The sequence below is a fragment of the Colwellia sp. SU-HH01172 genome, assembly GCF_057553355.1.
The window spans coordinates 403,699-461,369 of record NZ_BAAJMB010000004.1; the positions used below are offsets into that span (position 1 = coordinate 403,699).

Annotated in this window: 53 protein-coding genes (1 of these 53 running past the window's edge); 39 read left to right on the forward strand and 14 right to left on the reverse strand. The window is 39.3% G+C overall.

Annotated elements, in window-relative coordinates:
* The 4 genes from rsxC to AC27JP_RS13265 all read right to left on the reverse strand — a co-directional run.
* On the reverse strand, window positions 1-596 hold the 5' portion of the coding sequence (gene rsxC, locus AC27JP_RS13250) for an electron transport complex subunit RsxC (protein WP_487115832.1). The gene continues 1,714 nt to the left of window position 1, outside the view; 596 of the gene's 2,310 nt are visible here — the first part of the coding sequence; it begins with the start codon at window positions 594-596; its stop codon lies beyond the left edge, outside the window.
* 11 nt (window positions 597-607) lie between these two features.
* A complete protein-coding gene (gene rsxB, locus AC27JP_RS13255; protein ID WP_487115834.1) occupies window positions 608-1,162 on the reverse strand; it encodes an electron transport complex subunit RsxB in 555 nt (184 codons plus the stop codon).
* Entirely contained in the window at window positions 1,162-1,743 is a 582-nt protein-coding gene (rsxA, locus tag AC27JP_RS13260; RefSeq protein ID WP_487115836.1) for an electron transport complex subunit RsxA, read from the reverse strand. Before rsxA ends, rsxB begins: the two co-directional genes overlap by 1 nt.
* Before the next feature lie 226 nt (window positions 1,744-1,969).
* Window positions 1,970-3,856 (reverse strand): EAL domain-containing protein, encoded by a 1,887-nt coding sequence (locus AC27JP_RS13265; protein WP_487115838.1) that lies wholly within the window; start codon window positions 3,854-3,856, stop codon window positions 1,970-1,972.
* A gap of 499 nt (window positions 3,857-4,355) precedes the next feature.
* Here AC27JP_RS13265 and rimP point away from each other — a divergent pair, with 499 nt between their 5' ends.
* The 12 genes from rimP (at window position 4,356) to AC27JP_RS13325 (ending at window position 18,317) form a co-directional block, all read left to right on the forward strand.
* Window positions 4,356-4,817, forward strand: a complete 462-nt coding sequence (gene rimP / locus AC27JP_RS13270; RefSeq protein ID WP_487115840.1) for a ribosome maturation factor RimP — start codon at window positions 4,356-4,358, stop codon at window positions 4,815-4,817.
* 29 nt (window positions 4,818-4,846) lie between these two features.
* Window positions 4,847-6,343 (forward strand): transcription termination factor NusA, encoded by a 1,497-nt coding sequence (gene nusA / locus AC27JP_RS13275; protein ID WP_487115842.1) that lies wholly within the window; start codon window positions 4,847-4,849, stop codon window positions 6,341-6,343.
* A gap of 21 nt (window positions 6,344-6,364) precedes the next feature.
* Window positions 6,365-9,055: a translation initiation factor IF-2 gene (infB, locus tag AC27JP_RS13280; protein WP_487115843.1), complete on the forward strand. Its 2,691-nt coding sequence runs from the start codon at window positions 6,365-6,367 to the stop codon at window positions 9,053-9,055.
* 173 nt (window positions 9,056-9,228) lie between these two features.
* Window positions 9,229-9,630, forward strand: coding sequence for a 30S ribosome-binding factor RbfA (rbfA, locus tag AC27JP_RS13285; RefSeq protein WP_487115845.1), 402 nt, complete (start codon window positions 9,229-9,231; stop codon window positions 9,628-9,630).
* A gap of 2 nt (window positions 9,631-9,632) precedes the next feature.
* A complete protein-coding gene (gene truB / locus AC27JP_RS13290) occupies window positions 9,633-10,577 on the forward strand; it encodes a tRNA pseudouridine(55) synthase TruB (protein WP_487115847.1) in 945 nt (314 codons plus the stop codon).
* 142 nt (window positions 10,578-10,719) lie between these two features.
* The gene (gene rpsO, locus AC27JP_RS13295; RefSeq protein ID WP_487115849.1) at window positions 10,720-10,989 is read left to right on the forward strand and encodes a 30S ribosomal protein S15; all 270 of its coding nucleotides are present in this window, start codon (window positions 10,720-10,722) and stop codon (window positions 10,987-10,989) included.
* 293 nt (window positions 10,990-11,282) lie between these two features.
* Window positions 11,283-11,735 (forward strand): hemerythrin domain-containing protein, encoded by a 453-nt coding sequence (locus AC27JP_RS13300; protein ID WP_487115851.1) that lies wholly within the window; start codon window positions 11,283-11,285, stop codon window positions 11,733-11,735.
* Between the two features lie 9 nt (window positions 11,736-11,744).
* Window positions 11,745-11,996 (forward strand): DUF2249 domain-containing protein, encoded by a 252-nt coding sequence (locus tag AC27JP_RS13305; protein WP_487115853.1) that lies wholly within the window; start codon window positions 11,745-11,747, stop codon window positions 11,994-11,996.
* Between the two features lie 75 nt (window positions 11,997-12,071).
* Window positions 12,072-13,382 (forward strand): hypothetical protein, encoded by a 1,311-nt coding sequence (locus AC27JP_RS13310; RefSeq protein ID WP_487115855.1) that lies wholly within the window; start codon window positions 12,072-12,074, stop codon window positions 13,380-13,382.
* 264 nt (window positions 13,383-13,646) lie between these two features.
* On the forward strand, window positions 13,647-15,770 hold the full coding sequence (gene pnp, locus AC27JP_RS13315; protein WP_487115856.1) for a polyribonucleotide nucleotidyltransferase: 2,124 nt from the start codon (window positions 13,647-13,649) through the stop codon (window positions 15,768-15,770).
* Window positions 15,771-15,997: 227 nt separating this feature from the next.
* The gene (nlpI, locus tag AC27JP_RS13320) at window positions 15,998-16,882 is read left to right on the forward strand and encodes a lipoprotein NlpI (protein WP_487115858.1); all 885 of its coding nucleotides are present in this window, start codon (window positions 15,998-16,000) and stop codon (window positions 16,880-16,882) included.
* Between the two features lie 70 nt (window positions 16,883-16,952).
* Window positions 16,953-18,317: a tetratricopeptide repeat protein gene (locus AC27JP_RS13325; RefSeq protein WP_487115860.1), complete on the forward strand. Its 1,365-nt coding sequence runs from the start codon at window positions 16,953-16,955 to the stop codon at window positions 18,315-18,317.
* 68 nt (window positions 18,318-18,385) lie between these two features.
* On the opposite strand, the gene AC27JP_RS13330 is transcribed toward AC27JP_RS13325, so the two are convergent.
* Complete coding sequence (locus tag AC27JP_RS13330; protein WP_487115862.1) at window positions 18,386-18,625, reverse strand: hypothetical protein; 240 nt, start codon at window positions 18,623-18,625, stop codon at window positions 18,386-18,388.
* Between the two features lie 188 nt (window positions 18,626-18,813).
* On the opposite strand from AC27JP_RS13330, the gene AC27JP_RS13335 reads away from it, so the two are divergent.
* Entirely contained in the window at window positions 18,814-20,523 is a 1,710-nt protein-coding gene (locus AC27JP_RS13335; protein WP_487115864.1) for a SufS family cysteine desulfurase, read from the forward strand.
* 79 nt (window positions 20,524-20,602) lie between these two features.
* Here the strand turns inward: AC27JP_RS13335 and tcdA are convergent, their stop codons facing one another.
* Window positions 20,603-21,391 carry a tRNA cyclic N6-threonylcarbamoyladenosine(37) synthase TcdA gene (tcdA, locus tag AC27JP_RS13340; protein WP_487115866.1) on the reverse strand — a complete coding sequence of 263 codons (789 nt, stop codon included), beginning with the start codon at window positions 21,389-21,391 and terminating at the stop codon, window positions 20,603-20,605.
* Between the two features lie 618 nt (window positions 21,392-22,009).
* Here tcdA and AC27JP_RS13345 point away from each other — a divergent pair.
* Window positions 22,010-22,996, forward strand: a complete 987-nt coding sequence (locus AC27JP_RS13345; protein ID WP_487115868.1) for a GlxA family transcriptional regulator — start codon at window positions 22,010-22,012, stop codon at window positions 22,994-22,996.
* A gap of 18 nt (window positions 22,997-23,014) precedes the next feature.
* Here the strand turns inward: AC27JP_RS13345 and AC27JP_RS13350 are convergent, their stop codons facing one another.
* Window positions 23,015-24,529, reverse strand: a complete 1,515-nt coding sequence (locus tag AC27JP_RS13350) for a response regulator (protein WP_487115870.1) — start codon at window positions 24,527-24,529, stop codon at window positions 23,015-23,017.
* Between the two features lie 152 nt (window positions 24,530-24,681).
* Window positions 24,682-25,968 carry a citrate synthase gene (locus tag AC27JP_RS13355; protein ID WP_487115872.1) on the reverse strand — a complete coding sequence of 429 codons (1,287 nt, stop codon included), beginning with the start codon at window positions 25,966-25,968 and terminating at the stop codon, window positions 24,682-24,684.
* Between the two features lie 405 nt (window positions 25,969-26,373).
* Here AC27JP_RS13355 and sdhC point away from each other — a divergent pair, with 405 nt between their 5' ends.
* The 10 genes from sdhC to AC27JP_RS13405 all read left to right on the forward strand — a co-directional run bounded on the left by sdhC (window position 26,374) and on the right by AC27JP_RS13405 (window position 37,692).
* Complete coding sequence (gene sdhC, locus AC27JP_RS13360) at window positions 26,374-26,748, forward strand: succinate dehydrogenase, cytochrome b556 subunit (protein WP_487115874.1); 375 nt, start codon at window positions 26,374-26,376, stop codon at window positions 26,746-26,748.
* The gene (gene sdhD / locus AC27JP_RS13365) at window positions 26,742-27,089 is read left to right on the forward strand and encodes a succinate dehydrogenase, hydrophobic membrane anchor protein (protein ID WP_487115876.1); all 348 of its coding nucleotides are present in this window, start codon (window positions 26,742-26,744) and stop codon (window positions 27,087-27,089) included. The genes sdhC and sdhD overlap by 7 nt, the downstream gene beginning before the upstream one ends.
* On the forward strand, window positions 27,090-28,859 hold the full coding sequence (gene sdhA / locus AC27JP_RS13370; protein ID WP_487115877.1) for a succinate dehydrogenase flavoprotein subunit: 1,770 nt from the start codon (window positions 27,090-27,092) through the stop codon (window positions 28,857-28,859).
* A gap of 10 nt (window positions 28,860-28,869) precedes the next feature.
* Window positions 28,870-29,580, forward strand: coding sequence for a succinate dehydrogenase iron-sulfur subunit (locus tag AC27JP_RS13375; RefSeq protein ID WP_487115879.1), 711 nt, complete (start codon window positions 28,870-28,872; stop codon window positions 29,578-29,580).
* 88 nt (window positions 29,581-29,668) lie between these two features.
* On the forward strand, window positions 29,669-32,473 hold the full coding sequence (locus tag AC27JP_RS13380) for a 2-oxoglutarate dehydrogenase E1 component (protein WP_487115881.1): 2,805 nt from the start codon (window positions 29,669-29,671) through the stop codon (window positions 32,471-32,473).
* A 51-nt stretch (window positions 32,474-32,524) separates the two neighbouring features.
* Window positions 32,525-34,003 carry a 2-oxoglutarate dehydrogenase complex dihydrolipoyllysine-residue succinyltransferase gene (odhB, locus tag AC27JP_RS13385; protein ID WP_487115883.1) on the forward strand — a complete coding sequence of 493 codons (1,479 nt, stop codon included), beginning with the start codon at window positions 32,525-32,527 and terminating at the stop codon, window positions 34,001-34,003.
* 174 nt (window positions 34,004-34,177) lie between these two features.
* Entirely contained in the window at window positions 34,178-35,344 is a 1,167-nt protein-coding gene (sucC, locus tag AC27JP_RS13390) for an ADP-forming succinate--CoA ligase subunit beta (protein WP_487115885.1), read from the forward strand.
* Entirely contained in the window at window positions 35,344-36,216 is an 873-nt protein-coding gene (gene sucD / locus AC27JP_RS13395) for a succinate--CoA ligase subunit alpha (RefSeq protein WP_487115887.1), read from the forward strand. Before sucC ends, sucD begins: the two co-directional genes overlap by 1 nt.
* A gap of 215 nt (window positions 36,217-36,431) precedes the next feature.
* Window positions 36,432-37,304, forward strand: coding sequence for a hypothetical protein (locus AC27JP_RS13400; protein ID WP_487115889.1), 873 nt, complete (start codon window positions 36,432-36,434; stop codon window positions 37,302-37,304).
* Window positions 37,297-37,692, forward strand: coding sequence for a hypothetical protein (locus AC27JP_RS13405; RefSeq protein ID WP_487115891.1), 396 nt, complete (start codon window positions 37,297-37,299; stop codon window positions 37,690-37,692). Before AC27JP_RS13400 ends, AC27JP_RS13405 begins: the two co-directional genes overlap by 8 nt.
* Window positions 37,693-38,791: 1,099 nt before the next feature.
* Here AC27JP_RS13405 and AC27JP_RS13410 read toward each other — a convergent pair.
* Window positions 38,792-39,271, reverse strand: a complete 480-nt coding sequence (locus AC27JP_RS13410) for an aminoacyl-tRNA deacylase (RefSeq protein WP_487115893.1) — start codon at window positions 39,269-39,271, stop codon at window positions 38,792-38,794.
* A 337-nt stretch (window positions 39,272-39,608) separates the two neighbouring features.
* On the opposite strand from AC27JP_RS13410, the gene AC27JP_RS13415 reads away from it, so the two are divergent.
* Entirely contained in the window at window positions 39,609-40,313 is a 705-nt protein-coding gene (locus AC27JP_RS13415; RefSeq protein ID WP_487115894.1) for a porin, read from the forward strand.
* Between the two features lie 132 nt (window positions 40,314-40,445).
* Here the strand turns inward: AC27JP_RS13415 and AC27JP_RS13420 are convergent, their stop codons facing one another.
* A complete protein-coding gene (locus AC27JP_RS13420; protein WP_487115896.1) occupies window positions 40,446-40,775 on the reverse strand; it encodes a hypothetical protein in 330 nt (109 codons plus the stop codon).
* Between the two features lie 113 nt (window positions 40,776-40,888).
* On the opposite strand from AC27JP_RS13420, the gene AC27JP_RS13425 reads away from it, so the two are divergent.
* The 5 genes from AC27JP_RS13425 (at window position 40,889) to AC27JP_RS13445 (ending at window position 45,988) form a co-directional block, all read left to right on the forward strand.
* A complete protein-coding gene (locus tag AC27JP_RS13425; protein WP_487115898.1) occupies window positions 40,889-41,770 on the forward strand; it encodes a LysR substrate-binding domain-containing protein in 882 nt (293 codons plus the stop codon).
* 147 nt (window positions 41,771-41,917) lie between these two features.
* Window positions 41,918-42,940: a serine hydrolase domain-containing protein gene (locus tag AC27JP_RS13430; protein WP_487115900.1), complete on the forward strand. Its 1,023-nt coding sequence runs from the start codon at window positions 41,918-41,920 to the stop codon at window positions 42,938-42,940.
* Window positions 42,941-43,201: 261 nt separating this feature from the next.
* Window positions 43,202-44,506 carry an inosine/guanosine kinase gene (locus AC27JP_RS13435; protein WP_487115902.1) on the forward strand — a complete coding sequence of 435 codons (1,305 nt, stop codon included), beginning with the start codon at window positions 43,202-43,204 and terminating at the stop codon, window positions 44,504-44,506.
* Window positions 44,507-44,631: 125 nt separating this feature from the next.
* The gene (locus AC27JP_RS13440; RefSeq protein ID WP_487115904.1) at window positions 44,632-45,522 is read left to right on the forward strand and encodes a cation diffusion facilitator family transporter; all 891 of its coding nucleotides are present in this window, start codon (window positions 44,632-44,634) and stop codon (window positions 45,520-45,522) included.
* A gap of 286 nt (window positions 45,523-45,808) precedes the next feature.
* Window positions 45,809-45,988, forward strand: a complete 180-nt coding sequence (locus AC27JP_RS13445) for a DUF3545 family protein (protein WP_487115906.1) — start codon at window positions 45,809-45,811, stop codon at window positions 45,986-45,988.
* Window positions 45,989-46,094: 106 nt separating this feature from the next.
* On the opposite strand, the gene AC27JP_RS13450 is transcribed toward AC27JP_RS13445, so the two are convergent.
* On the reverse strand, window positions 46,095-46,637 hold the full coding sequence (locus tag AC27JP_RS13450) for a helix-turn-helix domain-containing protein (RefSeq protein ID WP_487115907.1): 543 nt from the start codon (window positions 46,635-46,637) through the stop codon (window positions 46,095-46,097).
* A 218-nt stretch (window positions 46,638-46,855) separates the two neighbouring features.
* On the opposite strand from AC27JP_RS13450, the gene AC27JP_RS13455 reads away from it, so the two are divergent.
* The 6 genes from AC27JP_RS13455 (at window position 46,856) to AC27JP_RS13480 (ending at window position 51,313) form a co-directional block, all read left to right on the forward strand.
* Window positions 46,856-47,140: a hypothetical protein gene (locus AC27JP_RS13455; RefSeq protein WP_487115909.1), complete on the forward strand. Its 285-nt coding sequence runs from the start codon at window positions 46,856-46,858 to the stop codon at window positions 47,138-47,140.
* Entirely contained in the window at window positions 47,141-47,578 is a 438-nt protein-coding gene (locus tag AC27JP_RS13460) for a hypothetical protein (protein WP_487115911.1), read from the forward strand.
* 164 nt (window positions 47,579-47,742) lie between these two features.
* Complete coding sequence (locus AC27JP_RS13465; protein WP_487115913.1) at window positions 47,743-49,098, forward strand: M20/M25/M40 family metallo-hydrolase; 1,356 nt, start codon at window positions 47,743-47,745, stop codon at window positions 49,096-49,098.
* 44 nt (window positions 49,099-49,142) lie between these two features.
* The gene (locus tag AC27JP_RS13470; protein WP_487115915.1) at window positions 49,143-49,703 is read left to right on the forward strand and encodes a GNAT family N-acetyltransferase; all 561 of its coding nucleotides are present in this window, start codon (window positions 49,143-49,145) and stop codon (window positions 49,701-49,703) included.
* A gap of 43 nt (window positions 49,704-49,746) precedes the next feature.
* The gene (locus AC27JP_RS13475) at window positions 49,747-50,730 is read left to right on the forward strand and encodes an MBL fold metallo-hydrolase (protein WP_487115917.1); all 984 of its coding nucleotides are present in this window, start codon (window positions 49,747-49,749) and stop codon (window positions 50,728-50,730) included.
* A gap of 142 nt (window positions 50,731-50,872) precedes the next feature.
* Window positions 50,873-51,313, forward strand: coding sequence for an SRPBCC family protein (locus tag AC27JP_RS13480; protein ID WP_487115919.1), 441 nt, complete (start codon window positions 50,873-50,875; stop codon window positions 51,311-51,313).
* A 30-nt stretch (window positions 51,314-51,343) separates the two neighbouring features.
* Here AC27JP_RS13480 and AC27JP_RS13485 read toward each other — a convergent pair whose 3' ends face one another.
* Window positions 51,344-52,069, reverse strand: coding sequence for a hypothetical protein (locus tag AC27JP_RS13485; RefSeq protein WP_487115921.1), 726 nt, complete (start codon window positions 52,067-52,069; stop codon window positions 51,344-51,346).
* Between the two features lie 276 nt (window positions 52,070-52,345).
* Between AC27JP_RS13485 and AC27JP_RS13490 the strand changes: the two genes are divergently transcribed.
* The 3 genes from AC27JP_RS13490 to AC27JP_RS13500 all read left to right on the forward strand — a co-directional run bounded on the left by AC27JP_RS13490 (window position 52,346) and on the right by AC27JP_RS13500 (window position 55,737).
* Window positions 52,346-52,861, forward strand: coding sequence for a hypothetical protein (locus AC27JP_RS13490; RefSeq protein ID WP_487115923.1), 516 nt, complete (start codon window positions 52,346-52,348; stop codon window positions 52,859-52,861).
* 172 nt (window positions 52,862-53,033) lie between these two features.
* Window positions 53,034-53,732, forward strand: a complete 699-nt coding sequence (locus AC27JP_RS13495) for a hypothetical protein (protein WP_487115925.1) — start codon at window positions 53,034-53,036, stop codon at window positions 53,730-53,732.
* A 178-nt stretch (window positions 53,733-53,910) separates the two neighbouring features.
* Window positions 53,911-55,737 (forward strand): DUF885 domain-containing protein, encoded by a 1,827-nt coding sequence (locus tag AC27JP_RS13500; RefSeq protein ID WP_487115927.1) that lies wholly within the window; start codon window positions 53,911-53,913, stop codon window positions 55,735-55,737.
* A gap of 63 nt (window positions 55,738-55,800) precedes the next feature.
* Here AC27JP_RS13500 and AC27JP_RS13505 read toward each other — a convergent pair whose 3' ends face one another.
* On the reverse strand, window positions 55,801-56,817 hold the full coding sequence (locus AC27JP_RS13505; RefSeq protein WP_487115928.1) for a serine hydrolase domain-containing protein: 1,017 nt from the start codon (window positions 56,815-56,817) through the stop codon (window positions 55,801-55,803).
* An 85-nt stretch (window positions 56,818-56,902) separates the two neighbouring features.
* Complete coding sequence (locus AC27JP_RS13510; protein WP_487115930.1) at window positions 56,903-57,625, reverse strand: substrate-binding periplasmic protein; 723 nt, start codon at window positions 57,623-57,625, stop codon at window positions 56,903-56,905.
* Between the last annotated feature and the right edge of the window lie 46 nt (window positions 57,626-57,671).

The window sequence follows — 57,671 nt, forward strand, 5'->3', positions numbered from 1 at the left end:
ATTTTAATGCCGTCTAAAACGGTTGGACTATGTTCTTGGATCAGTAAATCATCAGCGGTGATATAAGGTTCACACTCGGCGGCATTAATAATTAAATAGTCTATTTTAGCTAAGGTGCCAACTTTAACTTGTGTTGGAAAACCCGCGCCACCCATGCCGGAAATGCCTGCGTTAGCGATTTTTTCTAATATTTGTCCTTTGCTTAATAGCTGATAATCAGGACAAATAGTACGTTTGCACCAAGTATCCTCTCCGTCAGGGGTGATGAAAATACAGTTTTCACTTAAACCTGATGGATGTGGGATGACTGATGGTTTGATCGCGGTTATTGAGCCACTCGTTGGTGCGTGAACAGGCAATTGCATTGGACTGTCGCTAGTACTCAATGCTTGTCCTTTTAGGACCTTATCACCAACATTTACAATAATCGTACCTGCTTGACCTATGTGCTGGCGGACAGGAATAATAAGCTGCTCAGGTATTTGGGCACTTGCTATAGGTTTGGTATTGGTGAGAAACTTTTGCTCCGGTGGATGAATGCCACCGTGAAAATGCGAAAAGTGTCCTTTTTGTATGCGTTCGATTACTGATTCCACCTAAACCTCGTTTAATCTATTTGTACTACGGGGATCGTGGTTAAATCCCATTGCCAGTTTTGTGTTGTTGTTGCCACTGGGATCATTTCGATACAATCTACTGGGCAGGGCGCAACACATAAATCGCAACCGGTACATTCGTCAGCAATTATGGTGTGCATTTGTTTTGTCGTACCTATAATGGCATCAACAGGACATGCTTGAATGCACTTGGTACAACCTATACAGTCTTCTTCGATAATAAAGGCCACTTTTGGCGTATTATCTGACTCATGATTTTCATCTAAGGGTTGCACTTCAACGCCCATTAAGTCGGCGATTTTTTTGATGGTATCTTCACCGCCAGGCGCACATTTGTTAATGGCTTCGCCGTTAGCTACGGCCTCAGCGTAGGGCTTACAACCCGGATAACCACACTGACCACATTGAGTTTGTGGTAGCAGGGCGTCAAGCTGTTCGGCAAGCGGGTCACCCTCAACTTTAAAGCGCACAGAGGCAAAGCCTAATAACGCGCCAAATAATGCGGCAATGATACCCAGAACTATTATTGCGATAAATGTGCTCATTAAAATTTAACCAAGCCAGTAAAGCCCATAAATGCCAATGACATCAGCCCTGCGGTGATCATAGCAATTGCTGAGCCTTTAAACGGTTCAGGAACATCGGCATTGGCGAGTTTTTCTCGCATCGCAGAAAACATAATTAATACCAGTGAAAAGCCTACTGCGGCGCCAAAGCCGTATATTATCGACTCGAAAAAGTTATGTTGTTCATATAGATTGAGTAAAGCCACACCTAAAACAGCACAGTTAGTTGTGATCAGTGGTAAAAATATGCCCAATAATCGGTACAGGTTAGCACTGGTTTTATGTACTACCATTTCGGTAAATTGCACCACGACCGCAATAACAAGAATAAAGGTCATGGTAGTAAGATACTCTAGACCTAATGGCGCTAAAATATAAGTATTAACTATGTAGCTTAGCAACGAGGCTAATGTCATCACAAACGTCGTGGCAAACGACATACCAATCGCCGTTTCTGTACGCGATGATACTCCCATAAAAGGACACAAGCCGAGAAACTTAACCAGCACAAAGTTATTTACTAATACTGTGCCAACTAACAGCAGTAGATAATCAGTCATTTAAGAAATATTTTACAATGAAAATTCGCACTATTATCCGTGTTTATCAATGAATAAACAACATACGAAGCGTAAGGTTATTAATTTTTATCGCAGTAAATTTGATTATGATCTGAAAAAAGCCAAGCAGCGAGCAATGCCATGTTTAAAATTTAGCACAAAAAGCTGTGTTTTTAGCTAAAATAGCGAGCAACTAAGACTAGTCGAGCGCTATTTTAGGTCGCCACTAAAGAGTCGATAAGCTTTTCGGCTTGCCAATATAAAAGCCTTGGCAACCATCGACACATAGTTTTTCCAGCATAAACTTCTCTTCTTGGCTTTCAACACTTTCAGCTAAAACATTTATACTTAACCTATGGGCTAAATCGACCATTAAACGTAAGAAGTATTGATTGTTTTTATCTTCGTCAATATCGCGAGTATAAGTGCTGTCCATTTTGATGAAATCGGGCTTTAAATCTCTAAAGAATTTAAATGAGGTTAAGCCAACACCGAAGCGTTCAACGGTAATTTTCGCGCCTACTCGGTGGATCATGTCAATAAAGTTTTTACTGGTTTTTATATTTTGTTGTAAGCCAAATTCAGTGATTTCAAATATCAGCTTTGATGCTATGGCTGAATCACGCAATAAACGTCGCTCTAACCAAATAAGGAAATGACCATCGTTTATCGAACGGGCGCTGATATTGATGCCAAAGAAATTATTTTGCATATTTTTATCGGTGATCTCTTTAATTGCCGCCTCAATGATCATGCGATCGACAGCAACAATTTTATCGAGTTTTTCTGCCATGGCAAAAAATGATGCCGTTGGCAGAATATCGCCGGTACTGGTTAAAAAACGGGCTAAAATTTCACCGTATACCCGACTATTGGGGCTACTTGGCTTAATAGGCTGTACTAACAAATTGATTCGCTGGTTTTCAATGACGCTATCAATTTCTTGGCGCCAATTTTGGTTGCCGTAACTCGAGCTACTGTTTTCTAAAATACTGTCGTCTGTTTGCGCAAACCAAGCATTAACATGTTGGGTTTGTGCAACACTAATACCAGTATCTGCTAGTGCCAACAGCTCGCCTAAAGGTTTGTCGTTATCGAAATATACCATGCCGGTATACGCAACAGAGTCTAAATCAGATGCCTGTTGATATTCGTTAAACTTCCCGGTTAAATTATTGGCAAAGTTTTCTGCATGTTTTAATGTTACGTTGGGTATCAGAGTGGCAAAATCTGAGCTATTTAAGCGAAAAACCTGAGCGCCTTTATATTGGTTAATGGCAATTTTCATAATTTCAGCAACATCACGAATATAAGTATCGCCTTCATGATAACCATGTATTTGGTTAATGGTTTGTAATTCAGAGCAACGCGTGATTGACAACACGCCGAAATCAGAACGGCTATCAGCGTTTTCAAAAAATTGAATAAAACGGTTTCTATTTTCTAATTTTGTTACCGGCTCTATATAAGCACTTTGTTCTAATATTGTTGTAGCGGATACTTTATCAGCAATAAGTTCTTTTAATTCAGTTAAGTGTTGCTGAATTTCTGGTAAGGCGATTTCGTCATCTTGATGATTTTCTCGTTGTTCGTCACCGGTTATTATCATGGCCAGATCACGTTTAATTTGCTGATTAATTTTGCCCGCTAAGCGACGATACCGGGCAATACTAAAATAAGCGGCAATAACAATAAAAATGATACTTAACAACAAGACGACAAGTACGGTGTTGCGTAAATAAAGTAAACCACTATCGACTGATAATTGATAGCGAATGGTAAGGCCGGTTTTAGGTAGCTTTATTTGGCTAACGGGCGCTAAAATAAATTCCGCTAAAGGTATACTTTTATATTGTTGATTAACGACTATTGCGCCGTTACTGTCGCTGATGTTGAGAAAATGATATGGCACAAGCGTCGGTAATAGGGTAGCTGATTTAATATTGCCAGTTTCATTACTTTCTTGGTCAAAAGATAATAATGCTTGTTTGTGCTGTTGCTGTTGTTGAGAGATGCTTATCGCTAATAGAGCAGCGCCAGACAAACCGACTATGGCGCTAAAACTGACCGCAAAAAGCAAATTTCTTAACAGTAATTGTGTATATGTATACATAAATTCTAGAACGCCCAAATATGGTTTATAAAATGCTAGCTAAGTCATGGCTAATGGATAGCCATAGTTAAATTTTTAACATGAATCGATCTAATTTACTAACTATCTGATAATGCCGCAATAATTATTATAGTAATGTTAGGTAAATTTTGTATTGTACTTTTTAGCTGTCTAGACAATTGTTGATGATATTTTGTCTGAAAGGCGCTGAAAATTAGCTTGCTAAAGCTAAAGTGACTCTATATAATTTGCCCAGCTTGAATATGGCAATATTTCACTGAGTAGATAATTTAACCAGTTTGGCGAGATAATCTAAGATATTGTTGTACAAAACCAAGATTATAACTTGGTTTACATCGTGGGTTCAGTGAAATAAGCCCCGCGTGATGGGGCTTTTTTGTATCTTAAGAACATGAAAAGGTGCAATAGCAGCAAGGTGTATCGCTGGGCTTTATGCCCTTTTTTTGTTTCTGGACTCTTCCAAATTGGAGAAAAGTGATTGGCTAAATTTGAACACAAACTGACTGACATGTTACGTCCTGCCGTTGAAGAAACGGGTAAGGAATTATTAGGCGTTGAATTTATTAGCGCAGGTAACCATTCGGTTTTAAGAATATTTATCGACCATGAAAATGGCATTGATGTAGATGACTGCGCAGAAGTCAGCCATCAAGTTGGGGCAATTCTCGATGTAGAAGACCCGATTAGTAGTGAATATAGCTTAGAAGTTTCATCACCAGGACTCGATCGTCCTCTTTTTGAAAAAGCGCATTTTGCAGCGGTTATTGATGAAACTGTCGAAGTAAAAATTTCGATGCCATTAAATGGTCGTCGTAAATTCAAGGGTAAATTAGTTGCCATTGAAAACGATAATTTAATTGTCATGGTTGATAACGAGGAATATGAACTCGTGATCAGCAATATAGACAAGGCTCACCTTGTTTATAACCATAATAAATAATTTTAAAATAATGAGAAAGGCTAACTAGCATGAGTAAGGAAATATTACTGGTTGTAGATGCTGTTTCTAATGAAAAGGCATTACCACGAGAAAGCATTTTTGAAGCGATGGAAACCGCTTTAGAAACTGCAACAAAAAAGAAATATGAAGGCGATATTGTTGTTCGTGTATCTATTGACCGCGCAAGTGGCGAATTTGATACTTTCCGTCGTTGGTTAATCGTTGATGAAAGCGAAACACCAATGGAAAACCCATACGCTGAAATTAGTTTAGCAGCGGCGCAATATGATGATCCAGAGTTAAACGTTGGCGATTTTATCGAAGAGCAAATTGAATCAGTTAAATTTGACCGTGTAACAACACAAACTGCTAAGCAAGTGATTGTTCAGAAAATTCGTGAAGCAGAACGCGGACTGATTGTTGATGCTTACCAAGAACAAATTGGTGAAATCATTACCGGTGTAGTGAAAAAAGCGAGCCGCGATAGCGTAATTTTAGACTTAGGTAATAACGCTGAAGCGATTGTTTACCGCGACGATATGTTACCGCGCGAAAGCTTCCGTCCAGGCGACCGTATTCGTGGTTTATTGTATGAAATTAAACCTGAAGCTCGTGGTGCACAGTTATTTGTTAGTCGTACTAAGCCTGACATGTTAATTGAGCTATTTCGTGTTGAAGTGCCAGAAATTGGCGAAGAGATGCTTGAGATCAAAGGAGCGGCTCGTGACCCTGGCTCTCGTGCGAAAATCTCTGTAAAAAGTAACGACAAGCGTATCGATCCTGTTGGTGCTTGTGTTGGTATGCGTGGTTCACGTGTACAAGCTGTTTCTGGTGAACTTGGTGGCGAACGTGTTGATATCGTTTTATACGATGATAACCCAGCACAATACGTGATTAATGCCATGGCGCCAGCGGAAGTTGCTTCTATCATCGTTGATGAAGATAAAAACACCATGGATATTGCTGTAGAAGAAGGCAACTTAGCCATGGCGATTGGTCGTAGTGGTCAAAACGTTCGTTTAGCTAGCCAGTTAACTGGCTGGGAACTTAACGTGATGACTGTTGCAGACATGAACGAGAAGCACCAAGCTGAAAACGATAAAGTATTAACCTTATTCACTGAGAAACTTGATCTTGATGAAGACTTTGCTTTGATGCTTGTAGAAGAAGGTTTTACTTCTTTAGAAGAGATTGCTTACGTACCAGTTGCTGAAATGCTGGATATTGATGGCATGGATGAAGAAATTGTTGAAGAACTACGTGAACGTGCAAAAGCGGCAATTACCACTCAAGCCTTAGCAAGTGAAGAAACACTTGAAGGCGCTGAGCCAGCAGAAGATTTATTAAACCTTGAAGGTTTAGAGCGCCATTTAGCGTTTGTATTAGCGAGTCGTGGTATTACAACATTAGAAGACCTTGCCGAACAAGGTGTTGATGAAATATCTGACATTGAAGAATTAGATGAAACCAAAGCGGGCGAGCTAATCATGGCTGCACGTAATATTTGTTGGTTTAACGAAGAATAACTCACCGGGAGAATTATATAGATGGCAAACGTAACAGTAGAACAACTTGCCAAAGAAATCGGTACACCGGTGGATCGCTTAGTTAGCCAATTGGCTGACTCGGGCGTGAACAAATCGGCAACCGATTCTGTTTCGCAAGATGAAAAAGAAACTTTGCTTGAGCACTTGAAAAAGCAACACGGTGATGACTCAACAGCTAGCCCTAGTAAAATGACGCTTAGCCGTAAGAAAAAGTCAACTTTAGTACTTGGTCACGGTAGCAAAGCTAAATCAGTGCAAGTAGAAGTTCGTAAAAAGCGTACTTACGTTAAACGTAGCGACTTAGAAGAGCAACAACAAGCAGAAGCAGAAGCAAAAGCAGCTGAAGAAGCACGCATTCAAGCGGAAGCGGATGCGAAAGCAAAAGCTGAAGCGGATGCAAAAGAAGCTGAAAATGCTCGTGCAGCTGCAGCGGCTAAAGCCGAAGCAGATGCCGAAGCTGCAGCGAAAGCAAAAATAGAAGCTGAAGCAAAAGCTAAGCAAGCCGCGGTAGCGAAAGCTAAAAGCATTGAAGAGTCAGCTGCGAAACCTGCTCCAGCAGCAACTGAATCAGAAGAAGCTAAAAAGCTACGTTTACAGCAAGAAGCTGAGTTAGCAGCAAAAGCTGAAGAAGAAGCGAGATTGTCGGCTGAGAAAGCACGTAAATTGGCTGAAGAAAACGAAGCCCGTTGGAAAGAGCAAGAAGCTGAGCGTAAAGCAAAAGAAAAAGAAGTGGTACATTTAACATCTTCTAAATATGCGCAAGAAGCGGAAGATAAAAGTGACTCTGCCGATGAAGGTGGTCGTCGTCGCAAGAAGAAAAAACCAGCTGGGCAAGATCGCAATGCCCGCGGTGGCCGTAATTCAAGAGGCAAAGGTAAGCTAAGCTTATCTTCACCACAAAGTTTAAAGCATGGCTTCACTAAGCCAGTTGAAGTTAAGCTTAATGAAGTGCGCATTGGTGAAACTATTTCTGTTGCAGAGTTGGCAAACAAAATGTCGGTTAAAGGCGCTGAAGTTGTTAAAGCTATGTTCAAAATGGGGGCTATGGCAACCATTAACCAAGTGATTGACCAAGAAACTGCAGCACTAGTTGCGGAAGAAATGGGTCGTGAAGTGGTACTTGTTAAAGAAAATGCTCTTGAAGAAGCGGTACTTTCTGATCGTGGTGATTCAGGTGATGCGATTACGCGTGCACCAGTAGTCACTATTATGGGCCACGTTGACCATGGTAAAACATCATTACTTGACCACATTCGTGAAGCGAAAGTCGCTGACGGTGAAGCCGGTGGTATTACGCAGCATATTGGTGCTTATCACGTAGAAACTGGTCACGGTATGATCACTTTCCTTGATACTCCAGGTCACGCGGCGTTTACTGCCATGCGTTCACGTGGTGCGAAAGCGACCGATATCGTTATTATTGTTGTTGCAGCAGATGACGGCGTTATGCCACAAACAATTGAAGCTATTCAGCATGCTAAAGCATCTGAAGCGCCAATTATCATCGCTGTTAACAAAATGGATAAAGAAACTGCTGACCCAGATCGTGTTAAAACTGAATTGTCTCAGCATGACGTAATTCCAGAAGATTGGGGTGGCGATGTTCAATTCTGTCACGTATCAGCAAAAACTGGTTTAGGTATTGATGAGCTACTTGACTCAATATTACTACAATCTGAAGTTTTAGAATTAACCGCTGTTGTTGATAAAATGGCAAACGGTGTTGTTGTTGAATCTAAACTAGATAAAGGTCGTGGTCCAGTTGCAACAATTCTTGTTCAAGAAGGTACCTTGAACCAAGGCGATATCGTACTTTGTGGTTTAGAATACGGGCGTGTTCGTGCAATGCGCGATGAAAATGGTCGTACTATTAAGTCTGCCGGTCCATCTATCCCAGTTGAAATCATTGGTTTAAGTGGTGTACCACAATCAGGTGATGAAGCAACTGTTGTTAAAGATGAGAAAAAAGCCCGTGAAGTTGCTTTATTCCGTCAAGGCAAGTTCCGCGATGTGAAACTAGCTCGTCAACAGAAGTCTAAACTTGAAAACATGTTTGCTAACATGGCGGAAGGTGATATTTCTGAAGTTAACGTGGTACTTAAATCTGACGTTCAAGGTTCACTTGAAGCAATTTCAGACTCACTCGTTAAATTATCAACAGACGAAGTTAAAGTTCGCATTATTGGTAGTGGTGTTGGTGCGATTACCGAAACTGATGCAACACTTGCTGCCGCCTCAAACGCCATTGTTGTTGGTTTCAACGTACGTGCAGATGCTACAGCCCGTAAAGTGATTGAAGCTGAGAAAATTGATTTACGTTACTACAGCGTGATCTACGCCTTGATTGATGAAGTTAAACAAGCGATGAGCGGTATGCTTGCGCCAGAGTTTAAACAAGAAATTATTGGTTTAGCACAGGTACGTGATGTATTTAAATCACCGAAAATCGGTGCAATTGCTGGTTGTATGGTTACTGAAGGTATTATTAAACGTTCAGCGCCAATTCGTGTATTACGTGAAAACGTTGTAATTTACGAAGGTGAGTTAGAGTCACTACGTCGCTTTAAAGATGATGTACAAGAAGTTCGTAACGGTACTGAGTGTGGTATCGGTGTTAAGAACTACAACGATGTACGCGTTGGTGACCAAATTGAAGTATTTGAGACGGTGGAAGTTAAACGCTCACTGTAACTTTATATTTTTGCTAGCAACTTTAATAACGGCATCGGAAGTACTCATTGACATGCGTCAACTGCGTGCTTCCTCTTTGTTCTAAAAGTCGCTAACTTCAATTTAAAGCAACAGAAATTTGGAATAATATTGAGAAATGGAGGCTTAGCCTCCGTTTTTGTTAGGAGTTTATAATGGCAAGAGAATTTGCTCGTACCGATCGAGTGGCACAAGAAATTCAAAAAGAAATCGCGATGATTATTCAACGCGAAGTTAAAGATCCACGTTTAGGCATGGTAACGGTTAACGCGGTAGAAATTACCCGTGATTTAGCCTACGCAAAAATCTTTGTAACCTTTTTTACCTTGGAAGGTCAAAATGTTGATCACTCAATCGAAGTATTGAATGAAGCAGCAAGTTATATTCGTACTTTATTAGCAAAACGCATTAAAGCGCGTATTATGCCTGAGCTTAGATTTGTTTATGATAAATCTATGGTGGAAGGTGTTCGTATGGGCAACTTAGTTGATAAAGCGGTTGCTGAAGATGTGAAAAACCATCAAGAAGATAGCGACGAAAGCCCAGAGAGCAAATAACCATGGCGAAGAAAAGAAAAGGCCGTGCTATTAATGGCGTTTTACTGCTTGATAAGCCTTACGATATGTCGTCGAATAGTGCTTTACAAAAAGTTAAGCGCATTTACTTTGCTCAAAAAGCAGGGCACACCGGAGCATTAGATCCACTTGCAACGGGCATGTTACCGATATGTTTAGGTGAGGGGACTAAGTTTTCACAATTTTTACTCGATACCGATAAAACTTATCAAGTAACCGCTAAGTTAGGTGTTCGCACTACCACCAGTGATATTGATGGCGAAATTGTTTGTGAGAAAGCCGTAGATGTTTCTGATGCACAACTAGCACAAGCGTTAGCTAGTTTTCGTGGTACTACAAAACAAATTCCTTCAATGTATTCGGCATTGAAGTATCAAGGTCAACCACTTTACAAATACGCACGTGAAGGTATTGAAGTGCCGAGAGAGTCTCGTGACATCACGGTGTTTCGTTTAGATTTATTGCGCTTTGAAGGTGATGAGGTCGATTTAGATATTCATGTATCTAAAGGCACTTATATTCGCACTATTATCGATGACTTAGGCGAATTACTGGGGTGTGGAGCTCATGTTGCTAAGTTACATCGTAGCGCTGTTGGTAACTACCCTACGGATCGCATGGTCACGTTGGCACACTTGGAAGCATTACTTGAACAAGCACAAACTGAAGATGTGGCACCATCGGTTTATTTAGATCTCTTGTTATTGCCAATGACTACAGCATGTGACGGTATTCCTGAAGTCTTTGTTGATGATATGTCAGCAAACTTTTTGCGCCACGGTAATCCTGTGCAATGTGCAAATGCGCCGAGTGAAGGTTTAGTACAAGTTTTTATTGGTGACAATATTGAAACGGGCGAGTTTATCGGTATCGGGCAAATCGATGACGACGGCTTAGTCGCACCCAAACGCATTACTGTTGTAGCATAAGTTTTTACTACCTTTGCTAAGCCAACTTGAATAGGTTGCAATTATTGCGGTTGTTGTTAGAATACGCGCTCTTTAGAACGTCTTGCTGATTTAGTGTTCGGCTAGACGCGATTTTTAAAACACTAAAATTAAGGTAAATATTATGTCTTTAAATGCAGCAGAAAAAGCAGCAATCGTTGCTGAATACGCACAAGCTGAAGGTGATACTGGTTCTCCAGAAGTACAAGTTGCTTTGTTAACTACACAAATCAACCACTTACAAGGTCACTTTAAAGAGCACATCCATGATCACCACTCACGTCGTGGTTTATTACGCATGGTAAGCCAACGTCGTAAATTACTTGATTACCTAAAAGGCAAAAACGTTGAGCGTTACACGTCTTTAATCGGTAAATTAGGTCTACGTCGTTAAGACGAGCTTTATTTAAAAAAGCAAAGATCTTCAAAAGGAGCCTAATGGCTCCTTTTTTTATAGCTTAATTTTAACCATTGTCCCGAGCTTCAACAAAATTACTGGTAACAATAGCCCGCTGTTAAAGCTAGTTAATGATTGTCATAATCTAATGAAAAGCTGAATTAAGTAGCCTATAAACCTGAATTAAATGTAATTAATTTTAGTGGTTGTCAACGTTATTATTACGCCAAGTCAAAGAATAATTTGCTGATTGCGCTAGAATATTATTAACGTTTGATGAGGAAAATTTTATGACATCTATCCCTGAATTTATGACCACAAAACATCGCGAATGTGATGAGTTTTTTATTGCCGCAGAGAATGCCGTTGCAGACAATAATTGGTCATTAGCTAAACAAACCTTTAGCCAATTCTCTCAAGAATTAGAATTACATTTACAAGCCGAGGAGACTATTTTGTTCCCTGAGTTTGAACAAGCAACCGGTATTACCCAAGGACCCACACAAGTGATGCGCGGCGAGCATCAACAAATGCGTGCCTTAGTTGCTGATTTATTACAAGCGCTTGGCGCCGATGATAAAGACGCTTACATCAGTGCTTCTGAAACATTAATGGTGCTAATGCAGCAGCATAATATGAAAGAAGAAATGATGCTTTACCCAATGACCCAGCAACGGGTACCCGCACCAGACACTTTACTAGCCAGTGTTGTTGAGCACTGCCAAACAAAAACAAATAGCTAGTAAATGTTGATGGAAGTCATCGAAGTTGATGTCAGTGCATTGGCTGCTCCTGAGCCAATGCAAGTCATTTTATCATCACTCGCTAAACTCCCTGATGGTGCAGTACTCAAAGTTCTCCATCGACGAGAGCCGTTTCCACTATATGAGCGACTAGTTGCCAATGGTTGGCTATATCACAGTGAAAAAATCGCCAATGAAAGTGTTGTCATTCATATTGCTAATGAGAAAAACAAACAGCAATTTGTAGATTTTATAATTTAATTTCATGATTACATTGCAAATATTGCGTGCTATAAAGCAAGCTTTACCTGTAATTTATGACTTGTGGTAATCGTTATGAATATCGCTAACTTATCTTTTAGTGCTTTACCTCCGATTAGCGTTCCTTTTCGCTATTTTATTAGCGCTGCTGTTTTTCTCATGTTATGCGCTGGCTTCATTTTGCTTTCAGGTGAAGCGACTTGGCTTAGCCGATGGCATCCTTATATGTTGGTTATCACCCATTTATTTACTTTAGGCTTTATTTCAATGGTGATGATGGGGGCCATATTTCAATTCTTACCCGTTATTGGTGGCGTAGGTGTCCCTAACGCCCGTGCAGTTGCGTCAATTGCCCATAGTTTGCATACCTTGGGAACATTGGCGCTGTCGGTTAGTTTTATCTTGCCAAATTCGGTAGTACGCATAATCGCTATATTGGCATTAGGGGTTGGTTTTACATTTTACATTTTCGCCATTGCTAATGTGTTGATTAAAAAACTAAGCCAAGGTTATACCATTATTGGAATGCGATTAGCGTTATTTTCGTTAGTGCTGGTGGTTGGGCTTGGGCTACTTTTTTTAGCACAGAACATGCTATTACCTTATGTTGATATTCGCTTTTTGAGTAACAAAAATTACACCGATATTCATGCGCTCATTGGTGGCTTTGGTTGGGCAGGATTATTGATATTGGCAGTAAGTTTGCAAATCATTCCTATGTTTCATGTTACTCCTGCATTTCCAAAGTGGGTAGGGCAGTACTTGCCCAGTAGTTTGGTGGTTCTACTCTTATCGCTTTTTATATTCAATCCTGACAGTGTTGGCGGAAAAATCATTACTATTTCCATCCTCGCATTGTATATAACTTTTGCACTTATTGTGCTGAACTTATTTAAACAAAGAAAACGTAAAGTTGTTGATACCAGTGTGCAGTTTTGGCAGTTGGCTGCGGGAAGCTTTCTCGCAGTTGTTTGCTTGTACTTTTTACCAGATGCTTTTTTCGTTCATTTCTTCAATGGTAATAAGTCGCTAATGCTAGGCACGATATTTTTGTTTTTTTATCTGGTGAGCATAATCGAAGCGATGCTGTTAAAGATCATTCCATTTTTAACTTACACCCATTTACAAAACTTATGTTTGAGTGATTTTTCCGCTATGGCGCATTTACCGCACATGCATGAATTACTGCTAAAAAAGCATGGCCGTTGGTTGTTTTATTTACATCTGTTTTCCGGCAGTGTTTTAATTGCCACGATAGCAGTTAGCACGTTGTACTGGTTGTTGGCGTTAGCATTGTTCGCTGAGTTTAGCTGGTTGTTATTTTTAATGCTGCGAAGTTTACGATTGTACAAACAATGTTTAGATAAAATTAGCCAAAACGTTTAAAAATAGCTTCTGGTGCGCTATTTTTACTATTCCTCTTAACATTTATGCTTTGACGCTAGTAAAAACCTAATCGTTAAGTATAATGTGCGTGCAAATTTTATAATTGCAAAAAACTAATCAATCAGCCTGTATAATTTTTTGTTCTACTTAGTGCGTTACCTCGGTTAACGCCTTAATATTTCAATAAATAGTTAAGCATATAACTAAGTGAATAAATAATTGTACAGATTGATTAAAATCAAAAATATTTAAGGAACTAATTAAATGTTCAAACCAGTTACTAAATCATTTGAGTTCGGTCAACATACCGTAACTCTTGAAACGGGCGTTATTGCTCGTCAAGCTACATGTGCTGTAATGGCAAGCATGGACGATACGTCAGTATTGGTCTCTGTTGTTGGTAAAAAAGAAGCAAAGCCAGGTCAAGACTTTTTCCCATTAACCGTTAACTATCAAGAGCGTACATACGCAGCGGGTAAAATCCCAGGTGGTTTCTTCAAACGTGAAGGTCGTCCTTCTGAAGAAGAAACATTAATTGCACGCTTAATTGACCGTCCAATTCGTCCATTATTCCCAGAAGGGTTTACTAACGAAGTACAAGTTATTATCACGGTTGTTTCTGCTAACCCAGAAATTGCACCTGATATTATCTCATTATTAGGTACGTCTGCTGCTCTTGCAATTTCAGGTATGCCTTTTAGTGGTCCTGTTGGTGCAGCACGCGTTGGTTATACTGACGGCAAGTACATTTTAAATCCGTTACAATCAGAACTTGAAACTTCACAATTAGATTTAGTTGTTTCTGGTACTGACTCAGCCGTACTTATGGTTGAATCTGAAGCTGATGTTTTATCTGAAGAAGTTATGCTTGGTGCTGTTGTTTACGGTCATGAGCAAATGCAAACAGCGATTACAGCGATTAAAGAAATGGCTGCTGAAGTTAACAACCCTAAATGGGAATGGGAAGCACCAGTTAAAAATGCTGACCTAGTTGCTAAAATTGCTGAGCTTTCAGAAGCACAAGTAAACGAAGCTTACCAAATTACTGAGAAAGCTGTTCGTTATGAAAAAATTGCTGAAATTCGCAACGCTGTTGTTGAGCAATTACTTGAAGCTGATGAAGAACTTGACGTTCAAGAAGCTAAAGATTTATTCCACGACTTAGAAAAAACTGTTGTTCGTGGTCGTATTACTCAAGGTTCTCCACGTATTGATGGTCGTGACCCTGAAATGATCCGCGCATTAGACGTTATGACTGGTGTATTACCACGTACTCACGGCTCAGCTGTGTTTACTCGTGGCGAAACGCAAGCATTAGTGACTGCTACTTTAGGTACACAACGTGATGCACAACGTCTTGATACAATTATGGGCGAGAAAACTGATGCATTCATGCTTCATTACAACTTCCCTCCATACTGTGTCGGTGAAACAGGTTTTGTTGGTTCTCCTAAGCGTCGCGAAATCGGCCATGGTCGTTTAGCAAAACGTGGTATGTTAGCGGTTATGCCAACAGCTGAAGAATTCCCATATGCTGTACGTGTTGTTTCTGAAATTACCGAATCAAACGGTTCATCTTCAATGGCTTCTGTTTGTGGTACTTCATTAGCACTTATGGATGCGGGGGTACCTATTAAAGCCTCTGTTGCGGGTATCGCAATGGGTCTTGTTAAAGAAGGCGAAAACTTTGTTGTTCTTTCAGATATCTTAGGTGATGAAGATCACTTAGGTGATATGGACTTTAAAGTAGCAGGTACTACAGGTGGTATTACTGCACTTCAAATGGACATTAAAATTGAAGGTATTACACAAGAGATCATGCAAATTGCTTTAAACCAAGCAAAAGCTGCACGTACTCATATCTTAAGTGTAATGGACGAAGCAATTGAAGGGCACCGTGAAGAAATTTCTGAATTTGCTCCTCGTATTCATACTATGAAAGTTTCACAAGATAAGATTCGTGACATCATTGGTAAAGGTGGCGCAACCATTCGTCAATTAACTGAAGAAACTGGCACTACCATTGAAATTGAAGACGACGGTACCGTTAAAATTGCCGCAACTGACGGCGAGCAAGCAAAAGATGCTATCGCACGTATTACTGCGCTAACAGCAGAAATTGAAGTGGGTACAATTTACACCGGTAAAGTGGTTCGTATCGTAGACTTTGGTGCGTTTGTTAACGTGTTACCAGGTAAAGACGGCTTAGTTCACATTTCTCAAATCTCTGAAGAGCGCGTTAACGCAGTTAGCGACGTGTTGAAAGAAGGTCAAGAAGTTACGGTTAAAGTACTTGAAGTTGACCGTCAAGGCCGTGTGCGTTTGAGCATGAAAGAAGCAGCTGAAAAACCAGCGGCTCCAGCTCAAGAAGCAGACGCTGCTGAGTAACATTATAGGTAAATAACCTTAACGTTATTGAGCAACAAATAATAACGTTTTAGTGTTGATAAAAAGGGAGCTTATTGGCTCCCTTTTTTATATACTCAAGAAGTTCAAATTTACTAAAGGTTCTGTTTTTCGTGCACTTACTTTATAAAAGCTTATTTTCTAAAATACAACTTTCTAAAACTCAGTTTTCAAAAGCTGTACTCTCCAAAGGATTATGTTCTAAAGCTATGTTCACAAAGGCCTTACTAATTGCCGGTTTATTACTGACTCAAGGTTGTGTCAGCACGCCAGTTGAGAAACCATCAGTGATTGGCCAACTTATTATTGCTGAGCCGAATGCGGTTAGTTATAAAAGTGAAATAGCCTTAGCGCGATTAACGCAAGTTTTACAACGAGCCGAAATTAGCGATGGTCAGCGTGCCGAGTTGTTTTATCAACGAGGAGTTGAGTATGACAAAGTAGGTTTACGCGCTTTAGCGAGATTTGATTTTAACCAAGCGATAAACTTAAAGCCGGATATGGTAGATGCCTATAATTTCTTAGGTATACATTTTACCCAGCTACAAGAGTTTAATCAGGCTTATGACGCCTTTGACTCGGCAATAGAGTTAGCACCTGATCATGAATATGCCTATTTAAATCGTGGCATAGCATTATATTATGGTGGTCGAGCAAATTTAGCATCTGACGATTTTAAGGTGTTTAGACAATACCAACAAAATGATCCATACCGCGTGTTATGGCAATACTTAGCAGATTTAGAAACCAACCAGCAACAAGCCGTGCAAGACTTGTCACTGTACGCTGAGTTTATAGATGAAAAGGTTTGGGCGAAAAAAGTCATTAATTTGTATCTAGGTAAAATAAGCCAAGAAACCTTTATCGATCATTTGGCCGATAATGTTAGTTCAAATCAGGCATTGACTGAGCGCTTATGTGAAGCTTATTTTTACTTAGGAAAATATAGTCAAATGCGAGGTGATGTCAACGCAGCCATCAACTTCTTTAAATTAGCATTGAGTACTAATGTTTATGAGTTTGTCGAACATAGATATGCCAAGCTTGAGTTAGATCTTATGCGTCAATCGATTCAACAGCAGAAAGCACCTTAATTTTTTCGGTGACATTTTTCGGTTAATCTAGATGCTAGTTAAATACCGTATACTAATGAGCCTAGTAATCATGATATTACTAGGCTCATTTTTTTTAATTGATGACTATAAAGAGAAAATTGAGCAAGCAACCATCTCTCATCAACAGCTATTGCTTTTAGATGCCATTGAATTTTTTAGTAGTGCGGAAGGAAGGCTTGAGGCCTTAAAGTTAACTGGCAATCAGCAAGCTTGGCGACATTTAGCTCAATTGTACGCAAAAGAAAGTGGCCTAATCGCGTATCAGCTAGCTGAGTACTACCTTAATGCAGAGCAAGAATTACCTGCGAAATTATGGTTTCAAGAAGCAATACGCCACCAGTATCAACCTGCCCGAATAGCATTAGCAAAATATTATTTCAATACTCGAAATTATCGTAAAAGTGAGCGATTATTGTTGCCTGTATTAGAAAATGAAGCCGCATTAATTTTGTTGTACAAGTTAGCGATACAACAGGGTGATATGGCATTTATTTCAAGATATAAAGATAAATTGGCACTGATAGATAATGTGGATTTTTATCATGAATTAAATGACTTTTCTATTTTCGCTCCAGTAAAAAACAAAGTAAATAATCAGTGCGATATTGATGTACAACTTTTTGCTACTAATTTAGCAGGGCTACGACACGGGGAACAACTCTTATCGCAATTTCAACAACACAAGTTGTCGGCTTACGTATGCTTACAATACCCTAAGTATATTTCCGCTCAACAAGTGAACTGTAAGAAGGATGTTACAGAGAGAATTAGTTGTGATGCCAGCGTTTGGGGGAGCCGAGCAGATATTTCAAGTCGTTACATTGGCCTAATCGTTGAGCACGGAGGAGCGAATGTTGATAACGGTATTATGTATATCGATCAGCAAGATAATATTGATGTACTTGCCCATGAACTAGCCCATTTTGTTGGTTTTGTTGATGAATACCCGTTACCTACGGAACATAAAAAATGCCACATCAATCAAGCAAAAGCATTTTCTCACAACCTGGTTACGTTAAATGAGCATTATAAAGGAAAGAGAACTGAGCTGAGAGAAACGATATTAGCGCAAATACCTTGGGCAAGTTTAATTAAAGACTCAACACCTATTTTAACTGAGGTGGGACAGGGGTGGCAGCTAGCAACACCAAAGGAGTTTGAAAATGACGTCGGTATTTTTAGCGCGCATTCTTGTGATAAAAATGCAAATGTTCAGGCCTTCAAGCCTTATTATCAGCGCACGCAATTAGAATATTTTGAACTAGACTTTCCACAAGCTTATGTTGATATTATGACACTAGCCCCGAAACGATTTTTAATGCCCAGTTATCATTATAACGTTAGTCGAGATTTAGCGGCGCAAGGTCAATATAACAATGCAAAAGCGATGTTACAGGCAACATTATTTCGTTAAGTTTTGTTTAGGTATGTAACAAGCTAATTTAACCTAAACTTAAGTGTTAAGTTAAATTAGCTATATTTTCAGCCTTGTTCTACTGCTGATGAAACGCTTTTATTAACGGAATTAGTTTCCTTGATATGCTGCAAATGCGTTACTGAGTTAATATACTCTTGTTGTTGTACTACGGTATTTTTTCTTACTTTGGCAATAGGCCACATGGTATTGTTATTGAAAGTAGTTAATTCTTGTTCCAACGACACTTTATTGTTCTTAGGAGATTTGACTCTTGTCGCACGAATAAACCATGAAAATAATGTCATACTACTGGCTCCTTGTATTACTCTTACTAAGTTATAGTCCAATTTTCTTCTTTTTGCTGTGTTTGATCTGAACTTTAGGTAAATAGTTGTTGTTTTATTTCCTAGAAGAGATTTTAGCTAGCAAGTTAATATATAATAATGACAATTGAATGAACCTAGTATTGCACTTATTTTAAATGAATGATCGAATGAAAAAGTTCTCTTTCCCACACTTTCGTCAACAATTCCCGATATTAAAACAACTGATCAATGGTAAGCCTTTGGTGTATTTTGATAATGCCGCAAGTAGCCAAAAACCATCAGATGTTATTGATTGTTATCAACATTACTATCAATCATCTAACGCAAATGTTCATCGTGCATCACATGCGCTTAGCGCCTCAGCAACAACCATGTATGAAAAAAGTCGTGAGCGTTTGAAGCAGTTTATTAATGCTAAAAATATCAAAGAAATTGTTTGGACAAAAGGTACAACTGAAAGTATTAATTTGGTGGCTCAGTCATGGGGACGAGAGAATTTAACAGCAAATGATGAAATAGTTTTAAGCTATAGTGAGCACCACGCTAATATCGTGCCTTGGCAAATTGTTGCTGAACAAACTGGGGCAAAAATTAAGCTAATACCATTAACAGATGAAGGTATCGTCGACACCACTGAGTTAGCCAATGTTATTGGCGTTAACACTCGAATTGTTTGCTGTAGCCATGTATCTAATGTAATAGGTCGTATTAATCCGATTAAAGAGGTTATTAATTTTGCCAAGAAACACCAAGCGTTAACGTTAATCGACGGTGCTCAAGCAATTGCTCATTTACCGGTCGATGTACAGGCATTAGGTTGCGATTTTTATGTGTTTTCTGCTCATAAAATGTTTGGCCCAACCGGTGTTGGTGTACTTTATGGACGACGTGAAGTTTTACAGGAGATGGCACCTTATCAAGCTGGTGGTGAAATGATAAAGTCGGTTAGTTTTGAAAAAACTACCTTCAATGATTTACCGCAAAAGTTTGAAGCAGGTACGCCAAATATTGCTGGCGTGGTTGCCTTTGGTGCAACATTAATGTTCCTTGAAAATCAGGATTTAAATGCTTTAGCGCAACATGAAACAGAGCTAAAACACTATTGCTTTGAGCAATTGTCGCAGGTGCCAGGGCTAAAGTTTATTGTTAAAGGCCAGCCAGATATTCCGGTTTTTTCTTTTACCTTAGCAAAGCATCACAACCATGATGTTGCCGCTGAATTGGACAGTTTAGGTATTGCGGTTAGAGCAGGCCATCATTGTGCTATGCCGTTGATGCAATATTTAAAAATTGACGGGTGTATACGTTTGTCATTAGCTGCTTACAATAGTGTTGAAGAAATTGATCAAGCTGTCATGGCGTTAAAAGCCATTGGTCATGCAAATTCAGTGAACAATCCGGTAATTAGCCCCACTTTAGTAGCTGAAAAAAACAGCGCCAGCGAGCAGAGTAGTTTACTTGGCGAACGGACGAACGCTCTTAACGCCAAACAGATCTTAGCCTTATTTAGCAAGGCAAAAAGTTGGGATAGTAAGCATCGTGAAATTATGATGTTAGGTAAAAAGCAAACCGGTTTGGCGGCAGAATTTAAAAATGAGCAAACATTAATTTCAGGCTGTGAAAGCAATGCTTGGCTTGTTTATCAAAAACAAATGTCGGGTGTTTTTCATTTTAATGGTGATAGCGATGCTAAAGTCATCCGAGGTTTAATTGCGATTGTGTTAGCGGCGGTTAACAATAAAACCAGTGAGCAGATAGCAGCATTTGATATGCAGGAATATTTCAATGACATTGGCTTAGTGCAGCACTTAAGTCCGTCTCGAGGCAATGGCTTAACAGCGATAGTTGATAAAATTCATCATATCGTCAACGCCTAAGTTATTAAGTTATAAGCAACTGCCTATTGAGTGACTAAAAGCTAGAACTGGAGGTATTTTTCCACGGCCTCAAATCGGTTTATTGCTTTACCGTTCTTTTTAAATATTTATCTATAGCTTTACCAACGGCGAAAAACGCAAAACATGCCGTTACATGCGTGGCTGCGCCAAAGCCACCGCTGCAATCAAGTCGCATAGCACCATCGTTAGCTTGCTTGGCATGACAAACATTTCCTTCCTGATCAGGATAGCGAAGTTGCTCACTAGAAAATATGGCATCGATTGAAAACTTTCGTTTCACATTACGTGAAAAGTTATATTCTCGACGTAGTTGGTTTCGTACCTTGGCCAATAGCGGGTCTTGAAACGTTTGGCTTAAATCTGCAATGGCAATTTTGCTTGGATCAACTTGGCCACCGGCACCACCAATGGTAATGATCGGTAGTTTATTACGTTTACAGTGGGCAATAATTGCACTTTTTACATTCACTGAATCTATGGCATCAATCACACAATCGATTGAGCTGGTTAGCAGTTCCCTGATGTTTTCCAAAGTAACAAAATCTTCAATAATATTTATTTTACAATCGGGATTAATTTGCTTAATTCTTTCCGCCATAACATCAACTTTGCTTAAGCCAATTGTCTCGGTTAAGGCATGAATTTGGCGATTAATATTAGTAATGCATAAATCATCTAAATCTATCAGTGTTATTTGGCCAACGCCGTTACGAGCAAAAGCTTCAGCGACCCATGAACCGACACCGCCAATACCGATAACACAGAAGTGACTTTTCCTTAATGCTTCAGCCCCATTGTTGCCATACAAGCGAGCAATACCACCGAATCTTAATTGATAATCAGACATAAATTAGAAACCATTTGCTATAAATTCGCGCGCATTATAGCAGGGTCAATGATTAAATATCAGGGCTAGTCGGACTTTTACGCTGCTATTGCAACGGCTAATAATTGAGCTATTTGTGATTATATTCAATGGCAAAAGCCGAAATAATTAGCTGACAATTATTCCGGCTGTTTTTGAAATTTAGCCGACAGTTGGGACTAAAAGCAAGCTTGCATGCACGCTATGAATGTAGGCAACAGATACCACGATAAAGCCGACACCTATTGCTATTAAAGAGCTGCTCGTTGTTTTTAATCATTTCTTCGTATTTATTTAATTTATTTTCAATATTAAAACTTATGATGCCTAACGCCAAAAAACAGAGTGGTAAGTAGACAAAACTGGTGGTTATTTCGACATTTAGCAGCACTGGCAGCAATGAAAGCATGCTTAGTGATAGAAAAATCAGCAATAAATGTAATGTTTTTATCGTTTTGATCAAAGTTTTCATAAAATAAATCCCTATTTAAAAGACATTAATCGATAGAAAATTCATTTTAGCGCTTGTAGAGAACGAATAGAGGTGGCATATTTGACATTATTGATGGTGAATGTGTCAAATTAAAGGATCGATTAATTATGAAAGTCGTTGTGCTAGCCTCTAATCAATGTGTTATTTCCGGCGTTTATGGTTTAGTCGACGTGTTTTTCGCCGCTGAATATTGCCGTCAGCAGCGTTATCAGAGCAAGGGTAATGATGAAATATCTTGCCAAATTGTCACTATAGATAATCAAGCTGTCGCCGGTTACAACGGCATTAGTATTTTACCGACAGCGGATATTAGCGCTAACGAAAATCCTGACATTATTATTGTTTCTTCTTCGGTGCGTGCTGTTATAGATTGCTGTGCTGATGATGTCATGGTTGATAATTTGCCTAAGGTAAAACAATGGCTTAATAAGTGCCATCAACAGGGAAGTACTATTGCAAGCTACTGTACTGGCAGTTTTATTTTGGCGTCATGTGGATTGCTTAATGGCAAGGTAGCGACGACACACTGGCGTAGTGCCGATTTATTTAAACGAATTTTTCCATCCATTAGGTTGGATTGTGATCGTATGCTCATCGATAATGGCAGTATAATTTGCTCTGGAGGATCAATGTCTTACATTGATTTAGCATTATATTTAGTGGATAAGTATGCCGGTGAAGATATCGCCTCCGATTGTGCCAAACTTATCGTCTTTGATCCGGTTCGACAGAAGCAATCGCCTTATGCTTCGTTTCAAGCACAGAAATCTCACGATGACCAAGCTATTTTAAAAGCGCAAGAATGGATAGAGTCTCATTTTAGTAATGAAATACTCATTGATGAACTGGCTGAGCTGGTTGGCTTAGGGGCAAGAACCTTTAAAAGACGCTTCAAACAAGCGACAGAAGAAACCCCGTTAAGTTATCTACAAAGAATTAGGGTAGAGCATGCAAAACAGCGCTTAGAGAAAACCACTGAGCCTATCAATCAAATTATTTGGTCGATTGGTTATGAAGATATTAGTAGTTTTCGACAGCTTTTCAAACGCTTTACTGGCGTCACGCCGAAAGATTATCGACAAAAATATGCTTAATGCTGATATTTGAGAAGGTTACTGTGCGGTAGGTAACTTGACGACAAACATGGTTTGTTGTTCATCGACAATATCAAAGTAAATTTCACCGTGTTGAACTTCAGTCATTAATTTGGCTGAATAGGTACCTAAGCCGGTACCTGTATTGTGATTCGAGCTGCTATATTTATCAAACAATGTTGCCCTAAGTGCCGGCGGTATCACGCCTTGATTTACCACTTGAAAGGTTACCAAGTCATTTTCAGAAGTTAGGGTAAGCGTTATTTGACTATTCAGTGGTGAAGCTTCAACGGCGTTTTTCAGCAAATTATTAAAAATTGATAAACATAACAAAGGCTCAGCAAAAATGCGATGCCGTTGCTCAAAGCCCGATAAGGTAAAGGCGATAGACTTAATTTTTGCATTTGCAGATACCGCATTGACGGCATCATTGATAATTTGGTTTAGGTTAGTACTTTGCGGCGTTAATGAGTAGATACCTTGTTCTATCTTGTATAAATTCAGTGAGTTGTTAATCATATTTACGACATTGTTAACGGCTTTATTAATTGAATTTGCAGCGTTTTTGTCTTCTAAACGAAAGGTTTCAAATAAAATATTATTGAGTGGGCCTTTTAAATCATGCTGGGTAATTTTTTCAATATCTTCACGTAGCTTGGCATTTTCTTTCAAGGTTTTAACTTGCTCGGCTAGTGCCGACTTTTGCTGTTGCAAACGAATATGTGTTGCTACTCGAGCGCGCAGTAAATCGCCATTCAATGGCTTGGTAATATAGTCAACAGCGCCTAGTTCGAAGCCATATTTAATATCGGCAACTTCTGACTTTGCACTGAGAAAAATAATAGGAATGTGTGCGGTTTTTTGACTGTTTTTTAATGCTGAGCAGACTTGGTAGCCATCCATCTCTGGCATCATAATATCAAGTAATATTAACTCGATTTTATGCTTGTTATTGTTAACAATTTTTAATGCGTGCTCACCTGATTTAGCGGCAATTACGCGGTAATATTGACGTAAATTGCCGGCAGCAACATCAATGTTACTACTCTCATCATCTATAACCAGTATGGTTGCTTTTTCCTCTGGTTTTACGCTCGGAGCAGGCTGCTGTTCATGTGATAGCAACTTATTGTTGTCAGTAGTCTCTAAAAACTTTTTATTTTGGGTAAGTTCAAATAAAGCGTTAAGTATTTGTTGTTGTTTAAATGGTTTTGCCAGAGTAACTATATGCTCTGTTATTTTCTTTATTTGCTGCTGAGTCGTGTTTTCTTGATGAGACAAAATTAGTAAAGGAAGGTCTATATTTTTTTTGTGCTTAACAAATTTACTGCGTATAGAAACGGGGTTTGAATCTGCCATATTGTCTGAGCAAATAATTAAACTGACCGGAGAAAATTCGATGAATTCTAGCGCATCATTGCTATTTTCAATACAAGCGATAGAGGATTTATTTATCCCACAAGATAGTATGATTTTGGCGATAGCTTCACGAACTAATCGACTTTCATCAATAATTAAAATCGGGTCAAGCACTGCAATAAGCCTGCTAAATTCATCAAGAATGCTATAAGGATATAGTGTTTGTAACGTTAATGTACAGAAGTTTATTTATCATATAAAAGAAACAGATAAGAAAAAGGCAACCACTAGGTTGCCTTTATTTATGTGCGATTAAAAAGCAGTAATTATCTGTTACTTAATGGCACAAATTCACGGTCAATTTCACCAGTGTATTTTTGACGAGGACGACCAATTTTTTGACCTGGTTGACCTAGCATTTCATCCCAGTGTGCAATCCAACCAACGGTACGTGACATGGCGAAAATTACCGTGAACATGTTAGTTGGAATACCGATTGCTTTTAAGATGATACCTGAGTAGAAATCGACGTTAGGGTAAAGCTTTTTCTCAATGAAATAAGGGTCTTCAAGTGCCACTTTTTCTAGTGCCATAGCTACATCAAGTAGTGGATCTTTAATACCTAATTCATTTAATACTTCGTGACAAGTTTCACGCATCACAGTCGCACGTGGATCGAAGTTTTTGTATACACGATGACCAAAGCCCATTAAACGGAACGAGTCAGATTTATCTTTCGCTTTCGCAACAAATTCATCGACACGGTCTAAAGAACCAATTTCTTCAAGCATAGTTAAACAAGCTTCGTTAGCACCGCCGTGAGCAGGGCCCCAAAGTGAAGCAACACCCGCTGCGATACACGCATATGGGTTAGCACCTGATGAACCTGCTAAACGTACTGTTGACGTTGAAGCATTCTGTTCGTGGTCAGCATGTAAGGTAAATATACGATCCATTGCACGAGCAACAGTAGGGCTAACAACGTATTCTTCAGCAGGAACTGAAAATAACATGTGCAAGAAGTTTTCCGCATAGTTTAAGTCGTTACGCGGGTAAACAAATGGTTGTCCGATGCTGTACTTGTATGCCATCGCTGCGATTGTTGGCATTTTCGCGATCAAGCGATGTGCACTACGCATACGTTGGTCAGCTGCGTTAATGTCCAAGTCGCTGTGATAAAACGAAGACAATGCACCGACAACACCACATAGCATTGCCATTGGATGCGCATCCGGTAAGAAACCGTGGAAGAAATGTACTAACTTTTCATGCACCATAGTGTGGTTAGTGATAATGCCAGTAAATTCATCATATTGCGCTTTAGTTGGTGCGCTACCGTTCAATAAAATATAACAAACTTCTAAGTAATCAGCTTGTTTAGCAAGGCTATCAATTGGATAGCCACGGTGTTGTAACACACCTTTGTCGCCGTCGATAAAGGTAATTTCAGACTCACAAGAGGCTGTCGCTAAAAAACCTGGGTCATATGTGAAGTAGCCTGCGCCGCCTAGTGTACGTATATCTATTACGTCGTTACCGGCACTACCTTTTAAAATTGGCAAGTCGGCAACTACATTACCGTCAATACTAAGAGAGGCTTTTGAGTCAGCCATATGTTTCATCCCCATTAAAATTTATTTATCTTGAAATTGTCAAAACCAAATGTTTAGTCAATTTTTGTGAATATTAAACTGCTGCTATTCTACTGCAAACCCCCCCCCAAAAGTCAATTCGTTTGTTAACCCCTTAGACTAAAGTCAAATGTGAGGAATGCTTTTTGTTAAGTATGGTTAATAATTAGTCGAAAGCCTTGAAAATAGGCTGAAACTTGTCGGTGAAGAAAATTGTAATTAATGATTTTCACCTATATAATCAAGCCGATCTGAATTCTGTTTTTGCATTCGTATGTTAAGTGTAAAAATATAATTCAAATCGGAGGGGGGTTATCTAGCATAATAATTAGTTTAGATAACGTAAAAAATAAGTTGAAGGCTCCAAGAGCTCCTTAGGCAACAATCGTGAAAAAACAACGTCCTGTAAACCTAGATTTGTCAACAATTAAAATGCACGCAGCAGCTAATGCTTCCATTTTGCACCGTATTTCAGGTGTGATCATGGTATTCGCTATTGGTATTTTATTGTGGACGCTTTCTTTATCTCTATCTTCTGCTGAAGGTTTCGCCCAAGTAGAGTCGCTACTTAGTGGTGTATTCTTCAAAATAATTATTCTGGGTACGCTTTCTGCGCTTATCTATCACTTACTTGGCGGTATTCGTCATTTATTTATGGATTTAGGCCATTTTGAAGAGCTAGCTTCGGGTAATGCTACGGCAAAACTTATTATCGCACTTTGGTTGGTGCTTACTGTAGTAGTAGGAGTTCGATTATGGTAAACAATGCAGCAACAGTAGGCCGTAGTGGCGTACATGATTTTATTCTTCTTCGTGCCAGTGCCATTATTTTAGCACTGTATACCTTGTTTCTTGTTAGCTTCTTCGTTACCACTCCTGAGGTAACGTTTGATATCTGGCACGCATTCTTTGCTGGTATTTGCACTAAAATATTTACCATTTTGGCCATTGTAGCTTTGTTAATTCATGCATGGATTGGCGTATGGCAGGTACTTTCTGATTACATTAAACCAGCGTTTTTACGCGGTGGTTTACAATTTTTCTTTTCTGTTTTGTTGCTAGTATATTTTGCAGCAGGCCTACTAACTGTGTGGGGTGTGTAAGTGAGCGTTCCTATTCGTGAATTTGACGCCATTGTAATTGGCGCCGGTGGTGCAGGTATGCGCGCCGCTCTAGCAATCTCTGAATCAGGCAAATCTTGTGCTTTGATTTCAAAAGTATTTCCGACTCGTTCTCATACGGTTTCTGCCCAAGGTGGTATCACTGTCGCCTTAGGTAACGCCCATGAAGATCATTGGGAACAACACATGTACGATACCGTTAAAGGCTCTGATTATATCGGTGACCAAGATGCAATCGAATACATGTGTAAAACCGGTCCTGAGTCTATTATCGAATTAGAGAAAATGGGCTTACCATTCTCTCGTACCGAAGAAGGTAAAATTTACCAACGTCCATTCGGTGGCCAATCTAAAAACTTTGGTGGCGAGCAAGCCGCTCGTACTGCTGCTGCAGCTGACCGTACAGGTCATGCATTATTGCACTGTTTGTACCAACAAAACGTTAAAAACAAAACTAACGTTTATTCTGAATGGTACGCCTTAGATTTAGTTAAAAACAGTGACGGCGGCGTTGTTGGTTGTACTGCTATTTGTATCGAGACTGGCGAAGTTGTTTACTTTAAAGCCCGTGCTACCGTACTTGCTACAGGTGGTGCTGGTCGTATCTTCGCATCTACTACTAATGCTCACATCAACACTGGTGATGGTGTTGGTATGTCACTTCGTGCTGGCATTCAAATGCAAGACATGGAAATGTGGCAGTTCCACCCTACAGGTATTGCAGGTGCTGGTGTACTGGTAACTGAAGGTTGTCGTGGTGAAGGTGGTTACTTATTAAATAAAGATGGCGAACGTTTCATGGAGCGTTATGCGCCAAATGCGAAAGATTTAGCCGGTCGTGACGTTGTTGCTCGTTCAATGATGACGGAAATTCGTGAAGGTCGTGGTTGTGACCACCCTCAATACGGACCACATATTAAGCTAAAACTTGATCACTTAGGTCGTGAAACGCTGATGCAACGTTTGCCAGGTGTTTGTGATTTATCTGAAACTTTTGCCCATGTTCATCCTGCTGAAGAGCCAATTCCAGTTATTCCAACGTGTCACTACCAAATGGGTGGTGTACCTTGTAACGTTAATGGTCAAGCAATCAATGTTGCGGCAGATGGCACAGAAACAATTGTAGAAGGCTTATTCGCCGTAGGTGAAATTGCTTGTGTATCTGTACATGGTGCCAACCGCTTAGGTGGTAACTCATTACTTGATTTAGTGGTATTTGGTCGTGCAGCGGGTAACTTCTTAGGTAAATACCTTAACGAAACTGAATCAGCTAAAGATGCGTCAGAATCTGACTTAGAAGCGTCTTTAGCACGTACAAACCGTTGGGAGTCATCTACTAAAGGTGAATGTCCAACTCAAATACGTAAAGATTTACAACAGTGTATGCAGCTTAACTTCTCGGTATTCCGTGAAGGTGAAGCCATGGCACAAGGCATGAAAGAGTTAACGGAAATCCGTGAACGTCTTCAACATGCCCACTTAGACGATAAGTCTAGTGAGTTCAACACTCAACGTATCGAATGTTTAGAGTTAGACAACCTAATGGAAACCGCTTTCTGTTCTGCAAAAGCAGCTAACTTCCGTACTGAATCTCGTGGTGCTCATGCTCGTCAAGATTTCACGGAACGTGATGATGAAAACTGGTTATGTCATTCAATCTACACACCAGATAACGAAGAAATGAGCAAGCGTACTGTTAACATGGCGCCTGTTCACCGCGAAGCTTTCCCACCGAAAGCAAGAACTTACTAGGAGCGTTGTAATGAAACAAATTTTTTCTATTTACCGTTACAACCCTGATGTTGATAACAAACCTTACATGAAAGAGTATGAGCTGGAAGTTCCAGAAGGCTCAGACATGATGGTACTCGACGCGCTAATTTTGCTGAAAGAGCAAGATTCAAGCTTGTCGTTCCGTCGTTCGTGTCGTGAAGGTGTTTGTGGCTCAGACGGTTTGAACATGAACGGTAAGAATGGTTTGGCTTGTATCACACCTTTATCTGCTATTGCGGCAAATAAAATTGTTTTACGTCCATTACCAGGTTTACCGGTAGTGCGTGATTTAATTATTGATATGACTCAGTTCTATAATCAATATGAAAAAATCAGACCTTACCTGATTAATGATGGTAAAGAGCAGCCAGCACGCGAACATTTACAATCTATTGAAGAACGTGAAAAATTAGACGGTCTTTATGAATGTATTTTATGTGCTTGTTGTTCAACATCTTGCCCGTCTTTCTGGTGGAACCCGGATAAATTTATCGGTCCAGCAGGTTTATTACATGCATATCGTTTCCTTATCGATAGCCGTGATACTGCAACAGAAGAACGTTTAGATGATTTACAAGATGCCTACAGTGTATTTCGCTGTCACGGCATTATGAACTGTGTTGACGTTTGTCCGAAAGGATTAAACCCAACCAAAGCCATTGGCCATATAAAGTCAATGTTGCTAACAAGAGCGGTTTAATTTAAATAGCAGAGTGCAAGAAATTGTACTCTGCTTTTTTCGTTAAACAATTTGTTTTTATTGCTTTTATCCCATAAAGGAACAGGCAATGCCCGAAGGTGCTATGAAGGCTTGGATAGAGTCTTCCCATTTAAGTGGTGCAAACGCTGCTTATATTGAAGAATTATACGAATCTTATCTGGATAACTCGCAATCTGTTTCAGCAGAGTGGCGTGATATTTTCCAACAACTTCCTAAAATTGAAGGTGCTGACGTTGAATATCGGCATTCTGAAATCCGTGACGAATTTAAAGAGCTAGCGCAACAAACCCATAAAACTGTGGTTGTTTCTGGCGGCTCTGATGCTAAACAAGTTAAAGTTTTACAACTTATTAATGCCTTTCGTTTTCGCGGACATCAAAATGCTAACCTTGATCCACTAGGATTATGGCAACGTGACAAAGTACGCGATTTGCAATTATCTCACCATGAACTGTCGGAAAATGATTTCGATCGTGAATTTAAAGTGGGTTCTTTGGCTATTGGCCAAGACACCATGAAGCTAGGTGAGTTATATAAAGCCCTTAAAACCACTTATTGTGGTTCTATTGGTGCTGAATATATGCATATTACTTCTACTGATGAAAAGCGTTGGTTACAACAACGTCTTGAATCAGTGCAGTCACAAGCCACGCTTAGTGTTGAAGAAAAAGAGGAAATTTTTAAGGGCTTAGTTGCGGCTGATGGTCTTGAAAAGTACTTAGGGGCTAAATTCCCAGGTGCGAAGCGTTTTTCTCTTGAAGGTGGTGACGCCTTAGTACCTATGTTAAAGCAATTAATCACTCGTGCCGGTACGCAAGGTGCTAAAGAAGTGGTTATGGGCATGGCTCACCGTGGTCGCTTAAACGTGCTTGTTAACGTTATGGGTAAAAACCCATCAAAACTGTTTGATGAGTTCGGTGGCAAACACGACGAAATATTATCTTCTGGTGATGTTAAATATCACCAAGGTTACTCGTCAGACTTTGTAACGCCAGGCGGTAATGTTCATTTAGCATTAGCCTTTAACCCATCGCATCTAGAAATTGTTAACCCTGTGGTTATCGGCTCTGTGCGTGCGAGACAAGATCGTCGTGATTGTGACCAAGGTGATTTAGTCTTACCAATTACCATTCATGGTGATTCAGCGATTGCCGGCCAAGGTGTGGTACAAGAAACCTTTAATATGTCGCAAGCACGGGCATTTAAAGTTGGCGGTACTATTCGCATTGTGGTGAATAACCAAGTGGGCTTTACTACTTCGAATCCACAAGATACCCGCAGTGGTGAGTACTGTACTGAAATTGCCAAAATGGTTTCTGCGCCAATTTTACATGTGAATGGTGATGATCCAGAAGCCGTGATCTTAGCAACGCAAATTGCTTTGGATTACCGCAATGAATTTAAACGTGATGTTGTTATTGATTTAGTTTGTTACCGACGTCATGGACATAATGAAGCTGATGAGCCAAGTGCCACGCAGCCTCTGATGTACAAAAAAGTTAAAAAGCATCCTACACCTCGTCAGTTATACGCTGATCGGTTAAACGCTGAAGGCTCGCTTAATAAAGCGAAAACTGATGAGTTAACCGCTTATTATCGTAAATTGCTTGATGAAGGGCAGTGCACCGTAGAACAATGGCGCCCAATGACAGAGCATTCTGTTGACTGGACACCTTATATCGGCCATGACTGGGATGATGACTACCAGAAAGAAATCTCCATTGATAAGCTAAAAGAGCTTGCTGCTAAAGTCGCTGAAATCCCTGCTGATCATAATGTCCATAATCGCGTGAAGAAAATTTACGACGATCGGGTCAAAATGGCTACGGGCGAGAAGTTACTTGATTGGGGCATGGCAGAAAACATTGCTTATGCATCAATTGTTGATTTAGGTGAACGAGTACGTATTACCGGTCAAGATGCTGGTCGTGGTACTTTCTTCCATCGTCATGCCGTATTGCATGGTCAAGATGATGGCAGCCAACATTTACCACTACAACACATTCGTGAAGGGCAAGGTCCATTTGATGTTCATGACTCGGTACTTTCTGAAGTTTCGGTATTGGCATTTGAATACGGCTATACCACAGCTGAACCATCAGGCTTAACCATTTGGGAAGCGCAATTTGGTGACTTTGCTAACTGTGCACAAGTGGTATTTGACCAATTCATCAGTTCGGGTGAGCAAAAGTGGGGCCGCTTGTGTGGCTTAACTATGTTGTTACCGCATGGCTATGAAGGTCAAGGTCCTGAACATTCATCGGCTCGATTAGAACGCTTCTTGCAACTTTGTGCTGATCACAATATGCAAGTTTGTGTACCATCAACACCAGCGCAAGTATTTAATATGTTGCGTCGTCAAGTGGTGCGTCCTATGCGTCGTCCATTAGTGGTGATGTCACCTAAATCATTATTACGTCATCCATTAGCGGTTTCTTCATTAGAAGAAATGTCGACCGGTGTCTTCCATAATGTTATTGGTGAAGTTGACGATATCGATGCTAAAGGTGTTGAACGCGTAGTTTTCTGTAGTGGCAAGGTTTACTACGAATTACTTGAACAACGTCGTAAGAATGAGCAAACCAATGTCGCGATCATTCGTATCGAGCAATTATACCCATTCCCAGAAGAAGAGCTAAAAGCTGAAATTGAAAAATACAGCCATGTTAAGCAATTCGTTTGGTGTCAGGAAGAACCGCAAAACCAAGGTGCTTGGTACTGTTCACAGCATCACTTTAGAGCGGCAATCCCTGAAGGTACTTATTTGACATATGCCGGCCGTAAGGCTTCTGCAGCACCAGCTGTGGGTTATATGTCAGTACATGTTAAAGAACAACAGGCGCTAGTTCATGACGCGCTTAATGTAGAATAGACCCTCTTTTTTATAAAGAGATTAATTAAGAGTGTGTAAGGAATAATATAAATGACAACCGAAATTAAGGTTCCCGTTTTACCTGAATCAGTTGCTGATGCAACAGTAGCGACTTGGCATGTACAAGTAGGCGATAAAGTATCTCGCGATCAAGTATTAGTTGATATCGAAACTGACAAAGTGGTACTTGAAGTACCAGCAACATCAGACGGTGTTATTACTAGCATCTCTGAAGCTGAAGGTGCAACAGTACTTGGTGAACAAGTTATTGCTATTTTAGCTGAAGGGAGCGCTGAAGCATCAGCTCCGGCAGCTGCACCAGCGGCAAGTGCGCCAGCAGCTAGCGGTAAAGTAATAGATATCGTCGTACCTGTATTACCTGAGTCTGTTGCTGATGCAACCGTTGCTACTTGGCATGTTGCTGAAGGTGATACCGTTTCAGTTGACCAAAACTTGGTTGATATCGAAACCGATAAAGTCGTACTAGAAGTTGTAGCACAAGACAATGGCGTGATTGGCAAAATCATCCACGTTGAAGGCGATACCGTATTAGGCGAGCAAAAAATTGGTGAACTAAGCGCCGGTGCAACAGCAAGTGCCGCTCCTGCAGCATCAGCTGAAGAAGCGATTAGTTCTGACGAATTAGCTAGCCCATCAGTGCGCCGCTTAATGACAGAAAAAGGCTTAACAGCAAATGACGTTGTTGGTACAGGCAAAGGCGGTCGTATTTCTAAAGAAGACGTTGAAGCTGCTGCGAATAAGCCAAAAGCTGCACCTGCGAAAGCTGCCGCGCCAGCACCTGCTGCTCAAGCGTCTGCTGCTTTAGGTGAGCGCACACAAAAACGTGTTCCTATGACACGTTTGCGTAAAACCATTGCCACACGTTTACTTGAAGCGAAAAACTCAACCGCTATGTTGACTACGTTTAACGAAGTAAACATGAAGCCAATTATGGATCTTCGTAAGCAATACAAAGACGTGTTCGAGAAAACACACGATACCCGTTTAGGTTTCATGTCTTTCTACGTAAAAGCAGTAACTGAAGCCCTTAAACGTTACCCAGCAGTAAATGCCTCAATTGACGGTGATGATATCGTATATCACAACTTCTTTGACGTATCGATTGCGGTATCAACGCCTCGCGGTTTAGTAACACCAGTATTACGTGACGCTGACCAATTAAGCATGGCCGGTATCGAAAATGGTATTCGAGACTTAGCTATTAAAGGTCGTGACGGCAAATTAACCATGGACGAAATGCAAGGTGGTAACTTTACTATCACTAACGGCGGCGTTTTTGGTTCATTAATTTCAACTCCAATTCTTAACTTACCTCAAGCAGGTATTTTAGGTATGCACAAAATCCAAGACCGCCCAATGGCTGTTGACGGCAAGGTTGAAATTTTACCTATGATGTACTTAGCACTTTCTTACGACCACCGTTTAATCGATGGTAAAGAATCAGTAGGTTTCTTAGTAACAATTAAAGAATTGTTAGAAGATCCAACACGCTTATTACTTAACATATAGTTAACATCTAATAGGTTTATATTTAAATCTTTTATTTGATTTAGACTATAGTATTAGGCTCTAAGGACTAGGTTCCTTAGAGCTTTTGTACTATAATCGATCGACTTTTTTCGATGGTAGTAATTTACTTCAAAATTATTGCCATTTTCATCTACAGATAAATGGAAAAACACCATGAATTTGCATGAGTATCAAGCGAAACAATTATTCGCTGAATATGGTTTACCAGTTTCTGAAGGTTTCGCTTGCGATACCCCTCAAGAAGCTGCAGAAGCTGCTGATAAAATCGGCGGTGATATGTGGGTTGTTAAAACTCAAGTTCACGCTGGTGGCCGCGGTAAGGCTGGCGGTGTTAAGCTAGTTAAAACGAAAGAAGAAATCAAAGAATTCGCTCAAAACTGGTTAGGTAAGAACTTAGTTACTTATCAAACAGATGCAAATGGTCAGCCAGTTGCTAAAATTTTAGTTGAAAGCTGTACAGATATTGCTAATGAATTGTACCTAGGTGCAGTTGTAGACCGTGGTTCACGTAAAGTTGTATTCATGGCTTCTACTGAAGGCGGTGTTGATATTGAAAAGATTGCTGAAGAAACGCCTGAGTTAATTCACCAAGCTGAGATTGATCCATTAGTGGGTCCACAAGCATACCAAGCACGTGAACTAGGCTTCAAATTGGGCTTAAACCCAGTACAAATGAAGCAATTTGTTAAGATCTTCATGGGTCTGGCAAAAATGTTCAACGACCACGATTTCGCATTATTAGAAATCAACCCACTTGTTATCACTGATGAAGGTAATCTTCACTGTTTAGATGGCAAAATTGGTGTAGATGGTAACGCGTTATACCGTCAACCTAAAATCCGTGAAATGCACGATCCATCTCAAGAAGATGAGCGCGAAGCGCACGCTGCACAATGGGAACTTAACTACGTTGCATTAGACGGAAACGTAGGTTGTATGGTTAACGGTGCTGGCCTAGCAATGGGCACAATGGATATCGTTAACTTACACGGCGGCAAGCCAGCTAACTTCCTAGATGTTGGTGGTGGTGCTACTAAAGAACGTGTTGCTGAAGCATTCAAAATCATCCTTTCTGATGACAACGTATCTGCAGTATTAGTTAACATTTTCGGTGGTATCGTACGTTGTGACATGATCGCTGAAGGTATTATCGCTGCTGTTAAAGAAGTAGGCGTTAAAGTGCCAGTAGTTGTACGTTTAGAAGGCACTAACGCTGAAGCAGGCCGTGAAGTATTAGCATCTTCAGATGTTAACATCATCGCTGCAGAATCATTAACTGACGCAGCACTTAAAGTTGTTGCCGCTGCGGAGGGCAAATAATGTCTGTATTAATTAACAAAGATACTAAAGTAATCTGTCAAGGTTTCACAGGTGGTCAAGGTACTTTCCACTCAGAACAAGCTATCGATTACGGTACGCAAATGGTTGGTGGTGTATCACCAGGCAAAGGTGGTCAAACTCATCTTGGTTTACCAGTATTTAACACAGTACGTGAAGCTGTAGAAGCAACTGGCGCAACAGCGACAGTTATCTACGTTCCAGCTCCGTTTTGTAAAGACGCTATCTTAGAAGCTATCGATGCTGGCATCGAACTTATCGTAACTATCACTGAAGGTATCCCAACTTTAGACATGGTTGACGTTAAAGTTAAGCTTGAGCAAACTGGCGTTCGCATGATTGGTCCTAACTGTCCAGGTGTTATCACTCCGGGCGAAACTAAGATTGGTATCATGCCAGGTCACATCCACTTACCAGGTAAAGTTGGTATCGTTTCACGTTCTGGTACGCTTACGTACGAAGCCGTTAAACAAACAACTGATGCTGGTTTTGGCCAATCTACTTGTGTAGGTATTGGTGGTGACCCTATCCCAGGTACTAACTTCATCGACGTATTGGAAATGTTCCAAAACGATCCACAAACTGAAGCAATCGTAATGATTGGTGAAATTGGTGGTACGGCTGAAGAAGAAGCGGCGGAATACATCAAAGCTAACGTTACTAAGCCTGTTGTATCTTACATTGCTGGTGTTACTGCACCAGAAGGTAAGCGTATGGGTCACGCTGGCGCGATTATCGCTGGTGGTAAAGGTACAGCTGATGAGAAATTCGCAGCATTAGAAGCGGCTGGTGTTAAAACTGTTCGTTCTTTAGCTGAGATTGGCTCTGCACTTAAAGAGAAAACGGGTTGGTAATCAGCTTTTGATTGCAAACTGTTATTCTTATTAAAAACCCGCTTCTAGCGGGTTTTTTAGTTCTAGATTAATTAATATTCGGAAATTTAGCATTCCAAAGTGGAAATATATTTTTGATGCTGTATATTTATACAGCTCCGTGGCGCTTCTAAGTAGTGACAAAATATTTATATTCTTTATACTTAAATGTATATTTTATAAAGGGAATTTTTACTATGTCTTCTACTTACTCATTAAGAATTGAGTACGATAAAGAAATATCGAAGCCTGAACGTGTTTTTGAATCCATGGGATTAATGGTTAAGGGGTTTAATCAATTAAATAGTGCATTTGTAAAGGGGTTTGGCAATGATGTTAAATTTTCCTCTAGCCTAAGAGAAACGCATGAAGGCTCCTTGATTGCTACTATTGGCAACGTAGTTAGTGATATTAAAAGAAATGTCAGCTTCGAAAGAATTTGTGATGCACTCTATGAAGGTACAAAGAATAAAATTGCAAATGTCGAAAAAGTTGACAGTGAAGACGACGTTCAACGTTTTGTTCAAGATGTTTTTTCCAAAGTTAAGGAAACGGAAATTGACCTTGAAAATTACTTGTGCGGCGCTGAAGTTAACTTATACGAAGTGGCAGACGCTCTTTATAAAATATCAAAAGGGATAGAAAGTTTAGCTGAAAAAGATGTAGCACAATTTGGTCGAGATAAAAACTTTGTAAATATAAATGACGGGTTTTCTTGTAGACGTAACGCATCTGAAATATTTGAGATTATTACTGAAGACAATAATTCTGAAGAAATAGTTGTGATCCGACGAGCTTCACATGTACCTGATTTATACTGGGATCTCGAGAATAAGAAGCGAAAAATAAAAAATTTTTCAGCTAAAATGAAGGACTTATCCTGGTTAAATAAGTGGAGAAATCATGAAGTTCAATTATGGCCAGGTGATGGTATTAGAGCTAAGCTATCAGTTAAGGTTAAGCGAAACCCGATAAACAATACCATTAGTACTGAAAACGAGATTATCGAGGTTATGGAAGTAATCGAGCAGCAGGTAATGGAACAAACAGAGATAGATTTAAATGCCTAATTCTATTAGATATGAACAGGCCAAAAAAGAGGTTATTTTTATATTAATTCCTTTTTTAGTCTTACTTATTATCAGAGTTTTGGAAGGTGATTTCGAAGCTCTTATTTACATTGCTGATTATTCTTTAGCTACAACGATAGTTTGGGGGCAATTATTATCTAAAACCTTGGATGTCCCTGATAAAAATAGGAAAATTGGTGCATTTTCGACAAAACAAGTTCAAGTATTCTTATTTTCTATTTTATCACTAACACTTTATATTTCACTTAATCTTATTGTCGGTATTTCTGACTGGGTTTATTGGACTCAAATAGGTTGGTTTGTTTTTTCTATCTTGTATTATATTCCAATATCCTCATTGATGAATGATCTTACAAAGCCCTCCTGAAAAGTATGAGAGTTCAGGTAAGCGTTAAAAATTTAGTGCATTAAGGTTTAGCTATTCACTGCTTATTATATTGTCGCTGTGGCGACAGCACCCAAAGAGGGTTAAACGCCGAACCCTCTCTGGACTCTCCCGTCGCTGCTAAAAAATGTTTTTCTTCATAAATAATCAATACTCGAGCTAACGCTCAGAACGCACATCCATGTGCTACTTCACTTTGCTGACATCCTGTCAGCAATAGCTGATATTAATTATTTATTCAGACATTTTCTCAAAGCAGAATAGGGAGTTTGTTTCTGCCTTGAGTAATTCTCCAAAAGTTTTGTTTTTGAGATTGGTTTAACGATCTCTAAATTCCCGTCTCAGCGCTTTAAGTATTCAAGTGCAATGGTAGGGCTCGATTCGAGACATGGATGTCGAGAACTGCCGTTGTTCATGGATGATAAATCGGCAGAGTTCGAGCTCTGCGCACTTGTATAATTAAAGTTTTAGCTGAGCAGGGCGCCAAGGGGAGTCCAGAGGGGCTTTTGGCGTGTAACGCCCCTCTGGGTGTTGTCGCCACCGCGACGCCAAACAGTTATAAAAACTCCAAGCTTTTTAATTTTAGAACTAAAATTAGCTCAAAAAATAATTTGTTTATGTATGTTAAATATTGTCGGCACCCCGACGCCAAGCTGTTCAATACACTCCAAGTTTAGAGTTTAAGCGTAAATGCAATATTAGGGCTGTTGTTGTTCTGGATGATAGACAGGTAGAATTCAAACGCTACGCAGATGGATAATTAAAGTTTTAGCTGAGCAGGGCGCCATGGTGAGCTCAGAAGCCGAGTTTAATATGCGCAGCGTGTAACGCCTCGCTGGGTGTAGTCGGTTTGGCAATTGTTCCCTGCATTGCTCTACCTCCTGCATCCATGCAGTCGACCGCGATGCCTAGCTGTTAAACAAACTCTAAACATTTTAGTTTAAGAGTTATTGATATTATTGCGATGGCTATAGCAGCCAAAGGGAGACTTCTCTCCGTCCCCCTTTGGAAATCATCTAAGCAATTTATCCCAGACTTTGATCGCGCTATTAGATAACTAGCGTTAAGAAAAACACTGTTGTTAATGAAATACCTCACGACTAAATCTGAGGTGTTTGCAATCGGCAACCATGGTTTGAAAGTCGTCATGACTAATGCCTAGCAAGTTTTGATGATCGCCAGCTTCGATGTAGACAACATCTAGGCTATCCAACATTTCATCGCATACGGTGTTGATATTATACGCTTCGCCAACAGGTGGAATAGCGCCATGCTCACAATCAGAGAACATGCGATAGACTTCTTTTTCTTTCAGTAAATGATAGCTAGCAAAGAGTTCGTCATTTAAAGCCGACAAGCTAATTTTGTTTTTTGCTGGTAGTATTGCCATCAATTTTCTGTCTTCATGGTCTTTTAAAATAACCGCTTTCGCGATTTGATTAAATGGTACTTTTGCCATTATGGCGCTGCCAATTGAACTAGTACTGTGATGGTGCTCGATCATTTGATAAGAAATATTATGCTCCGTTAAATAGGAGTCCAGTTTAGGTGAAATAGCCATAGTAACCTCGACGTTATATTGCCTAGATCAAGTATAGACCCTGCTGGTTGTTCAACCAGTAAAACTAAGTAGCTGTTCGAGAAAAATATCAAGCTTTGTAAAGTGGTGTTATATTGTTCTCTTTCTGCCCCTGCGTAATAGGTCTCAGTGTTGAGCTGAAAAACACACTAAAGACTCAGTTCGCGGCTAAAACCCCATTGCTTGCAAAATGTACCTTTCTTACAAATTCTCACGTTCATCATACATTTCATCGACAAAAGCCTTAAAGAATCGAACGTAACAACCATTTATGATTCCCCCATCAACAATTTGAACATTACACACAGGGAATAACATTATGAAAAAATCACTTATTAGCATGGCATTATTATTAGTATCAACGTCGGTTTTTGCAGAGACTGAATATCCGGAAAATCCAGTATTACGACCATTAACATTAACCGATGGCACAGTCGCCATTGGCGGCGCTATCGCATGGGTAGAAGAAGACGACGATGATAGAGCTGCACTGAACTTAAACGCAGCATACGGCCTAACAGATGATTTAACGCTAGGTTTTGGTGGTATTAATTATCGCGTACTAGAACGTAAAAATAATGGCAAAGGTTTAGAGCTTGCTATTGGTTTGGGCTTTAGAGGTTATCAAGAATCGAATGTAAATGGTGACTCCATCGCTTATGGTACTGACTTAAACGGAAAATATGTTTTTGATAAAGATATCGCGATGACTTTCTCTTTAGGGTATGTGAAATGGGATGAAGAGAAACTGAAAAATAAAGATGAATTTCGCTATTCAATTGGACTACAAAAGAACTTAACAAGAGATTGGACAGCTAGCGTTAGCTACACTTACCGTGACTTAAAAGATTTTGTGCAAGACGATGCCCATGAAGCCAGTATTGGTGTTAATTATGCCTATAGCAAGAGCACAGATATTGGCGCGTTTGTTGGCTATTCAAATTTTGATGCCAAAGAAAATGGCTATAATCTGGATGATAACTTTGACCGCGCTGCTGGCGTGTACGCAACATACCGTTTTTAAATTTTACGTAAAGGCAATGCAAGTAAAGGGGCAAGCGATTTGCCCCTTTTTCATTCCTAACATACTAACTTCAATTCTGTCATCAGATAGAATTGTTTACTCAACTGCATTAAGTGCATCGTAATTGCGCTGCTACTGAAATGTTGCGGCAAGCATAGATTTCGCTTTTTCTCTTGGTAAACAACTTGCCAACGGTTTGTCGCTAAAGGCTTTTCGACTGACACGTTGCGATTGAGATTGAATTTCTTGTTCAGCCCAGTTGACGACAACTTTACAATTAATGCTATTGTCACTTTCGCTGTAAATTATCTTAACTGTATTGGCACGGTTAATAAGTAGTTTATAAGGATAGCCCATGGTTGAATTAAGCTTTTCTTGTTCGGCTTGAGCTATGCTAGATAATAATGTAAAAGTTAATAAAGCTAGCGATATTAAAGTGTTTCTATTGATTATGTTCATCATTTACTCTTTGGTTTAAGGTAAGTTGCCTGCTAAATTTAAAGCTTGTAACTTTGACAAACAAACGATATAAAATTAACCATACTTAAGTTTTTCTAAAGTGAGGGGCGAGATTTATGCGAACACCACCATTGAAGTCACTACCGGTTTTTCTCTCTGCTGCTCGACACAATAGCTTTAAAGCCGCAGCTGAAGAGCTGTATGTGACACAAGCGGCAATTAGCCAACAAATACGACAATTAGAAGCATACTTTGCTGCGCCCTTATTTATTCGGGAAAATAAACAAACACGGTTAAATGCTCTGGGAGCACGACTGTTTCCTTTTATTGAAAATGCCTTTAAACAAATAGAGCAGGGAGTTGATGCGGTAACTGGGGCACAAAATAGTGGTGAATTGAAAATTGCGGCATTGCACTCAGTAACTTCCTTGCTCTTGATCCCACAAATTCACGATTTTCAGGAGAAAAATAGTGATGTACAGGTGCAATTTACTCCGAGTAATAACTTAGAAACTTTTTTATCAAACAATGTTGATGTTGCTATCAGGAGAGGGCTAGGCAATTACAATGGATTAGAAAGTCGTAAGCTTATTGATGATGAAATTATTTTGGTCGGCAGTCCTCTCTTAGCCGGTGTTGATAGTAACGATGTTGAGGTTATTTTTAACTTACCTTTACTTGAAGATATTAGTAGCGACATTCAAGAGGCGATTGCAGACTGTTGCTTACGATTTGCTATTGAAAAACGTAAATTGAATAGTTGTTTGCGAACAACGGATGCACTGCCTATTGTTCAAAATGTAATATCAGGACAAGGCATTGCCTTTGTTAGTAGGGCATTGGTGAATAAAAATTTACAATCAGGCCAGCTGATCAATATTTTAGACTATGGCTATGCCAGTTCACGCACATTGTATTTAGTTGCTCCTGAGCATCACTTTAATTGGCGTAAAGTACAACAACTCGAACTATGGTTAAAAGAGCTATTTTTAAGTTAAAGCATAGGTTTGATTATATTGTATGTGGAACTTAACAAGTTGATGTCTTCTTTTACCATTGCCCAATGTAGGAATGCTGAGCAGATAGTGTTATTTTATTAATATCGAAACTCGCGGTTTTAATACATCAATATGACAACTCTTCGTATGAAAACAGTACTGACTTCAATAATGCTACTCCTTTTAGGTTGTGGAGGTGGCAGTAATAAAAGTAACTCGGTAAATACACAAGTCCCAAGCACAGCAACTCCGGCCACTATTCAAGCTGTTTTAGATGACGCCGTTGATAAAGGCATTGATGGTATTTTTGTTTATGTCGAGCAAACAAATAACATTGATGAAAGTTATGCTGCTGGTTTGCAGGATAAGGCGGGTCAGGTGTCAGCTGATGCTAATACGCTATTTAAAATTGCCAGTATCAGTAAATTGTTTATTGCCGTCAGTGCCACTAAGTTAATTGTCCAAGAACAATTATCGCTAAATGATACCTTGGCTACGTGGTTGCCTGAATGGGCAGATAGAATAGCAAACTCAAGCAGCATTACGATTTCACAAATGATCCAGCATCGTAGTGGTATTGCCGACTTTGACAGCCAAGCCGGATTTAGCTGGCAAAATGCCCATACCGATATTGATAGTACGTTAGCGTATGCGTTAGATAAGCCTGCTGACTTTACTCCAGGCAGCAAATATGAGTATTCCAATACCAACTATTTGTTGCTAGCAAAAGTGTTAGATAAAGTACTTGGTTATAGCCACCAACATTATATAACTGAAAATATTCTTACCCCGTTGGCGATGCACGATACTTATTTACAATATAGTGAAATAGAGCCGACGTTATTAGCAAAGGGTTACTGGGGGAATGTTGAAAGGTCTACGCAAGACTATGTTATTCCAGGTGGCTCGATGATTTCGACGGTAAAGGATATCGCAATTTTCATCCGAGCACTTAATACCGGTTCTTTACTTAGTGTCGAAGAAAAAGACCTGTATGGATCAGTTTATTGGTTTAATCATTCAGGTTGGTTGCCCGGCTATCAAAGTGTGGCAAATTATCACAGTGGTATCGATGCTGTTGTCATTCAGTTTATTAACACGACCGGAGATGGCTCAGAAAATATTGCCAGCTCTTCATACCAACAAATTGTTGAGATACTCGGCCAGTAGATATTATGCAAGTATCAATAACTTTCGATACCGACTGATAAAAAACTCACCAGAATATAACCTTAGCTTGATTTATACGATCACTCATTAAGGGAAAAGCTATCGTGCTTTATTGGGTCAGACAGCATGAAAACTTATTGAGTTAGTATATTAACTTAGCCCATTGCACGCATTTCTCGTTAAATTCCTACCATGATGTCTGGTCAAACCAAATCCCATTGCGCTATAATCGCTCTTTTGAAAATAACCGTGTATTACTTCATGAAGTTCCCCGGACGCCGTCAGCATAAACATTATTTCCCTGTAGATAATAAAAACCCATTAACCAATCAGGTCAATCGTAGTTCACAACACGACAGTAACTATATTGTCGGTATCGATCAGGTATTGGTCGATATTGAAGCTAAAGTTGATCAAGCCTTTTTAGATGAGTTTGATTTACAACGTGGTATGTCGCAGGTTATTTCTGATGAAGTTACCGAACGCCTTTATAATCGTTTGAAAAATGAATCTTTAATAAACTATGAGTTTGCCGGCGGTACGATAGGAAATACGGTGCATAATTATTCGGTACTGGCAGATGATCGTTCGGTATTATTAGGGGTAATGTCGAAAGATATTCACGTTGGCGATTATGCCTATCGTTTTATTAGCAACACCTCGTCACGGGTTGATTTGAATTATTTACAACCGGTCGATGGTCCTATTGGTCGTTGTTTCACTTTAATTGACGATACTGGTGAGCGTACCTTTGGCATTAATGCCGGTCTTATTAATCGCTTACATCCAGATTCAATTGATGAATCACTGATTGCTGGTGCTTCAGCATTAGTGATTAGTTCATACCTGATGCGTACGCAAGAAGGTGATACTATGACCGAAGCCGCCATTAAAGCGGTTGAATGTGCTAATGCCGCGGGAGTTCCTGTTGTTCTTACTCTAGGGACTAAGTTTTTGATTGAAGAAGAGCCTGAATTTTGGCGTGATTTCGTACAAAAATATGTCAACATCTTAACCATGAATGAAGAAGAAGGCTTAGCAATAACCGGCATTTCTGATCCTTTGCAGGCGGCAGACAAATGCTTAGATTGGGTTGATATGGTGATATGTACCGCCGGTAAAGAAGGTTTGTACATGGCGGGTTACGTTGATGAGACGTTTAAACGTGAAAGTGAATATCCACTAATTTCTGGCTATATCAGCGATTTTAATCGCTATGAATATTCTCGACCTATGTTGCTAAAAGACTGTCAAAACCCGATGCGTATTTATACGCATTCAGCACCTTACATGGGGGGACCTGAAAGCATTAAAAATACTAACGGCGCCGGTGATGCGGCACTTGCGGCAATATTGCATGATTTAAGTGCCAATGTTTATCATAAAAATACTATGGCAAATTCCAGTAAACATAATCAACCGGCATTAACTTATTCGTCATTATCGCAAATGAGTAAGTATGCCAATAGGGCGAGCTATGAAGTATTAGTGCAGCATTCGCCACGTTTATCTCGCGGTTTACCTGAACGGGAAGACAGCTTAGACCAAGCTTATTGGGCTCAGTAATTAGCGTTTTAAATACGTTCGTGACTAGGCAATTGCGTTGAAATATAACCACCATCGCGCTTTCGTTTTAACAAAAAATAATAGCCATTTCTTTTAAACGCTTTAGCTGAGAAAACAGAACTTAGATGACAACACTAACGACACATAAATCATCACAAAGACGATTACTTATTGCACTTGCCATAACGAGTGTCTTTATGTTGATACAAGTGATAGGTGCTTTTTATGCAAACTCTTTGGCGGTATATGCCGATGCGGGGCACCTTTTTGTTCATAATAGTTCGTTATTTATCGCGCTTATAGCCTCAACGTTAGCGATTAAGTTTGGCCAAACCTTTAGTGATGGCTATCGTCGATTAGAGCTTTCAGGTGGCCTGATTAACGGTATTTTATATTTACTGATCAGTTGCTGGATTCTACTGCAAGGGGCAGAAAGGTTGTTAGGCCACGAGCATCATGATGAACATGAAATTAATACCTTTGTGATGTCATCTGTTGCTTCATTAGGCTTCTTATTTCACGCAGCCTCGGCATTTGTACTTTATAAAGGTCGCAAAGACAGTGTTAACGTTTATGCGGTTTTTCTACACACCTTTTTTGATTTACTCTCGACCATAGTCACTTTTATCACCAGTGTGGTGATTCATGCCACGGGCTGGACTATTTTCGATTCATTGTCGAGCATACTGATTTCGATATTTGTACTCTTTACCGGCTCTAAATTACTCTACAAGTGTATTAAAGGATTGTTCTTTAATGGCGTTAGATTGCCTGCGTTAAAGAAAATTGAAGCGGCATTGGCTGAGGTTGAGCATATTGATAATGTGCATAATTTAATTGTTAAAAGTGACAACGGTGCTGTGATTGTTGGTGCGCATATTGTTTTAAAACATAAATGTACCTTGGAAAAGCACGATGAAATCTGTCGTTTTCAGGTAGAAAAAGTATTAAAAGAGCAATTTAATGTCGAAGAAAGCGTGTTACAGATAGAAACCGGTGGTTGTAAACATCCGTGATCTGTACCGTAAGTTTGCAAATTTATAACATAGATTTATAGGTTAATATTGCTAGCTCAAAGCTAATCACGGTATTAGCAAAGGAGACCAGCAATACTTTCTTGCTAGTATATTGATAACCCAGTTTAATTATTCTAGTTTTTACCATTCCCTCGACACCTTAATGAGGATGAACGCCATCTCTTCGTATTAAGCGGTGGAAAATTGTCATTGTCTTGTCATTTTTCCTTCAAATTATTGTCATATGGTTTTATTAATTTAAGGCAAACACCTTAAACGAGTCCTTATGATGAAAAATAAATATTGGCAAATTGAAGAATTCGAAGAGTTTGACGAACAACTAGAAATTCAAAAAAAGAAAGCGAATAAACAAAATAAGCGCAAGTGGCGTGAAATAGAAGCCTACAAAGATCGTAAACGAGAGCAGCGAGAATTAGCCTCTTATGATTGCTATTCTATCGTTTAATGCACAAGTTAAAATAATAGAGATTATCAACCATTGTAAATTTGATAATATTTAAGGGTTATTGATCTTTGTGCAATAAAATAAACAAAGCTCAATAGCCCCTAGCTTAACCTTTTCCTTTTTTACGTTTAGCAAAACCAAATAGCGTATTGGGTTGCGTCGCTGCTAATTTTGACCAAATATCGTATTTATCGCCTACTCGAATTGAGATGGAGTTGTTGTAAGCACCAAGCAACAGGAGAAAGCTACTTATGCCCATTAATTGATCAAAAGGTAATTGTAAGCTCGTTGCTCCATAAGAATAAAAAAATCCTGAAAACCAAATGGCGGCAGTGATGACTGAGCAAATCAGAAAAAAGAGTTCAATGCGTTTAAATTCCTTTCTGGTCGCTGAAAACCAGCCACTACCAATGTATAGTCTTAACCATAATGGGTACTCTTGATACCCTTCGACAATTTTATCCATTGAATATAGTTCCTGTTCAAGTATATCGACATCTTTGCCAAAGAATGTAGCCAGTGCTCTTAATGATTTAAAACCAATTCGATGACCACTTTCCACACGTTGTATTGTTCTTAAACTTAGTGCTGTTTTGTCGGCCAGTTGCTCTTGTGATAAACACTTTTGCTTTCGTAAATTTTTAATCATCTTTGCCATTCCGTAAGGTGAAGGACTATCGTACTTTATCTAATGCGCTGGCGGGTACGAAAAAATAACGCCAAATTCCCGCCAAAGTTAAATTATCTATCAATAATCTAGATTTTGTTATATAAATCTTGCCAATACATTTAGAGTTATCTTAGCTTATGCAACGACTAACATTCTTACTTTTTTGCTTGTTCATTAATCTACAAGCTTTCCCAGCCATGGCTAAAGATATTAGTGAGGTTATTAGCAAAGAAGAATTTCTGCGATACAAAGACGTTGGTGAATTTATTGACCATGCGCCGAAAGTGACAATTACCGTTCCCGCAGAGCAAGGTGATGTTGACAAATATGGTCAGGGTGTGGTGAAAACCCTAACTGGCTCAGATTGTGATCGTGATGGGAAAATGGATGATAACCCAACCTGTAATGCTGTTTATTATAAGCTTTGGCTAAAATATCGCTTGGGCAAAAATGATAATAAAAACCTTGTAGGTAAAAGCTAAATGAATAAATTTGTTACTTTAGCGGTTGTTGTCATAATGGCAGTGTTGATTTTTAATCATAAATCGTCAAATGCAGATACCTTAAAAGCTTTTACCAGTGATGGCTGTAGTGCCTTTCCTGATGGTACATTTAAACAAAAAGAGCTTTGGCTATCTTGCTGTATTCAGCATGATTACGACTATTGGCAGGGCGGCACTTATCAACAAAGGCTTGCTTCTGATCAAGCGCTAAAAAGCTGCGTGGCTAACGTTGGACAACCAAAAATAGCAGCCTTGATGCTTGCTGGTGTAAGGGTAGGCGGTTCGCCTTACTTGCCAACTAAGTTTCGCTGGGGCTATGGTTGGTCGTATCCAAGGTTTTACGGTGAATTGTCAGCACAAGAATTGAAACAAGTGCAAAAATTGAAACCTGATTTAGACAGCGTTTCGATAGATTAACCCTGACCTACAGCCAGCTTGAGATAACCACTAAAATCACTTCTTACACTAAGTATAAAAAGTAAATTTTTTAGTAACTTATAAATATTTCTTAACATTTGCCGTTTGTAATTTTCAATGTTTTAGGAGATATTAAGTTACCTTATTTTTTATGATTATATTTGATGCTGCGATTAATTGATTTATCCCTGTCTTCGTTACTTGTTATTGCTGTTTTGAGCCTAAGCAGTAATTTAAGTTATGCCAAAAACCTTTCGGTTAACAAGCTTGATTCAAATGAAGAAAAAATTGTCCAACGAGTGCAAGTGGATTTACCGTTGGCATTGCAAGAAATTGAACAAGCGGTAAACATTAATAGCGGTTCAATGAACTTGGCTGGCGTCAAGCAAGTAGGGCAGCTGGCGGAGCAACAACTGTCGGTTTTAGGTTTTGATGTGAAATGGCTTGATGGCAGTGCCTTTAATCGTGCAGGACATATTGTTGCAACACATAAAAGCCTAAACGCCGATGCCGTTAAAATATTAATGATCGGTCATCTAGATACCGTTTTTGCCAAGCATGATGACTTTCAAAAGTTTAAACGCATCAGTGAAACACAAGCTTCTGGCCCTGGTGTTGCCGATATGAAAGGCGGCAATACTATTATCATTTCTGCGCTAAGAGTATTAAAAACGCTGGGCTTACTCGACAATGTTAGTATTCAAGTGGTTTTAACCGGTGATGAAGAAAGTAGCGGTAGACCATTAAGTTTATCAAAGAAAGCTATTGTTGATGGTGCGATATGGGCTGATGTTGCGTTAGGTTTTGAAAATGGCGATAACAATATCGCAACTGGCATGGCAGCACGCCGAGGCTATGTAGGTTGGAGCTTAAATGTTTCTGGCAAGCCAGCACATTCTTCGCAAATATTTAGTGAAAAAATCGGCTTTGGTGCGATTTATGAAACCGCCAGAATTTTAGAAGCATTTCGCATAGAGTTAGCAAATGAAAAGGACTTAACTTTTAATCCTGGACTCATTGTTGGTGGTACAAAAGTTGAGGTTGATAAAGCAAAATCAACAGGTGAGGCATTTGGTAAAAGTAATGTCATCGCGCAGCAAGTAACGGTAAAAGGCGATTTACGTGCTTTGTCAAACGCCCAAGCCGCTCATGCTCAGCAAGTTATGCAAAAAATTGTCTCAAACAACTTAAACCAAACTGACGCAACTTTAGTATTTGAAGACGGCTACCCACCTATGGCATTGACTGACGGCAATAAACGTTTGCTATCGTTATACAGTCAAATTAGTCAAGACCTTGGTTATAACGAGGTTGGTATTGCAAACCCGAGAAATGCTGGTGCGGCAGATATCTCATTTGCCGCTGATCACGTTGCAATGTCACTAGATGGTTTAGGCTTAATGGGCAGTGGCGCTCACACAAAAAATGAACGAGCAGACTTAACTAGCTTAGCTAAAAATATCGAAAAAACGGCACTATTAATTTACCGTTTAGCAAATAAAACTATCGCAATTTATTAACTGCAATATTTTACTAGAAGTAATGGCACAGAAAAGGAAATAAGATGAATTGTAAGGTTATTCAGTTTAAAGATGCGACATTAGAAGATCTTGACAACATTGCCGCACTGCATGCGAAAAGTTGGCAGGAGAATTATCATCCGGTACTGTCTAAGGATTACCTAAAAGATAAAGTGTTTATCGAGCGCACCGCTGTTTGGAAAAAGCGATTAACTGAGCCAACGAGCAATCAACAGGTCATTATCGCTAAAGTTGATGGTAAGTTCGCTGGCTTTATTTCTGTTTTCGGTGCTAATCATCAAGAATACGGCACAATTATCGATAACCTGCATGTTGATTCTGCCTTCAAAGGCTGTGGAATCGGCACTCAATTATTGAACGCAGCCGCAGAGTGGGCAAATCAATACTACCAGAGTGCGCCACTTTATTTAGAAGTACTGGCTTGTAATACAAATGCTATGGGATTTTACGCATCATTGGGCGGCGAAAATATCGCCACAGGGTTTTGGCAGACGCCATGTGATAATCAAGCGAAAGAATATCTTTATAGTTGGCCGTCTGCCGAAGCTTTATGTCGCTCTGCAACAAGTAAGTTACGCGCTTAAGCTTGCTTTTTTCTAGCCGCTATAAAATGTTAAAGGGATCAACATGAAATATTTTTTAAGTTTGTTTATGGTTATTTTATTGCTGGCTTGTAGTAGTAATGATCGCGATTCCATCCGAGTCAAAGTTGATATTAGTAGCGATGATAGCAATAGCCATTTAACAGAACAAAAATGGCAGCACGGTAGTAAAGACTGTAAAAGTAATACTGAGCCAGCAATAGAGGTTTTTCGTTATCAAGCGTCGAGCTATATTTTACGACAAAATAAGTGTCAGCATTTCGAAGCGCCATTTATCTATTTGTTATTTGGAGAAAATAAGGCGTTGTTATTTGATACTGGCGCTGTTGAAAGTGCCGTTGAATTTCCTTTGTATCAAAAAGTTAATCAGCTGATACAACAATATCAAGCTGAGGCGGGCGTTAGTGAACTTGAACTATTGGTGCTGCATTCACATGGACATAGCGACCATTATGCAGGCGATAGTCAGTTTTTAAACCAAGAGAATGTTTCACTGGTATTACCGACAGAAAAAGCCCTGACGAAATTCCTTACCGCTAATCGTAATAATGCGACAGAAGAAATATCAGTCGAGTTAGGAAAACGTAAAATTATCATACTGCCAACCCCAGGACACCAAGAAGAAGCAATAACAATTTACGACCCTCAAACCCAGTGGTTATTAACTGGTGATAGTTTTTACCCAGGGGTAGTTTATGTTAAACATTGGCAAGATTACCGAACAAGTATTCAAACACTAAGTGAATTTAGTGAGCAAAATAAGATTAGTGCAGTGTTGGGGGCGCATATTGAAATGAAATCAATGGCCGGCGAACACTATGAAATTGGCACGACATTTCAACCAAATGAAGCGCCTTTGCCCTTAAGGATTGAGTTATTGCAGGCGTTAGGCAAGCAGCTAGCGCAACACCCAGAGCCAACTAAGTTAATTTTTGATGATTTTATTATTGTGCCTATGAATGGGCTGCAGCAATCGTTAAGCGATTTTGGGCGTTTTATAACACAGTAATTATTTTGTTATTTTTATGACAAAAAAGCACAGTGATAAGATCTTAGTATTATAGTTTTCGTCTACACTTTAGTTTACGTTAGGGGGCAACTATCTTTAAATTCTCCCTTCTGATAATAATGGCATCATAAAGGAAAACGCTATGTACTCTATTAGCCACCGTGTTGGTATAAAAGCCTCAGCTGAAGATGTTTATCACGCGCTTACTACAAATGAAGGAATAATGACTTGGTGGACCAATGATGTTTCTGGTGCTGGTGATGTTGGTGCCATCATTAAGTTTCGATTTAATGGTGGAGGGCCTGACTTTAAAGTCATAGATTTAGTAAAAAATAATTTGGTGCGTTGGCAACATGACGGCGATATGCCGCAAGCGTGGCAAGCGACAGAAATTTGCTTCGAAATTCAACCACAGGCAGAGCAAACATTTGTTAATTTTAGTCATTCAAATTGGAAAGAATCGTCAGATTTTATGGCCCATTGCAGCACTAAGTGGGCGGTATTTTTATTGAGTTTAAAAGACGCGTTAGAAAGCGGTGAAGGACAACCTTTCCCTCAAGACATACAAATAGATCATAACTAAACTCAGTTTGAAAATAGCGCGAATACATTATCAGCTAAATGATAAATCAAGGTACTTATTAATTTTCTCGTTATTGAGCCGTTGAGGAGCAAGTTGATCAACTATGTCCAAGGTTTGATAAACTTTACTTATGCCTATTTGGTCATCCAAGGGTAACTTTTCAAAGGCAGAGGTTTCAATGGTCTCTTTAAGCTGGGCTAATGTCGCTTGTAGTGTGCTGTTAAAGTCTGTTTCACGCTTTGCTTCTTCAACATTTGAAATAATATTTTTTGCATTTTCTAAGGCTTTAATTAATGCTGTTAGGGCGCTGCTTTCAATACCTTCTTCTGAGCTTGAGTCATCGTCGTCATCACTTTCATTATCGTCATTTTGCAGGCGCTCAAGTAAATCGCCGAGAAAGTTTGTTAAACTGACGGTTGAGTTTTCGTCACTTGAGGACTCATTTTCGGATTGAACGGCAGCGTTAGTCAGCTTTTCGTATTCATTTTTAGAAATTAATCCAAGTTGATAAACTCGCTCTTTTAATGCCTCTACATCATTAAAATCTAGTGGGTCACCGGTGAAAAATTCATTACTAATAGCGTTTATTCTTTGCGCTCTATTGGAGAGGTATAAGCTACTCTGGTTAGAGTCGGTGGTTGCAACTTTTTCGCTGTTACTCTCTTGGTGTTGCTCTATTATGCTGTCAACCTCTGAGTTACCTGTGGTTGATGTGGTATTTACCAGCGAGTTATAGGTGCTTAAGCTATTAATCATATGATGCTTTTCAAAAAATTGACGTTGTCATTATTCCTGAAAATACAGCAAAATGTAGGCCAAGCATTAACGCGTGAAGAAAAGTAGTTCATTATTTTTCGTATTTTTCCAGCATATTTATACCGCTGAATATTTTGACTACTTCTAGCTATTTTATTGCCTATTAATTCCTTGGCTATGAGATAATATTATCTTGCTTTACGTTATCTCTTAATCGCATTTATTTAGTGATGAAAACGTATATTCTCTTTGTTGATATAAAATGATCAGGCAACCATGATAAATAAAAAGTTATTGAATATTCTCCACGCACTCGATAGTCAACAGGTCTTCTTCGGTCCACAAGGGTTTCTTGTTGTAAATTCGCCAGTTGCATTAAAAGAAGCGCAATATGGTTTTGGTAAAGACGAGTCCGGTAATGATTTATCGGGTAGTAATACCGGTGACTGGCAATCTTCATGGATAATCATCGCACGAGATACTGAGCTTGGTGATCCATATTTTGTCGATGCTAGTGTCGATGAACTTCCTGTTTATACGGCATTTTTAGGCGAAGCCGGTTGGGAAACCGAGTTAGTAGCAGCATCGTTAACAGGCTTTGTAGACTGTATAAACCTATTACACCGGAATGGCGAACAAAAAGAAGCCCAGTTTGTTGCTGGTGAAAATACCATAGTTGCTGAAGCACAATTGAGCGAATTGTTGCAGCAGTTAAGTAAACATTCAGCATGTCAGCCATTTTGGCAAATGTTTTTTCGCTGTTACCAAGATTGGTTGTTAGAAGATGAATAAGCGTTATTACGCTGAATTTTATTTGAGTTGCATATCACCTCAAGCGTTAAGAGCATCAGTGCCGCTTTATGCCGATTAACTAAGTCTATTACTATTAGCCTAATGTAAATCAAGTTCTTTGATTTTAAAAAATAGTATGATGATTGTTTATAGATAAATGAATGGTTTTACAATGCAGAATACGAGTCAATTAGTTAAAAATAGAGTGATAAGTGGTGCATTATTGCTTATTGCTTCATTGTTGATTTTTGCTATTGCTGAAACAATAGAAAAGACGTTATTAACCTACGAATTGTCGTCTATGTATGTTTCCTTCTGTGCCGGGTTTATATTATTTATACCTTTGGTTAGTTTAGCCTTACACCCCTTGTTGTTTAGCGAAGTTGATCAAAAAATCAAGCAAAAATCAACTTTGTTAATGAATGTCGGCTTAGTGATGGTGGTACAAGGATTATTTTTTCTGATCTGGATCACCGACGCTATCGCTATTTATAGCATTTATGTCGATTCTAATTCCTTTTTAGCAAAAGCTTTTAATATCACCAGTAACAGTAAGGGCGATTTCAGTAAAGAATTCTATTGGATAAACTTATTGTTAGCTTGGTTGTTCGCCTATTTATCCTTGGTGGTTGGCTTATTACCTTGTTTAATTGCACGAGTAAAAAACTTTGGTGTTGTGGGTAATTTTGTTTCGGCATTTCAGTTTGCCAAAGTCAATAAGCTTGCCTTAGCCATCTATTCCTTTTTCTTAGCATTTGCCGCGGTTGTGCCATTGATGTACGCAAATTATTTATTTATTGTTTCTTTTTCGCTGACGCTATTGATAATTTTTATGAAAATATCAAATCGCTATATTTCAATGTCACGATAAAACACAATTTTATTCCGTTCTCCTGTCACTTATATTTAAATGCCATCATCACTTACTTTATTTTTTAATTCCTTTTACTTGTTGTTATGAGTTTGTTAACGTCAATGCGATAATAATAAAGTGTTACTAATAAGCTTATGATTTAAATACTTAATAAGTGACACCAGACGAGGGAATTATGGTTAAAAAAATATTTAAATGGCTGGGGATACTGTTGCTAACGGTGGTTGTCCTTGGTGGCAGTTTTGCCGCTTACGAATGGAATGCAGATAAACCGATGCGTTTTCGATCTTTTGTCGATCGAGAAGTGTTAAAAATGGCTTTTGATAGTCCTGAAACATTAACCTCATTGGGCTTTCTCGAGTCTGTTGGGATTAAAGGGCATAACGCTGAGCTCGACGATGCCAGCCTTGCTAAAGCTGATGAATTATTCGTTAAACTTAAGTCAGTACATAAAACCATGCAGTCGTATGATGATGCCAGCTTGAGTGAAGCTGATCGCCTATCAAAAGAAATTGCCATGTATTTATTAGATTTTGCTAAAGACGCTGAACAATTCCGTTATCATAACTACCCAGTGAATCAGCTGTTTGGCATACAAAATGGTTACCCAAGCTTTATGGAAGCTCAGCATCAAATTCATAATGACGATGATGTTGAAAACTATTTATCGCGTTTAACATTGGTGAAAGGTAAATTTACTCAAGAGCTGGAAGGTATCAGATTAAGAGCAGAAAAAGGTATTATTCCGCCAGCCTTTGTTATTGACCGCGTGCTAGAAGAAATGACCACGTTTGTTAATAAGCCGGTTGAGGAAAATATTCTCTATAGCTCATTAGCAAAAAAAATGGCTGAAAGTGAAGATATTACTGAGCAGCAGCAAGCTGAATTTTTGGCTCAGGCTAAAGTTAATATTACCGCCTCTGTACATCCAGCATATCAAATGTTGATAGACTACTTTACCACGTTAAAGCCACAAGCTACTGATGATGATGGTTTTTGGCGTTTACCTAATGGTGAACAAGCATATGCCAGTTCACTGAAGTTCTTTACTACCACAGATTATTCACCTCAATATATTCATGATGTTGGCCTGAAAGAAGTTGAGCGCATTCAGTCGGAAATAATGACCATACTTGCTAGCCAGAGCTATGATGTAACACACGGCTTTTCAGCGGCAATTGAAAACTTGGCTGCGCAAGAAAGCTTTTATTATGAAGACAGTGATGCCGGTCGTGCGCAAATATTGCAGGATTATCAAAAAATTCTTGATGAAATTGATGCCGGTTTAGACTCTGCCTTTAGAATTCGCCCGAATGCCGGTATGGAAGTGGTACGAATTCCTGAATTTAAAGAAAAAACTGCGCCAGGGGCTTATTATCAGCAGCCAGCAATAGATGGTAGTCGTCCGGGACGATTTTTCGCAAACTTGTATGATATTAAGGCAACACCAAAATATTCCATGCGCACTTTAGCCTATCATGAAGGTATTCCAGGACATCACTTTCAAATTGCCGTGGCAATGGAATTGGAAGGTTTGCCGTTATTTAGAATGTTTTCGCCATTTACCGCATATGTCGAAGGTTGGGCACTCTATAGTGAGTATCTCGCATGGGAAATGGGCTTTCAAGATGATCCGTTTGACAACATAGGTCGGTTGCAAGCAGAGTTATTTAGAGCGGTACGCTTAGTTGTTGATACCGGTATTCATTATAAAAAATGGACGCGCGAGCAAGCCATTGACTATATGAAGGCTAATACCGGGATGGCGCAAACTGATGTCGTTTCAGAAATTGAACGCTATATAGTTATGCCAGGACAAGCAACGTCATATAAAGTCGGCATGATGAAAATACTAGAGCTGAGAGAAAAAGCAAAAACTGCCTTAGGTACTAAATTTGATCTGCGAGACTTTCATGATGTGGTATTGAAAAATGGTGCTGTACCGCTAAATATTTTAGAGCGCTTCATCGATAGTTATATTGCTGAGACGCTTGCAAAGTAAATTTTTACTTGAGTAAGTAAAATAGTGTAAAGGCCAGTTTCTGGCCTTTTTTATTGCCCGCTACTAAAGGCTATCAAGCCATTCTTTAACTTTTCGTTGTGGCTTTAACATTTCTTTCGAATTAAAATTAGTACCAGTAAAAACCATAACTAGTTTGTGCTCAGGTATGATAAATAGGTACTGTCCGCCATTTCCCCAAGCAAATAGATATGGTTTTTGTTTACGGTTATTTGCTGTATTGTCAGAACTCAACCACCACCAATAACTATAGAAATACGGTCTTTCATAGACTTTAGTTTGCGCAGTAAAAAGTTTATCAATCCACGATTTTGCAATGACTTGTTGATTATTATAACGCCCTTGGTTGAGCACTAGTTGGCCAAATTTAGCGAGATCTTCTGCTTTCATATAAAGATGGCCGCCGGTATCGATTTCGCCATAAGGGGTCTTTGTCCATTTATAATCAGTGACGTTGAGATTTGAAAACAGTCTTTGATCAGCCCATTGCGCTAAGTTACCGTTTAACTTGTTATTTAGAATATGACCGATAACAATGGCCGCGCCAGTACAATAAGAAAAATGCTTTCCTTTTTCATGGCTTGCGGGTAATGCCAAAAAAAACTTTGGCCAGTTATTTTGCAGGTACATTTTATCTTCATTGCCAAGTGAAGAAGGAACCCAATCATCACATGCTAAGCCTGTTCTCATCGTTAATAAATCAATTATGCTTAAGTTTTGAATGGCTGGATTAGTGGTAACGGCTGTTGAAGGTAATAATGACTTAATTGCACTTTGTTCGTCAGCTATAAGCTGCTCTTGTATTGCTTGTCCCAGCAACAAAGCCGTGATTGATTTAGTTACGGAGCGCAAGTCGTGCTGTGTGTCGTTAGTATAATTGGGCGCATAACTGCTAACAAGCCGCTGATTATTTTTAATCACAATAAAGCTCGTTACCCCTTTTTCTGCACCTGTTATGACCTTTTTAGCGTATTGATTAATTTTTTGATTAAAAGCCTGCTCTGTGGCAAAACATGGCTGAACGAGTACAGCGAAAATAACGCAATATAATTTTTGCTTCATTGTTAACCTATAGTGTTTTCTATCTAGGTAACCAATTGTCATGAAAAGGTTTAAATTTTTTCAGCGTAATTTAAGGAGTAAAGAACTAGTTGGTTGATACGCAATGCTGTATTTGTTGTTGGTAAAGTTGATGAATGAGATCTGTTTTAAAAGTTTGCTTAACCGCTTTAATTAAGTCGGGTTTTAGTTTTGCAAAGTTTGAATTTTTGGCTAAATGTAAACCCCATTCTTTTTTACCGAGATAAAACGCATTTGAAAGCATATCTTGATTCATGTTCTGTTGGAGCAGTGCGTATTCTAAGCCAATTAATGAGCCAATGACGGCATCGACACGACCATGTTTTAACATGCGAATGGCTTGCTGATAACTATCAACGCTGACTTTATTTAAGCTTTTATCTTGGTCGAACTTTTTCTCAAATTGAGCATTTCTAATCACGGCAATGCGGTTAAGTGCTTGCAAATCATCGTATTGATTAATCATGTGATTGGGCTGACTCAGAATGATGATTTTCGAATAAGCAACCGGACCAATATAGTTAATGTCATGGCTGATAGAGTTGTTTTTGAATATTAGTGCTAAATCAAGCTCTGCATTTTTTAGTGAATGTAATATTCTTGCGTAAGGGTACGACACTAACTCAAGTTCTACATTAAGTTTCTCAAAAATCATTTCAAGCGCAACAACACTTGCACCAGCGCATTGTGCATTTTCGACAAAATAATTAAAGGGGGGAAATGACGGCACGCTTGCCTTTAGTTTCGTTTGAGAGGCTAGAGCAGGGGAACTAAAAATTAATAATGCCATGCATACCAACATACATTGATTAAGCAAAGAGGTTTTCACAACTATC

What these genes read in the sequence shown, in the direction of transcription:
- rsxB (WP_487115834.1), bottom strand. Translation starts at nt 1,162, where the DNA reads ATGAGCACATTTATCGCAATAATAGTTCTGGGTATCATTGCCGCATTA.
- rsxA (WP_487115836.1), bottom strand. Translation starts at nt 1,743, where the DNA reads ATGACTGATTATCTACTGCTGTTAGTTGGCACAGTATTAGTAAATAAC.
- AC27JP_RS13265 (WP_487115838.1), bottom strand. Translation starts at nt 3,856, where the DNA reads ATGTATACATATACACAATTACTGTTAAGAAATTTGCTTTTTGCGGTC.
- nusA (WP_487115842.1), top strand. Translation starts at nt 4,847, where the DNA reads ATGAGTAAGGAAATATTACTGGTTGTAGATGCTGTTTCTAATGAAAAG.
- infB (WP_487115843.1), top strand. Translation starts at nt 6,365, where the DNA reads ATGGCAAACGTAACAGTAGAACAACTTGCCAAAGAAATCGGTACACCG.
- rbfA (WP_487115845.1), top strand. Translation starts at nt 9,229, where the DNA reads ATGGCAAGAGAATTTGCTCGTACCGATCGAGTGGCACAAGAAATTCAA.
- truB (WP_487115847.1), top strand. Translation starts at nt 9,633, where the DNA reads ATGGCGAAGAAAAGAAAAGGCCGTGCTATTAATGGCGTTTTACTGCTT.
- rpsO (WP_487115849.1), top strand. Translation starts at nt 10,720, where the DNA reads ATGTCTTTAAATGCAGCAGAAAAAGCAGCAATCGTTGCTGAATACGCA.
- AC27JP_RS13300 (WP_487115851.1), top strand. Translation starts at nt 11,283, where the DNA reads ATGACATCTATCCCTGAATTTATGACCACAAAACATCGCGAATGTGAT.
- AC27JP_RS13305 (WP_487115853.1), top strand. Translation starts at nt 11,745, where the DNA reads ATGGAAGTCATCGAAGTTGATGTCAGTGCATTGGCTGCTCCTGAGCCA.
- AC27JP_RS13310 (WP_487115855.1), top strand. Translation starts at nt 12,072, where the DNA reads ATGAATATCGCTAACTTATCTTTTAGTGCTTTACCTCCGATTAGCGTT.
- pnp (WP_487115856.1), top strand. Translation starts at nt 13,647, where the DNA reads ATGTTCAAACCAGTTACTAAATCATTTGAGTTCGGTCAACATACCGTA.
- nlpI (WP_487115858.1), top strand. Translation starts at nt 15,998, where the DNA reads ATGTTCACAAAGGCCTTACTAATTGCCGGTTTATTACTGACTCAAGGT.
- AC27JP_RS13325 (WP_487115860.1), top strand. Translation starts at nt 16,953, where the DNA reads ATGATATTACTAGGCTCATTTTTTTTAATTGATGACTATAAAGAGAAA.
- AC27JP_RS13330 (WP_487115862.1), bottom strand. Translation starts at nt 18,625, where the DNA reads ATGACATTATTTTCATGGTTTATTCGTGCGACAAGAGTCAAATCTCCT.
- AC27JP_RS13335 (WP_487115864.1), top strand. Translation starts at nt 18,814, where the DNA reads ATGAAAAAGTTCTCTTTCCCACACTTTCGTCAACAATTCCCGATATTA.
- tcdA (WP_487115866.1), bottom strand. Translation starts at nt 21,391, where the DNA reads ATGTCTGATTATCAATTAAGATTCGGTGGTATTGCTCGCTTGTATGGC.
- AC27JP_RS13345 (WP_487115868.1), top strand. Translation starts at nt 22,010, where the DNA reads ATGAAAGTCGTTGTGCTAGCCTCTAATCAATGTGTTATTTCCGGCGTT.
- AC27JP_RS13355 (WP_487115872.1), bottom strand. Translation starts at nt 25,968, where the DNA reads ATGGCTGACTCAAAAGCCTCTCTTAGTATTGACGGTAATGTAGTTGCC.
- sdhD (WP_487115876.1), top strand. Translation starts at nt 26,742, where the DNA reads ATGGTAAACAATGCAGCAACAGTAGGCCGTAGTGGCGTACATGATTTT.
- AC27JP_RS13375 (WP_487115879.1), top strand. Translation starts at nt 28,870, where the DNA reads ATGAAACAAATTTTTTCTATTTACCGTTACAACCCTGATGTTGATAAC.
- AC27JP_RS13380 (WP_487115881.1), top strand. Translation starts at nt 29,669, where the DNA reads ATGCCCGAAGGTGCTATGAAGGCTTGGATAGAGTCTTCCCATTTAAGT.
- odhB (WP_487115883.1), top strand. Translation starts at nt 32,525, where the DNA reads ATGACAACCGAAATTAAGGTTCCCGTTTTACCTGAATCAGTTGCTGAT.
- sucC (WP_487115885.1), top strand. Translation starts at nt 34,178, where the DNA reads ATGAATTTGCATGAGTATCAAGCGAAACAATTATTCGCTGAATATGGT.
- sucD (WP_487115887.1), top strand. Translation starts at nt 35,344, where the DNA reads ATGTCTGTATTAATTAACAAAGATACTAAAGTAATCTGTCAAGGTTTC.
- AC27JP_RS13400 (WP_487115889.1), top strand. Translation starts at nt 36,432, where the DNA reads ATGTCTTCTACTTACTCATTAAGAATTGAGTACGATAAAGAAATATCG.
- AC27JP_RS13405 (WP_487115891.1), top strand. Translation starts at nt 37,297, where the DNA reads ATGCCTAATTCTATTAGATATGAACAGGCCAAAAAAGAGGTTATTTTT.
- AC27JP_RS13410 (WP_487115893.1), bottom strand. Translation starts at nt 39,271, where the DNA reads ATGGCTATTTCACCTAAACTGGACTCCTATTTAACGGAGCATAATATT.
- AC27JP_RS13415 (WP_487115894.1), top strand. Translation starts at nt 39,609, where the DNA reads ATGAAAAAATCACTTATTAGCATGGCATTATTATTAGTATCAACGTCG.
- AC27JP_RS13420 (WP_487115896.1), bottom strand. Translation starts at nt 40,775, where the DNA reads ATGATGAACATAATCAATAGAAACACTTTAATATCGCTAGCTTTATTA.
- AC27JP_RS13425 (WP_487115898.1), top strand. Translation starts at nt 40,889, where the DNA reads ATGCGAACACCACCATTGAAGTCACTACCGGTTTTTCTCTCTGCTGCT.
- AC27JP_RS13430 (WP_487115900.1), top strand. Translation starts at nt 41,918, where the DNA reads ATGAAAACAGTACTGACTTCAATAATGCTACTCCTTTTAGGTTGTGGA.
- AC27JP_RS13435 (WP_487115902.1), top strand. Translation starts at nt 43,202, where the DNA reads ATGAAGTTCCCCGGACGCCGTCAGCATAAACATTATTTCCCTGTAGAT.
- AC27JP_RS13440 (WP_487115904.1), top strand. Translation starts at nt 44,632, where the DNA reads ATGACAACACTAACGACACATAAATCATCACAAAGACGATTACTTATT.
- AC27JP_RS13445 (WP_487115906.1), top strand. Translation starts at nt 45,809, where the DNA reads ATGATGAAAAATAAATATTGGCAAATTGAAGAATTCGAAGAGTTTGAC.
- AC27JP_RS13450 (WP_487115907.1), bottom strand. Translation starts at nt 46,637, where the DNA reads ATGATTAAAAATTTACGAAAGCAAAAGTGTTTATCACAAGAGCAACTG.
- AC27JP_RS13455 (WP_487115909.1), top strand. Translation starts at nt 46,856, where the DNA reads ATGGCTAAAGATATTAGTGAGGTTATTAGCAAAGAAGAATTTCTGCGA.
- AC27JP_RS13460 (WP_487115911.1), top strand. Translation starts at nt 47,141, where the DNA reads ATGAATAAATTTGTTACTTTAGCGGTTGTTGTCATAATGGCAGTGTTG.
- AC27JP_RS13465 (WP_487115913.1), top strand. Translation starts at nt 47,743, where the DNA reads ATGCTGCGATTAATTGATTTATCCCTGTCTTCGTTACTTGTTATTGCT.
- AC27JP_RS13470 (WP_487115915.1), top strand. Translation starts at nt 49,143, where the DNA reads ATGAATTGTAAGGTTATTCAGTTTAAAGATGCGACATTAGAAGATCTT.
- AC27JP_RS13475 (WP_487115917.1), top strand. Translation starts at nt 49,747, where the DNA reads ATGAAATATTTTTTAAGTTTGTTTATGGTTATTTTATTGCTGGCTTGT.
- AC27JP_RS13480 (WP_487115919.1), top strand. Translation starts at nt 50,873, where the DNA reads ATGTACTCTATTAGCCACCGTGTTGGTATAAAAGCCTCAGCTGAAGAT.
- AC27JP_RS13485 (WP_487115921.1), bottom strand. Translation starts at nt 52,069, where the DNA reads ATGATTAATAGCTTAAGCACCTATAACTCGCTGGTAAATACCACATCA.
- AC27JP_RS13490 (WP_487115923.1), top strand. Translation starts at nt 52,346, where the DNA reads ATGATAAATAAAAAGTTATTGAATATTCTCCACGCACTCGATAGTCAA.
- AC27JP_RS13495 (WP_487115925.1), top strand. Translation starts at nt 53,034, where the DNA reads ATGCAGAATACGAGTCAATTAGTTAAAAATAGAGTGATAAGTGGTGCA.
- AC27JP_RS13500 (WP_487115927.1), top strand. Translation starts at nt 53,911, where the DNA reads ATGGTTAAAAAAATATTTAAATGGCTGGGGATACTGTTGCTAACGGTG.
- AC27JP_RS13505 (WP_487115928.1), bottom strand. Translation starts at nt 56,817, where the DNA reads ATGAAGCAAAAATTATATTGCGTTATTTTCGCTGTACTCGTTCAGCCA.
- AC27JP_RS13510 (WP_487115930.1), bottom strand. Translation starts at nt 57,625, where the DNA reads ATGGCATTATTAATTTTTAGTTCCCCTGCTCTAGCCTCTCAAACGAAA.